Genomic DNA, 57,671 nt, shown 5'->3' with positions numbered 1-57,671 from the left:
GGTTTTTTACTATCCATAAAGCAAAAAAGACGTTATCCTTTCTGTAGAATCATAGGAAAGGATGGCGTTTTTTGTATGTCTATTTCTGTATCTGACGAACTACAACTATTTGCCCAGGAGATTCAGGATCTTTTATCCCCAAATACCTTACAGAATCTAGCTAGAGATGTTGGGTTTGTACAACGAGCAAGTAAGTATCGAGCACAAGATTTAATAGCTTTATGTGTATGGATAAGCCAAAGTGTAGCAAAAACGTCCTTAAACCAGCTATGTAGTTGTTTAGAAGCATCAACAGAAATACTCATCAGTCCCGAAGGACTGAATCAAAGATTTAACGCTGCAGCCGTCCAGTTTCTACAGAAAGTATTAGCCAAACTTCTCAACCAAAAGTTATTTTCCGCTAAGCTGCTCTCTTATCCATACACTTCTATTTTCAAGCGTATCCGTATCCTAGATTCAACTGCATTTCAACTTCCAGATCCTTTTTCATTTGTTTATCCAGGTGCAGGAGGATGCAGTCATACAGCTGGAATAAAGATTCAGCTTGAATATGATTTATTAAGTGGACAATTCCTTCATATTCATACAGGTCCAGGTAAACAACATGATCGAACCTTTGGTTCCCTGTGTGTCCCAACTGTAACAGCGAATGATTTATGTATACGAGATTTAGGTTATTTTCATTTGAAAGATCTTCAACATATACAAGATAAAAAGGCTTATTATATCTCACGTATCAAATCAAATACACGTATTTATCAAAAAAATCCTAACCCTGATTATCTTCAAGATGGCCGAATCAAGAAAGGTACAGAGTATATCCAGATAGATATGGAGATTGTAATGAACTCTCTTCAACCAGGACAAACATGTGAAATATCCAACGCTTATGTAGGAATGACTGATAAAGTACCAACTCGTGTGATTGTTCATCGACTTACAGAAGAACAACAAAAAAAACGTCTACAAGATCAAGCTGTTCGAGAGAAAAAGAAAGGAATGAAGTATCGCTCTCGTAGTAAACGACTTAGTGGTATCAATGTATATATGACAAACACCTTTATCTTAATGATATACAGCTTTTTTTACCCACTCATCTGTTCCAAAAAAATTAATAGGGTTAAGCTTTGAACCACATATTTACTAATAAAAGTAGATTACAACACAATAGCCTCTTATTATTAATAAAAATATATCACTATCAAGTGGGAATGTATTTTAGAAAACATCATCCATTTGCCAATAAAAAGTAAAAATTTGAAGGAATTAATAATAAATGAAAAGAAAATATATGTGTTAGATTCAATTATAATGAGTAAAAACATATTTCACCATTTGATAAAGAATTTTATAATTCTAAGCTAATCAAGGCTAACTTATTTTCTCCTAATTTTAGCTAGCCTCTTAATTAAAACCGCTTATATAGATAAACATTCTTATTTTGGTAGTTATTTTTTTAGTTTCAATGCACTTGTACCATACTCACATAAAGAAAAGCTTATTTGAATTGAAGTTCATGTAGGATTTCCCCTATTTTCTAAAATATAAGTGTAATTTCTTTAATAATCTGCACAAAAATTAAATTCTATACGTATATTTAAATTAGAACGACCGTACTAATTAAAGGGAGGAGAATGTATTTGAATAAAAGGCATTATGATAGTGAGATTACAAAAAAAGAAATCATGGAGCATGCATCTCTTTTGTTTTCTCAAAAAGGATATAACCAAACATCTGTCGGAGATATCTCCAAATCCTCTGGTTACAGTAAAGGACATATATATTATCATTTTACAAACAAAGAACAGCTATTTGTTCTCTTAGCGCAAGAAACTATGCAAAATTGGTATGAAAAATGGATAGCAAAAGAATCTACTTATTCAACCGCAACTGAAAAACTATACGGCATGGCAATTCATGTCCTTTATAATTACCAAACGCCGTTATTAAAATCAGGTCAAGAGCTCGCTTCAAACCCAAAGTCTAATCCTGAATCGGTTCAGAAATTATTCGATTTATCAATTGTACCAATGAATACTTATCAAACAATTTTAAAAGAGGGGATAGAAAAAAAGGAGTTCAAAGATGGTAATCTAGACGAATGGACTATATTGCTAGGAACTTGGCTTGGGGGATTATGTCAGCTCACGAATACACATGAGTTGAAAACACTAGAACCGCTGTTTAATCAAGCGATTACAATCTTTTTAGAATCCATAAAAGACGGGGGAAATGAAAATGAAGATTGGATTAATCGGTGATAGTTTAACTGAAGGGCGTCCAGGAGTGTCCTTTGTGAACATATTAAAACGAAAATATCCAAGTATCACATTTTTAAACCTTGGTAAACCAGGGGAAACGGTTAAAAGTTTGCATACACGATTAACGAAAATCAAGTTGGAATCAAATTTTGATTTAATCTTCCTTTGGATTGGTACTAATGATGTTTATTCAAAACTGTTAAAAGTGCAAGCTCAACCAATTGTAGAAGACCATCGAGAATTTAATAATTATTTCAACAAAATACTAAATATAGTCATTCCTTTTTCAAAGTACGTTGTTGTGGTTTCACCAGCAATAGTGGGAGAAAACTTAAAAAATCAATCAAATTATGAGTTAAAGGGTTTGTCTTCTATTATTGAAAATATCTCGAGTCAATTTTTAAATGTTAGTTTTCTGGATATGCAATCAGTTTTTGAGAAACGGTTGGCTAACGTGAACAGTTCATACTATATCAGCACAAGTGTTATGACAGTAATGAAGGATGTGTTTCTTTATAAGAATCCAATTCGAATTGATCGATTATCCAGTAAGCGAGGTCTCCATTTGACTTTAGATGGTATTCATTTAAATAGCAATGGTGCTTTGTGTGTGGCAGAAGAATATGCATCTATGATAAATCAACTTTTATTCGATAGCAGTGGTACCATTCAGTCACAAAAATAGATTAATTTATGGGGGGAACTGTAATGGGAGAAAATAAAAAGATTGCTATTGTAACAGGCGGTGCCTCAGGGATCGGCAGAGCCATTTGCAATGAATTATCGTCTCGAAATGTATTTGTAGTTATCGCTGATATTAATGAGAGAGAAGGAAAAGTGTTTGAAGAAAAGCTTAACCAAGACGTTTTAAATTCTAGGTTTATGTATTTAGATGTTACTGATTACAATTGTGTAGAACATGTAATCAAAGAGATATATGAAGAATTTGGCAGGCTAGACTATCTATTTAATAATGCTGGAATCTCTATGTACGGTGAATTGTATGATATGTCGTTAGAAAACTGGAAAGAAATTGTTGATATCAATTTATGGGGAGTCATTCATGGTACTCAAATGGGATATAAGATAATGAAAGAACAAGGGTTTGGACATATTGTCAACACGGCATCTGCTGCAGGTCTTGGCCCATCTCCAATAGCTTCGGCCTACTCTACGACTAAACATGCTATTGTAGGTTTAACAACCTCCCTTCATTTTGAAGCGGAAGAGTTTGGTATTAAAGTAAGTACGCTTTGTCCGTCTTTCGTTAATACTCCAATATTTGATGCTGCAAAAGCAATAAATATCGATAAGTCTGCTATAACTAAACAAATGAAAAAACACAAGATGATGTCTCCTCAAAAACTTGCGAAAATTGCTATTAATGGAGTTCATAAAAATAAACCTATAATATGCCCAATGCCACTACGTAAAACAATGGATGTCATATTTACAATATTCCCCCCAATGCATAATGCATTAGCGAGGTTTGTTTGTAAAGTGGTTAGAGAGGCCAAAGGTTCAACTGGCTAATTTTTATGATCCCTCCGCAAAATAATCCAACAAAACTGGTTAAACCTTTGCTATTTAGTTAAGAAATCAACTCAATTTGTAATGTGAAAAAATCAACCAAATGTTATTTTAGTCCGTTGTTAAAATGAGACCATTAATAAGTTGGTTTCATTTTTTTATCCAAAAATAATTATAGAAATAGAAGTATTCACTTTCTTGTCTAATTAGGAGGATATAAAAGTCCAAACTTCTGTTGATTTTTTTCGTGCTTATGTTGATGGACATAGGAAAGGATTCCGCAAAGATAAAATAAGATTGACAACGAAAGATTACAAATGTAAATTCAGTTTCAGATTACGAATGTAATACAGAGTTTTATAATTTTATCTCACGAAAGAATTACCTGAATTTTCGGAAGCTTAATTAGAAGTAATCAAAGAGAAATGAAAATAACACTAAACTTTTTGATGAAATTCACAAAAGGTTTAGTGTTATTTTTAATACAGTTACACTTTCAAGGTCATCTAACTTTAACCATTGAGATTTTCAAGAGCGTTCATTAAATTAGTTCCATCCGGACTACCTAATCCTGTACAAGCATCCCACCCGGAAGATGCTTTATAAGCACCGTTTCCATTATTTACATTATTATTTCCGATTGTAATATCATGAAATATACCAGTTTGAGTCGATAACTTATACAAAACTGGATTGATAAATCCGATTGAGTGACCCAATTGTTGATTGATATTTGCAATTAAACCAGCCCAAAGAGGAGCTACAGCGCTAGTTCCACCAGTAACAGTTTGTTGCCCATTTACTTCAATTTGATACCCTGTTTCTGGATCAGCATTACCTGCCACGTCTGGAACACCACGCCCACTTTTTCCCCCTGGATTAGCTGAAGACGGAACATGTGCATTTATCTGCCAGCTTGGAAGAGGGAATACATCACTCACTCCGCCACCAGTAGCAATTTGCCTTGCAGGACTATTGTTCCAAACAACCTCATTAGTTATTGTGTGATCGTTCCCTTCTAAACGTGTACCACCACATGCTAAAGCAAAAGGACTAGATGCAGGGAAATCAGTGTGAAGTAATCGGTCTGGTACAGAACCATCTTGGCTATAATCTGATGAACCATTATCCCCCGCAGCACAACATACTGTTATGCCAAGTGTTGCAGCATCTTGGAAAGCTCGATCTAAAGCTATTCTAGCTTGATTTGTCCAGCTATCTTCAGATGCACCCCAACTTATAGAAATTACAGAAGGTTTGTTAATTTGATCATGGATGGCTTTGTTGATACCTTGAAGAAATCCATCGTCCGTATTTGGTGCAAAATACATAGCAATTTTCACCCCAGGAGCAACTGCAGCCGCTACCTCAATATCTAACTGCACTTCACCATCTGCAGCATCCCCTGTTTGATTATGTGCTCCATCTACAAGTACATCAACTAGTTTTGGTTGAGAAACTCCTAAGCGATTAAAGTATTGTACCATATCATTAGGATTGTATCCCCCGCCAAATTCTACAATAGCGATGCATTGGTCCTTACAATTTAAAGATGGAAAATTATAAAGCTTTGCTACTTCGGGTGGTGTAAATGTTTTTCTTGCAGCTGCACTTACAACCTTATCTTCTTCCAACATACAAATATGTGGAGAAACTTGTGGTCTGTTATCTAATCCTAAAACGGCTTCAACAATATCAGAAATTTCTTCTGGAACATGTACATGCCCTGTACGTCCGCGATATGTAAAGTCAGGATGCTCATATTGAGCAAGCTCCACACCAAATGCTGTACTGAATCTATCTACAGTTCCCGCTAACCTAACTGTTCCAGCAGCAACATTTATGTCTTTTACCTCTAGCCCTTGTTCATTTGCAAATGCTTCTATCTTTTTCAAATCATTAGGATTAGCGCCATGCTTGGACTCAAACTCTTCATGGCTAAGGTGACCACGTTCTGAAAGCGGACTAGTAGTTGCTTTTTCGATCATGGATTTTAACTTTTCAGTATTAGAAGGACGTTTAACAACAATGGTTACTAACATCTTTTCGTTTGGGTCAGCTGAAGCCACCTTCTTTGCGTTAGATGGGACGTTACGTTCACTACCTGAAACCCTAACCAGATTCTTGTTCATTTTTTACACCTTACTTTCATTATTTTTAATATTGTTAATTTGCTATATTATATTGCTACTAAAAAATTAAAAGCAAACATAGCAACCTTATTATGTACTTATTAAATATTTTTATACTCTATTAAAGAAACATGCATTTAACATATATATTGATTTAAGAAGATAGATAGAGAAAATATATTATATCTATCTGTATATAAAGTGTTTTTGGATTTATAAAACTCATATTAATATATGAAATTATAATATTTGCTAGTTGTTATAATGTAAATAATCCAGTTCTATTCCTACAAATTCCAGCTGTTTAAGCAGAGTTTGCTAGTGAGAATACAGAATTTATAAAAAGAGTTATGGTTATAGTAGAAGGTAAATAGTCTGTTTAGTTTCAAAGGAAACATTATAGGTACGTTTTATTTTTTTAGAGCAAGGAAAATATTGCTTGCTTGATCGTTACGCTTAAAGCAGGAGCTCCTTAAAGATATTACTATTTTAATCCTGGTGTTTTTCTTAAGCAGCATTAATGTTTATTCATTATTTCATATTATTTTTGTCTTTAATTTTCATTTGGATTAGCTAGGGATGGTATATTTGGATTTTTGATAATAATTATGTAATTAGTTCGCTCACTTTATAGACTGGACAATTCAAGCATCCGGGTGGATGATTCTTTCTTTAGGAATAAAAAACTCTTGAAGTGATTTAGCTTTTATGAAAAGCTAAATCACTTCAAGAGGAGGAGTAATACCGTTAAGGAGATCCCAAGTACTTAATCCAAAAGAATACTCGAAATGCGGATAATCAACTAGGGTAGTAAAACGCCCACCCCAATTTAAACCAAGTTTTTCTCCTATATACCCCATTTGCTTGAATTTTTTGATGTTACCCCAAGGTATAGAGTTATTTTCGTAAGGTGCAGCATCAAATGCCAATCCCCAATTGTGATATGATTCCCCGCCCCGAGCGTTTGTAACCTTTTTACCTGGTTGCCATCTTCCTAAAGAAAATAAATGGTCTTGTTCACTCCAACTCCTAAATGCGGAATATATTCGAACATCTAAGCCATTAGCTTTTGTTAATTCAAGAAACTCTTTAGCCAACATCTCAACGTATGGGTGTAAGGAGTGTAAGTGATTAGAGCTAGTATAAAATTCAGATTGAGAATTGGGATTAAACAATTTATGGCGTGTTCTAGGTGTAATATCTCCAGAAGGGTATAAATTTTGATCTTTTTGGTATTCTTGTATGGCTTGGGTAGTCGATACACTGAATAGCCCATCAAGTTCTCCAAAATAAGTCCCCATAGATTGCAGCTTCTTTTGTATTAATATTACGTTCTCAAACAATGATCTCCATGTGTTAACTTCTACTATTCCATTTGGATTTAATTTATTTTTTTCTTGAAAAATTTTTGTGCATTTATTTGTTTTTTCGTCAAAAAAACCGGTAATAGCAAGCTTCTCGTAGTTTACTCCCAAACCGTTTAAATTTAATTGGAGGACTGTTACATAATATCCTGTAGAGCCTAATTTTAAAGTGGGTAAATTCTCCATATTTCACCCCTTGATTTTAGAATACTTTTATTTATTATAGCTGAATTGAACTTTAATATGACCGGTACTAATCGTAAAAGAAATAGCGGTTAATATATTCAGTTTTATTCACTCAACTTGCTAAAAGTAAAGTTACTTTATTTAAATATTTGTAAGTATTTTTTTCTATTCCTTAAATATAGTTTTTAAAGAAGTAATTCAAAAAAAGTGCTTTATAAATCAACTGAAATCTTTAATTCATAACTTTCTTTGTTATAAGCAAGTATAAATTTGAATTACTTAAAATTATCTTTGTAAATAAGGTTATTTGACTTTTATAGTATATAACAAAAGTGTAACTAGATTAACCTTTTGGATTGAAGGAGATTAGCAGGAAGTGGTCAAGTATTAATAGAGTAGTCCATACTTATTTTAAAAAAAATCTATAGAATCTTTAAAGAAAATAGGCAATTATATGATTTCAAAAAAATAGAGTTGAGCATAATATCATGGATAAAGGACCTTTTTATTTTGTTTATATACGAGAGTTTTAATATAAATAGGATTTGATGAGAGGAGAGATGAATTTGTATAATTATCCACCATATTCTTCAGGAAATTCTAAACCACCACATTCTATAGCAGGAGTGAGTGATGGAGGCCAGGAAGCTTTTTATCGGCAACCAAGTGGCAAGATATTTGCAAAAATATATGAAAAAGGTACAGAAAGACCGATTAAGGGTGTCAAAGTATCAATTTATAAAATGACAAATGAAGGGCGTATTTTAGCTTCACGACAAAGTGAGGTTATTACTTTATATACGAATGAATTCGGTGAAACAAATACAGTTGCCTTGCCTACGCCCCCCAAAGAGAATGCTACCGATCCTTTAGGATCTAAACCTTATTCAGAATATGCAATTTCCATTGAAGCTGCAGGTTATGCACCTGTAGTACTGCGCGGTACACAAATTTTTGAAGATGTTACTGCTATTCAAAAAATGGAACTTATACCCATTAGTGGCGCAGAAGGACGGGATCTTGTTGAAATAATTGATATTCCGGAACATACATTAATCGGACAATATCCCCAGCAGGAATCCCAACAGGAACTACAAAAAGAACTTGAGACGCAACAAGAGATAAGAGAAGATACCGATAGAGATATTGTAATACCTGAATTTATTACCGTTCACGATGGTCATCCAAATACACCTGCAAGAAATTACAGGATGAGATTTAAAGATTATATAAAAAATGTGGTCGCTTCTGAGGTTTATCCGAATTGGAAAAAAGAAGCATTATTAGCTAATGCCCTTTGCATAATGACTTTTACATTAAATCGTCTTTATGTAAACCCTTTTAAAGGAAAAGGATTCGACATCACAAGTACTACACAGTTTGATCAAAAGTATACTCATGGGAGAAATACCTTTGAATCTACTGATGATGCAGTGGAGGAGGTATTTAAGCAATATCTTGCAAAGCATGGAGAAAATACACCGTTTTTTACACAATATCGTGATGGGAAAAAGCAAACATGCCTATATGCTAAAAGACCAGGAATGCTATATCAATGGGGAACATTCTGTCTAGCAGAAAAAGGAATGAGCTATTTGGATATTTTGAAATATTACTATAAAGATATTGAAATCCGTTTGGCGGAATTTATACAAGTCGTCAAATCTTTCCCGGGGAAAATTTTAAAGGAAGGAGATCAAAATCTTGCTGTTGAAACCATTCAAAAGTATTTATTCCATATAAGAAAAAGATATACAGATATTCCTGAAGTAAGAGTAAACGGTACGTTCAATTCAAGTACTACAAATGCAGTTAGGGCTTTTCAAAGACAGTTTCAACTTTCTGAAAATGGGGCTGTAGATGAAATAACTTGGAATAAAATGAATGATATTTATGTGTATGTTACCAATCTCCCTGGCATGTATCCAATTTTGCAGAATGGTAGCCAAGGAGAGCTTGTAAGAAGATTACAAAATTTATTGAAGGATTATGGTTTTTACGAAGGACAATTAGATGGTTTTTTTGGACTTGGAACTGAAGTATCAGTGAAAGAGTTTCAGAAGATAAAAAGTTTTACTGTTACGGGAGTAGTGCGTAAGGAACTATGGATGGTCCTTGAAGAGATAGAATATACTATGGGAACTTCCCGAAGGTCTTTAACAAGTAATTCAATTCCACAGCAAACGAATACAGGTTTAAATCTTAAAACACAAGCGTCTTCTCAAAATCAAAACCTAGTATCTATTTATCCCCCTTCTATGACAAATGTGTCCAATTATCAGCAAGCACAATCATTCTACAATAATAATAGATATTATCCCTTTTCTTAATTAGTGATGTATGTAAAAGTGACAAGGAGTAATTAAATGAACAGACATAGAGGGAGGATGAATAGGTTTGAAGGAAAATTATTCTTATCCATTGGATTTAGGACAGCAATTTTATTATCAACCACATCTATTTTTTAATGAAAATCAAATTCATTATGATACACGGAATTCTTATCGGGCATCAACTGGTAAATTAATTGTTTCGGTTTATGAAATGAATACAGATAAACCTATTAAGGGTGCAAAGGTATTCATTCGTCAGCAAGATGATAGTAGTCAAGTTATTGCTACACTCCAAACAAATGACATTGGTTTAACAAGTCCCATTTCTCTATCAGCGCCTCCTAAAGAGTATTCTTATAATCCTTCAGGACCTAAACCTTATACAGAATATGTCCTTACAATCGAAGCACCTAACTATGGTGTTAAAATAATTAGAGGTGTACAAATCTTTCCAGAAACTACAGCGAAACAAAGAGTGGAAATGCTTCCTGTTAATCGAACTGGAGAACGCCAATTAATTGAAACAATTGATGTTCCTCAACATGCATTAACTGAATATTATTTAGAGAGACAACTTCAATCAAACTATCCCCGGTTTTCTCGCTTTCCAATACATGCAAATAACTTAAACATACCTCAATACATTATAGTTCATGATGGGAATCCCAATGAATTGGCTCCAAGATATAAAGTGGAATTTAAGGAATATATAAAAAACGTAGCTGCTTCAGAACTTTATCCAACATGGCCTAAAGAAGCAATTAAGGCTAATATAATTTGTATAACATCTTTTGTATTAAATCGTATATATAATGAGCATTATTTGGAAAGAGGGTTTACTATTAGTAGCACTCCTTTGTTTGATCAATCTTATAATTATGGTAGAAGTACTTTTTCTGAAATCGATGATATAGTTGATGAGTTGTTTAATCAATATATTGCAAAACCATATAGTATCGAACCAATACTAATTAATTATTGTAGTGGCATAAGAAATGAATCAAATGAATACTTCTGTAGATGGGGAAGTATATATCTTGCTGAGCAGGGGAGAGATTATTTTAGTATAATTCGTGCCTTTTATCCACTATCAGAGATTAACTTTTTATAATTAACAAGTTAATAATGAAAATCTAGAAAGGCAACTGAACAGTGTTATTATTAGAAACATTATAGGATATGAAATACTACCTGAAAGCGTTAAGATTTTTTATGTGGTACTCAAAAAATAAATATTAATTTAAAACCATAGAAGTAATTAGATTCTATGGTTTTTCTATATGTAGTTATTAAAAAGTATATATGAGATTTACTCTGTTAAAATAAAGAAAACTCCCTCCTTAAAAAAGTAAGGGAGTAAATATTAAGCTTTTTAACTAATATTTATTAGATTTATGAAAAAAATTCAAGAAGAACTCAATGAAAAATCAATGTTACGACCATATTCGGGAAAATATAATATTAATTGTACGTTCTTTTATTATGTTATTAATAATTTAATAAAAAGATTTAAACATTTGAACTATAGATAAAATGAATTCCTGCCAAATCATCTTGATGCAAGGTGATTGATATGTTTTCAATACTCATGAACCCGAATGTCATGTTTCATCTGACAGCAGATGCATAACGATAACCTAATTTATTTGGATTTTAGAAAAGAGACAGCGTAAGTTTACACCATCCCTTAATCTCAAAAATAGGAATATATTTATATAATATATTTTAACTATTTTTGAGATAAACATTTTTACTTATAAACTTAATTACTAACAATCACTTTTATAATTACAGTCTTCAACAGGTTTAATTGCATGTCCTGTGTCATCCGTACACCATGATTGTGACTGGAACGCTAAAAACACAGCTTCCCATTTATCAGTGTCTTTATAATGAAAAAGTACTCCACCATCTTGCCAAGTACCGTCATCCTTTCTGAAACTTCCCACATTTCCTTGGTTCATGTGAACATCATGAATTCCAGGAGGGATTTCTTCACCGTATGCATAAATATCAACTTTTGGGTTATTTTCAGACATTTTCATGTAATTCAAAAATTCATCTTGTAAATCGTTATCATCTCCAGGTGCACTTACTGGAAGTGGGACTAATTTACAGCGGTCAAGTAAATTACCTCGAACATAATCTAGTGCAATTTCTCTATTATTACTAGTAATGTTTGTGAAACCGTATTTTAATTTAGGAAGGTTTGTAATTTGCTCAGAATGAAAATTTTTACCTGCATAATACAATAACTCGGATGGACTTTTTCGGGATTTGACATTGATAATAATTTCGTATTCACGGTTATTATTATCTGAGATATTAACTGTAAAATGAGGTGTGCTATCCTTATCGTCAGGAGGGGTATACCCTACTACTTTACCTTTTAAAACCCCATAATTTTTTAACGGCATTACTATCAGCTCCTAAAAATTTATTTAAACAGAATATAGTATTATCTGTATTTTATTTTTTATTCTAAAGCTATATTAGTAAAAATGTGAGAAAAAACATTTTTTCTATTAAAAATTTATAATCAAAAGGTTTATGAATAATAGGCTGTAAACAATTCATATTATTTTATTTAAATATTAATAAAAGTAATATAACAACTATAAAAATTGTTTATAACAGTGAAAATAACTTTTATTTAACAGTATTAATTAAATTAAAGTTAGTATTAAAATGATTTTTAATAAGATAACATTATTTTTATTGATATAACTTGGTATCTATTTTGGAAATTTAATAAATTACGAAGACTTATGCGGCCTATCCTTTTACTATCCCTCTTTGAGAAAATAGATAAACCACTGTAAAATCACTGATTTTACAGTGGTTTATCGGTAAGTTCTATATTTAGTTGCAGATAGATTTTTTATCAAATAAAGTGACACAAGGTTAAACTAAGAGAATGTCTTTTAAATACTATCGCTTTGAATATTTTTAGAGCAGTCTATATATAAGTTGCATATTTAGTGAGATATATGTAGAGAATAGATTTTGATTGTTTAAAATCAATCAAAATTTATTATGGGAGGTGAAAAACATGAGTCAAAATAATTCAAATGATGTAAAGAGTAACGAAGTAGGGTTAATCCCTTTTGAAGTGTTGGAAGTTGTTAATGAGGTCAGTGAAATACCTGAAGGCGTCAAATTTATAAATGCTCCGGCAGTATGGGAAAAAGTGAAAAAGGAAAAGATATTGTAGTTGCAGTCCTAGATACTGGATGTCAAACAGATCATGTGGATTTAAAGGATCGTATTATTGTGGGAAAAACTTTACTACTGATAATAATAGTGATCCTAGTAATTATTCTGATTTAAATGGTCATGGAACTCATGTGGCGGGAACGATTGCTGCTACAGAAAATAATAAAGGTGTTTTAGGAGTAGCCCCACAAGCTTCTATGTCTTTAGGCGGACCTCAAGATGTACCAGAACTACATCAAGCTGTAAAAAATGCAGTGAATAACGATATATTAGTTGTTTGTGCAACTGGTAATGATGGGCATGCTACTGATACGTTTAGCTACCCTGGTGCGTATCAAGAGGTTGTAGAAGTTGGTGCTGTTGATTTTAATAAAAAAATAGCTCCTTTTAGTGATTCAAATAAAAATGTAGATTTAGTTGGGCCTGAAGTAGGGATTTTATCGACTTATAAAGGTGGAGGCTATGCAACATTAAGTGGGACATCAATGGCAACTCCACATGTTTCAGGTGGTTCAGCATTAATTATTAAACTATGTGAAAGTAAACAGGAATTCGATAGAACGTTATCTGAGGATGAAATTTATGCACAATTGATTAAAAGAACAACACCTCTTACTGATTCCAAGCGATTAGTAGGTAATGGTTTGTTAGATCTGGCAAAAGAATAAAATAGAAATGATATGGTTACTAATATTAACATTAGTATACAGTATTATTCCAGTAAAATTAGCTAAAAGGTTTGCATTTAGTATTTGGTGTCATGTCCATTTGAAGATATCTTGTTTTTCAAATACGATCAATATATGAAGAGTATATCTGAACTTACAATCGTTACATCATAATGTTAAATTCAAATAATGTAAAATGCAATGAATAGAGATGTTCCTATCAATCGAAAAATTTACTGAAAATCATTTGGATTTTTCAGCTGTTAGTTATAAATAAATTCTAGAATTCAAAAGGATTGGGATTAGGATATGAATTTGTTGGTTTAATAAGTTTAAATCAATTTATAAGCTGGGTAAGCGAAAAACCATCTGATTAAAAGAGAATGTTGTTTGGCTAAAATTCACAAAAAAAATTAGTGTTGTTTTAAATACCGTTACAATTTCGAATTCTTAACAGATGGAAGTAAAACTAAAAAATGGAGTGAACAAATATGAGTGAGCATTTACAACGACATCCGCATTTTGGTAATACGTTAGCAGATCATTTTATGGAGCATCATCGAAATCCACTTTCATTCCATGCCCCAATTGTGCATGTAAAAGCAACAATAAAATTAGTAGAAGACGATGATTCTAATTCAGAAGGCGGAACACATCAGCATTTTTTAATTAATAATATTCAAGTTATTGATATAAAAGGGGCACAAAAATCTTTAGTAGAAGATGAAGCCTTCTGTGCAATTCGTTTTGGGGATAAATTAGGATTGAAAAATCCAATTCCAGGCTTAAAAGAAGGGGAAGAAATTGAACTGCAAGGGGAATATGTTGATAAAACACATGTAAAAGTAGGAATTGGGAATCCAGGTGATCCAGTCATACATTTCACGCATCACCCAGTAGGTTTTGTAAATTATAATGGTGTACATTACGAATAAAAATTTGCAGAAAAATATAGGAAGTAATATTTATTATTAGAGTAGTCATTTTTGCTATTAACCAACCCATAGAGATGCTTTTTTATTCCCACTGGATGAGAATTAGGGAAGGAAATTAACAAATATTGAGTTCTTTTGGATATAAAATACCTATTATTATAGAAAAGAGATGATTATTATGAGAAAAATTGAAAATATTGTTCCAGAATACTTATTGGAAAAGTTTGCAGAAAAAGGGAGCGAAAAAGCCCAAAAAAGCTTAGAACATACTAGGAAAATTCATGAGGAAAGAAAGAGTATAATCAAAAGTCAACAAATAATGGAATCTACATTGGATAACAATAGAGAGCATAAACCTACTAGACATGTTTATGATTGTCAACACACGGAAGAACGTCAGCATAAATTAGTTCGAGACGAGGGAGATTCACCTACAGATGATGAGGATGTGAATCAAGCATATGATGCTGGACAAGTCATTTTAGAGTATTATAAAAATGTATTACATCGTAATTCTATTGATAATCTAGGGCTGGATCTTATTTTTAACGTTCATTATAGAGAGCATTTTATGAATGCATTTTGGGATGGAAAGCAGATGGTTTTTGGTGATGGTGATGGTGAAATTTTTATAGATTTTACAGCAGGAATTGATGTTATAGGCCATGAAATGAGTCATGGTGTAACACAGTATACATGTAAACTCGAATATTATGATCAACCGGGTTCCCTTAACGAAAGCTTTTCTGATTGTATGGGTAGTGCAATAAAACAATATCATTTGGGTCAAAATGCTCAAAATGCCGATTGGTTAATTGGTGACAAAATTATTGGTCCTAAATTTCCTGGAAAAGCCCTTCGCTCAATGAAAGAACCAGGAACCGCAAACGAACATGATTCTCAACCGAATCACATGGATAAATATGATGATGGTAGCAATCAAAATTTTGAGACTGAAGATCAAAGACAAAGTTATATCGTGCATACGAACAGCGGTATTCCAAATAAAGCATTTTATCTCGTGTCTATGGAAATAGGAACAGATAATGCTGCAATCTTATGGTACAATGCATGGCCTCATCTTCACCCAAATTCTGATTTCCATGATGCTTTTGAAGAAATTCTAAAAGCCGCGAAAGTACTTATAACCGAAGGGAAAATGCCCCAAAACACAGAACAAGTTGTGAAAAAAGCATTTAGTGATGTAGGTATCGTAAAATCTTAAATTATTTAAACAAAGATTAAGAAATGATTTTTGCAAAAAGACACCTGATTTAGGTGCCTTTTTGCTTTGCAATTTTTGAAATGAACAAGCATGCATTTTCGAATTAAAGTTTGATCTAGAAAAATTTCATATGAAGCAAGGTAATGAAGATAAACCATAATATTTCTCAAGAGAGAAGGGAATAAGTCATGGTATACAGATAATGTTGGTTATCTAATTGGAATTTATGGATTTATATACGTACATTCAAATTAAAGATAGTTTTTCAAATATTTTATTAATATTTTTCATTATTCATATCCAAAACAAAGGGACAGATAAACTATGTATTTTTTACATAATAAAGTTAAAAATAACAATGAAAAATAAAAGGTTCAGCTATAATTGCTGAACCTTTTATTTTTTTTCTTTCCCTATTCTACCTAAACTCTCTTTAATAGTTGTTTCCCCAAGTTGAGTGTATAACAAAGCTGTATCTTGACTCGTATGCCCAAGTTGCTGCATCACTTGTAATGAATCCTTTTCTTCCATATATAATTTGTTTGCCAATGTATGTCTTAATTTATGGGGAGACATTCTTTTACCGTAGGCTTTAGTATATTTTTCTACTATATCTTGGATAGCTCTAACCGAAAGTGGCTGTGCAGTATGTTTATACTTCGATAAAAATACATTTTTTAATTCTTTTCCTGGGGCATATTTGTTATCTCTAATTTCCATATATTTTTCAAGATCATTCAATGCAATGGGGGTAATCCATACTGAATCTTCTTTATTTCCTTTGCGGATTACATCAATTAGTCTTTCTTTTAGGTTTATATCCTCCATACGAAGATCCGCTAATTCACTTACACGAATACCACTACCAAGAAAGAGGGAGAGGATAGCTACATCACGATCTTTATCTCTTAGGAAATAGAACAACTGATGTTTTGTTAAAGATTTTTCATGTTCGTACTTAACGTAATTCAAAAATTCTTGATCGTCATCATTATGAAATATCTTAGATCTCATACGTTTTGCACGGGCATTTAATGTTTCTTTATCTTTATGTATTTCAATTTTGGCCATTACATTTCTATAAAAATAACATTCTCCTTCATCATTCTCTGATAGGGAAGTAAGGTACTTGAATAAAGACTTTAAGGCTGAAATTTTTCTATTAACAGAGGAATTCTGCATGTTTTGTTGTAGTTTTAGAAACCTCATGAAATTCTCAACATCTTTTTTCTTTAAATTCTCCAAATCAGTGAAGGATATGTCTTTGATAGGCTTTAATTCAATAATTTGCTCAGATAATAGCCAGTTAAAGAAGACTCTAAAATCATATACATAATTCAGTAGGGTGGAGGGAGAGGCATCATGCAATTCTTTGTACTCCACAAATTCTTCTATGTAAAAGGGCATTTCATTTAGATTTTCGTATAATTTTTTACGATGTACGGATTTTTGACGTTGCTTGCTGTAATCCATAAAAATCACCTCATATATACTATAACAGAAAAGGCACACGAACACAAGTTCGCATTAAATTCAATTTTTACACAAATTTATTTACATAATTAAATTATGGGATGCTAAAATATGCTCGAAATGAAATAAGGATAGTGTAGTCATTCTAATAAAAGTTATAGATAAGCAAGTGATAAATCTGTATTAGGCTATCAAATTAGTACAAAAATCACATTTAAAGGTGTGTAAAATAAAACAATTTTTATATATAAATTCATAAAAAATGAATATATGAAAATAGTTTAAAAGTTGGTATAAAATACGAATTGGTTAATTTAATCATGATTATGAGGAGTTAAATAGATCAACATAAGAAAAAATCTTATAAATTAAAATGTAATTTACTATAAAAATTATTAATGAGTAACTCTGTATTTAATGATTTCTATATAAAGTATGAATTATATAGGTACATACCAATATGTTATGATTTATGCAATTGAGCTTGAAATCCCTAAATACTGTATTAGATTTTTATTTAACTATTCTATTGTTCGTAAAATTGGTATTTCGTGCGAAGTTGTGAAATCTTTGTTTCCCCCCTTTTTATAATTCTTTAATGTACATCCAACAAAATGTATCATTCACCTTTCATCAATATGAATACCAATTAGTTTCAGATATATCGACCTAAACATTTTAATATTGATTACATGGTTGCTTATAGGGTATAGCCAGAATATAAATACACGTTAAGAAAACTTTAATACAAAACAGTTAACTTTAACTACATAAGACTAAATGGGTTTTGTTTTACTCAAAACTTAATTGCTTTTATAGTGAAAGAGAGTGTTTCCTTTAGTTCTTTTTACATCAAAAGTATTCTTTATCGTACTAACTTTAGCTAAACATCTAGTAAAATTTAATTTTAATACAAATTTTAAGATATAACTTCGAATTTTCTTCATTCATCTCAATAAGATAAGAGTTCTTTTCATTTTGAGACGAATTTCACTCCTTTTTGCAACTATCTATAAGATTTCTTATGTAAACTAAATATAAGTAAGCGAACAATGTTTCTTTTTGAATGTTCTTCCGTGTTTTCTATTGTGATAATCCACACAAATTATTTCTAGATTATCTATATCTAATACGAGTGTTAGATGATGTTCGAGTTCTTTTATATGATGGATAACGAGTTTTATTTTTTTACGCTTCTGTTGTTTGGGTTTGTATTCATTCATGAAACTTCCCCCTCCAACTAAGCAATATCAAATGTTAGAATGATAATCCAGAAAGGTGTTAAACAAGTAATAAATACTAATGATACAAAGAATGTTACTTTATTATAAAAGCAAAGGACCCCTATTTGAGATCCTTTGATTGATTTATAACGACTGAGTTTGCCCTAAAATAGTTTTGATACGTTCATATTGTTCATTCTTATCCAGATATTCAAAGAAACCAAGACGATTACCCCAAGGGTCTGTGAAAGTCCCCCATTTTACAGGCACTTCATCACGAGAAAATATCTCGAATTTTTCAACATTCAAATCTTTAACAACTCTTTTTTGTTCTGCTACAATATCTTTAACTGCTAAACGAAAAGGTCCACCGCCTTCTGAAGGTGTCCCTTCTGCTACTTGTAGCCAACAACCTGGTATAAGCTCCCACTCAATAAATCCTTCGTGTGGTATAAAGTCAGGTTCTCTATTTAGTAAAGTTTTATACCAGCTATGCCCTTCTTTAATAGTAGGAACACGAATTTGTACTGTCATCTCAAAAAACAAATAAATCCCCCCTTTGAAATATTTTTTAGGTATTCCATATAAGTGAAGATTTTCCCTTTAAAAGGATCATCTGAATTACCCATTTCTTATATTTTGTTTAACAAAGAAAAACGCTGCAGCTCTTGATATTCATAGCTTCATAAGGCTTCCCTTTATGAGTTACACAACGCATAAAAATGGGTAGCTATAGTTTAGCATCATTGTCCTTCAACTCTATCAAAAAGCTCTCCTAAATAACTAAAAAAGAGCACCTTAAGCCGGTGTCCTTTTTACAAGTATCAATATTTATGTAAGTTGAAACGCAGATAACATTAACCCTCCAAATGTAGCTGCTCCTAATAATCCTAATACAAATCCTGTTAAGCAAACGCAATCAGCAAGACAAATTGAAGACTGTGATAATGGAACAAATGCCCTACTTGTACTCGATCCATAATGTTTTATTTTCTCATAATTTATTTCTAGCATTAGGTACAGACATGCTATAGAATCTTCAATAGTTAGAAGGTATTTATCTTCTAATCGCTCCAATAACTTACTATTAAGGGCAAACGGAAGGGGGTATTTGTTATCTAATTTCATATTTTGATAACTTAATTGTAAACGAGATAACATATTCTTTTCCATTTCCTCAGATGTTACTTTCCTTTTCATGCTATTAAATTCATTTAATAACAGCGTTAATTCATCTCTGCTACCGTATAAATCTTTAGCTATTCTTCTCTTTAGTTTGTATGAATGAATAATGGATTTAACTTCAATCATTGAATTACACTTCCTAATTTAAGTATTATTTACCCCAGTACTTTATAAATAAACCTTACTTTTAAATCCTATTTAAAATACACTCAAGTATCTTGATTTACTATCGATTAACATTACATTAACCTTACAAAGTTGTAATGTTTTTTTAGATACCCACCAGACCGCCTTCTAACTTCGTCTTCATTGCTGCTCTATCGATTTTTGGTAAGAAAGTTAATTGTTTATTCATGTAAGACCACACCTTTTATTTTTAAACTATTTTTGTCTTAACGCTCCACGTCTATTTTCATAGCGCGGCCCTCGGATTCCCATTAACTTTTCAATGTCATGAGTGCTTTATTTCTCTTTTCGTTTTTTCTTCTTTTCTTGTTTTGATTGCTTTTTCCACTCACCTAATTAATCTCTTAGTCCCTCATCTCCCTTTTCAAAATAAAAAGGACACCTATTCCTAAAACAACTTTAATTGCTGATTTAATGAATTGGTGTCCTCTAGTTTTCTAGCCGGACTATATCTTATTTTTTTTTCAGATTTTATTTCTGAAAAAGTGCTTTGTTTTACTGAAAGGTGGTTGCGGAAACAACCGCCTTTTTATTCCTGACAAAATGAAATTTTTATTTTAATGGTCCCCAAGTTCAGTAACAGTTATATAGTTCCTAGCATTCTTCCGCTCCGCTACTGGTCTCTTATAAAATTTAATCGTTTCAGGCAGTGCACCCATTTGTTGAGCGCATTCCTTTATGGTCCCAAGACAAACGAATGATTTACCTTTATAAACGACGGACTCCCTTAAGTTCACTTTTCATTCTCCTTTTCTAATAAAATAGCGTTTTTATTCAAAATAATAGACCTAAACCACTTGAGTATATTTACCAGTTTATTCACCACAAAATCATGTTAAAATTCCTTGTGAATACGACATAACTCAACCTTATGAAGCCTCCTGTGGGGCTTCTCTTTTTAACAAGCAGTTAGTTAATTGCGCTGACTACCTTTTTGTACAAAATGACGTTTTTGTTTTACATCTCTTGTAACTAGGTATTTCTATACCTTCTTTATAAACCCTACCACTAACAGGAAAACCTGGTGGGTTAGACACATTATTTCATTAGACAGCTTCTTGGACATGGGTCCAGTATTGTACCGAACTCATGCCTTTTAGGGTAATATAGTCCTTAAAATCTTGTTAAAGTTGTGCAATTACGGTTGGAATTTCATTCTGTTTAACACATATCCCCAGGCTATATGGACATGATAAAAGATGAGGTGACTGACATGAAGGATAAAATATTACAATTAGTACCAGGATCGGTAAAAAAATTACTCCTGAAAAAAGTTAAAGATGGAAACAGATGCCTTATTGATTTGGTTGTGGATGATGCAACTGCTTATGGATTTGAACCGGAGCAAGTAGTCCCCTGTATCATGGCGGGTTATTATGTTTATGAATCCACCACCTATCCCAGTGAAATGGAGGAAGAATTGAAGCTGAACTTGGTTTTTCATGCGGCCAATCGCTCGGCAATGAAGCTTCTGTCTTATGGGAAGTATAAAGCTAAACAATCTGAAGGTGGATGGATGAGATATACAAATCCATAAGGTTTACTTAACATACACTAACTAGCTTGGTGAGCATGAGGCACCGTCACATGCCCATCAACTTAAAATCTTAAAATACCCCCAAATATTTTGGAGAAAAAAAGCAACATTTAAGTTCTTTATAACAATTTTCTAATATAAGTTGTAACATTGCCTAAACAACAACTACCTTGTGGATTGTTTACTTCACAACCACATCGGTTTTCTCTTATGTTTTCGCGAATATGCTCTACTGGATTAGGAGTAAGTCCATTTTCCACATATTGTTTAATTTTTTCTTTTGTCCAATTAAAACAATAACAAATTGGTGTAGTTGCTGAGTCATCTTTTTGATGTACAGCTACCTTTATGGGGGCATCATACACATCCATCAGCTTAAGAAATTACTTTCTCTGTACTTTATAATTATGAGTGTCATTATAATTTTTATACACCTTGGATAATTCCTGCATCGTATAGGGGGTATACATCATAATACCTGCTGCGAACGTATTTACGCCTAGAAGATGAGTGGGGAAAAAGATGATCGCCCAGAATTGGTATGATAGATGTTTTTATAGAGTTTGAGCGTGATATTATTCGTTGAAATTCTTTTCGTTGAAATAATGCCTAAATACAAACAAAACCAGCAATACACCTTTTCTGTGTCGCACTGGTTTTGTTGAAGTCTATCTTGAATTGTAGCTAGTTCACCGTGATTGCAAATTCTGAGTTCGGTGCCCCAGCAAATACAACTGTTCCGTTCTTTGGCAGTTTTATTTTGTTATTGCCGCTCACAACGGTAAAATTAACGCAAACTCCCTTCTCATCATACACCGCGAACGAACCCTTCGATGGCAACGTTACGGACATCGTTTTCCCGGCTGCCGATTGCGGGATTGTAAGCCATTTCGCATGCCCATTTGCTTGCAGCGTAACTTTGGATGATTGGCCTGCATCAATCGGTTTTACGTTAGTTTCCATCGTATCACGGCCATTCATCACGGGAATCTGGAGCTGATGCTTTGCGGTGTTCGGACCTGTAATTTTTCTGCCATCCCAATAGCCCACCAGTCCTTCCTTGCGAGTAATTTGTGTGGTAAGAAGTTTCGGTTGTACGAGATATTCAATAGAACTAAATTTCTCGTTCACAAGATAGAACTTGACGCCTTCCCGCTTTGCCCATGCAGCAGCGGTTTTCTTTGATAGCACGTTGTCTTCTAGTTTCTCGGCTAAATAGTGAGTCATCACACCTTGCCCTAAGCCTGGCTGCGATTCATATGTGCTCTCCCTCAAATAAGTTCTTCCATTCTTCTCGATTAGATGGTAAGAACAAATCTCCATTCTTCGTAATTTTAATTTTGAAATGAGTTTCGCTATTGCGGTAAAAGCCCGCTTTCTTTGCCACGTCTTGAGGCATCTTGGCCTTGACAGGCTTGCCAAAGGATTTGTTCGGCTTGATTTCCTTAATTGTGCCCTTCTCTTTGAGCGCGGCGAGCAACAAGTTAGTTGCCAGCAGTTGGTTTGTAGAGCTCCTCCCGCCGGATGACAACACAGCCGCAGCCATCTTCTGTTCCGGAAGCACGACCAGTATTGCATGTTGCAGTGCCGTGTCGCCGCCCTTAGCCAAGCCTTTGATCCCATATTCACTGAATGGGTATAGTTTCACACTATCCCAACCAAGACCGTAGTTAAAAATATTATCTCCATCCCCCGGCCACATTCCTTTTTATATTCCTCTTGCTCCATCTCCTTGACTACCTTATCAGAGAGGATCCCTTTTCCCTGTCCCATAAATAGTTGTGAGAATCGTACCATATCTTCTGCCGTGGAAGAGATCCCTCCCGTACCAATCACATTCACCGATTCAATTGGAAGCTGCCCTTGGTACGCTGGAAAATAAAGTCCAGCCCGCTTTTCGTCTCTCCATTTGTCCTGCGGCGTTTTTGTATGATTCATCTTTAAAGGTTCCGTAAACCGTTGATGTAGAAATTCTGTAAAGCTCATACTGCTGACTTTTTCCACTAAAATTTCGGCCAACGTAAAGCCATCGTTGCAGTATACCGAGAACGCGCCTGGGTCCGCTTTCAGGCTCTGGTTCGATAATTGCTGCAACAAGACATCATGGGCATAGGTATCATTATCGTTAAATAAAAATGCATTACTTAACGTGGAACCTTGCAAGCCGGAGGAGTGATTCAACAACATACGCGGCGTAATGCGTTTGTACCGCTCATCTTTCATCTTAAAATCAGGAACATAGTGGACGACAGGAGCATCCAAATCAACTTTTCCTTCGTCGACCAATTTCATTACAGCCGCTGTTGCATACATTTTACTGACTGAACCAATCCCGTATAGAGTATCTTTGGTTAGCGGCTGTTCCCCTTCCATATCGTTCTTGCCAGCCTGACCCGACAAAATAAGTTTTCCATTATCAATTAGCACATACTGCACGCTAGTCGCCCCATGGGACTTCGTGAGTAGCGCCGCCTTCTCTGCTGCAATCTTCTTCAGTTCTTGGCTAGCTACTTCTTCACTAGTTACAACTGTAGTCTTACTGTCAGAAAATGCTTTCACCCCTGTTGGTAGGGTCATAGTTAGTGCTAATGTAGCGGCTAACACACCAGTTAGCTTATTTTTCATGAAGGAATTACCTCCTTAGATAAGTGATCGATTTCATCATTTATTTGTTTAACTATGAAAATATAATAAAATTTATCCGTTCTTCCTTTTGGCCTACTTGCTAAATTCAGCAAGTAAAATATTTTTAAAAGGATCAGGACTATCAGCTTTAAGGCTGTTCAAATTGACGACCAGCGTATGCCTGCCTCCATGTCCCCATATCGATACACCATTTGAAAGCTTAATTTTGTAAATTCCAAGACCGTAATCGCCAAGTTCATCTGTTCCTGTAGGGACTGTAGTAAGCATTTGCTTTAGTTGCTGTTCTTTCAGTAATTTACCCCCAAGTAAGTAAGAGAAGAATTTGTTTAAATCATCAGCAGTTGGTTACTCTTAAGTTTTGAACCTATTAATTTCATTACCTTTACTGCAGTAATTAGGAAATCTACAACAGATAATTTAATTATGTATACTCCTGATACAAAAGAGCACTTAAAAGTAATGCAAATTATCTCTTAAAGTGACACGTTCAAATAGATTGGTAAATACTAGGGTTCCAAAAACTTTACTATTTGGGACACCCTATTTATAAAAAGTAAAGCTGAACATTAATACTTATAAAAAAACAAGTTGTATCAGTACGTACACATGATACAACTTGTTTTCATAAATTTAACATTTTATATATTTTGTAAATATTGTATTACAAACTTATACTTTATAGTTTTATTGTTGCATAGCTTCTCTAATTTTTCTAACCCTATCAAAAGTAATTCCTTTTCTTTTTTCGATTGCTAGCGGATGTTCAGTTGGCTCTAATTCAATAAAAGGTTTAATTCCAATTTCCATTATGTGTATATTCGTCTTTAAATTTAATGTTTCTGGATACCCTGGAATTGATGTAGATAGCCATCCGAAATAAGGCTCTTCATTTTCTATGTCTCTCTCGTTCCATCCCTTTATTACTTTTTGATAATTTTCTTCACTAATTGACACCCACACATCCCATATAAATGTTTCAGGGTAGTTAAGTATAGGAATTTCCAAACATCCTCTAATAAAGTAGTATTCATTGTCCATAATACAAGTATCTGAAGTTAGATTAAATCGAGATTTTCTTTCATGTGGTTCTACTTCATAATAATAGTAAGGTGCATCACTTCCATAACACGTAGGGATAGAAACGTGATTTGATTGAAATTTTCTTCCTGATTGTCTTCTTCTTTTCACTTTCATTTCTCCTCCTATCTTTTATAACTAATTTAGAGTCAATATTGATTTTCAAAATCATACTCTACCCAATTTTTCCAATGAGTATTAGTATGATTTTGCTTGATAAGACTTCTATCATTTTTCTCTATAGCAACAGCCAATGACTGAAAAAATTCATTTTCACTCACCTTTTCGTCTGTAACATGTTGCCAATCTTCTGTTTCATACCACAGTTCCCAATCTCCAGCTAAATCTACTTCTTCTAAAACGTCTTTTTCATACCACCATAGTGAATTTCTTGCATCATAATTATTAGCTAGCATACGCATCAAGTATGTTGGATAAGATTCCACAGATTTAAAAATTATCCCATTATCAATATACTCTTGTTTTGTAAACTGATATTTAAAACTATGATTACGAAGTATTAAACTACCCTGATAAAGATCTGGTATGAAATCACCATTATCATTAAATAATTCATAATTTCCATCACTTAACTGTATAATTGTATCATCAGTAATCATATTATTAATCTTATTACCATACATATAAATCCAATTAGATGCACCTAAAGAGTCTACCCCTATTATTTGGAAAACCATTATCCAATCTGTATTGTTCGATAAAAAACAGATAATTTCAATTGAGATATATCCATGTTCGCATTATCTAATACAGGAAATTCATAGTTTCTTTGTTTTGAATCTAATAGTTTAAGAATTTGCTGTTTCATGATTCTTATCTTCTCTATAATATACTTTTCGCTTTTTTGATATTGTACTAAGCCTTCCACCCTGTTTTCTAGAACAGCTATTACACTGTGGGTATAGTCTTTGTTTTCTTTTTCCTGCAAGGGAATTTGGAGGCATGTGATCTAGTATGAAATTACCCTTTTTAGTTCCAGCCTTTTTAATCCCGCAGCTATGACAACCGTACTGATTCCCTAAACGATTTATGGCTTTTCTAATTTCCACTTCCATCTGTTTCATATAATGGATTGATGCTGTCGCCATAGTAGAAGCTTCTACTATTCGTTGCTCCTACAACCTAAATACTCTAATTTAATTGTTTCTGCAAGAATATATGTATAAAGAAAGAAGAGCTGTTATCAACTCTTCTTTCTACAGATCATTTCTCTATTTATTCTTCTACTTCTTCCATATTGTATAGCAAATTTTCATTTGCTATATAAAGATTTCGGGTCTATGAAACCCATAATCGATTATATACATCTCTCCAAAATTTATATTATTCTAATTCCAGGTAATCTGAGTATAAAATAGCTGTCGGGAACTGTTTTTTGAATTTTTTTATAATTGATTCATTATTACTTGCAAAAATTAAGCAAGATGTATCAAAAAAACCAAACTCCATAACAGATTCTGGAATTGTTAAATTGTAACTATCTATCCAATATTGTTCGTTATCTTGAATGATTGGGTAATCCGGAATATTTTTAAGGATATTTTTATCTGTTTGTTTAACAGCAATCATCACACCAAAAATAAGTAAAACTTGGTGTTGATGCAAAAAATCACAAAGTTCCTTTCCCGACATATAAAATCGTTCTTGTTCAAATAAAGTATCCTGTATTTCTAAATCACCTTTAAATACATGAGCCTCTATATCTGTAAATATCCAATTATACTTATGAATGTCTTCAGATATAAATGAAATTATATCATTTATATAACCAATTTCTCGTTCTAAACATAGTCTCATAATATCACCATTTCTTTCTAAGCGAATACCAAGTAGATCGGGGAACTTTCTTTTTCCAATTCCAATAATGTTTATGCGGCACCACAGGATGTGCTTTAGGATTCCCATGATTTGTATAATCTATATCTTTTCTCGCTCTTCCTTGTCCATCATAAAACCTTTTTTGAATTAATTTTTTATCTTTAAAATAATATGTTACACCATTCTTACGCCCACCTTTAGCTACAGGTTTTTTATATGTTACGTGTATTTTAGGCGTTCCTATTCTACCTTTAAATTGCTTTTTCACCGTACTTCTAACCAATTTCTTAGCCACAAAACGCCCTACATGAGGAGCAGCTATTCTAGCCCCTTGTATAGCAAGTGGAACAAACCATGCTAAATGACCATCCGGATCAATGTTCATCACTGGATTGTTATCCGCATACGTGTACCCATTCATGGTAATCGGGTCATCCTCATCACCTGAATCAGGATCTACCGATAAAAACACACCATGCTCCGGATGATAGTATCTCGCAATCAGATAATACATACCAATTTCTTTATCATACATGTACCCTGCGTATCCAAATGGATTGTCTGCCGCGATGTCTTTGACGTCACTCTTTAATACGTTACCCCATGCATCATATTCGTAATTTGCGACTACTTGTCCATCTTTGTCTGTCATCGCTACGACGTCGCCACGTGGACTGTAGTGATAGAATAACGTTTGTCCTTGGGATTTCATCGCTAGACGTACACCGTCTATTGAGTATACATATTGACGAAGGACATTTCCACTTCCATCTGTTTCATATAACAGATTGATACTGTCGCCATCGTAGAAGTAACGTGTGACTACACCGTTGACATTCTTTTCAATACGGCGGTTATCATCGTCGTACTTGTATGTTGTGAACGGCTGACTTTCACCTTTTTTTGTTAAAGCAATAAGTTGGTCTGCTTCATTCCATGTGTATGTGAATTTTTCTTCAGATATATGGTTTCCATTTTCTTAATAACATTAAGGATTTGTTTTCGATGTAATAGTCCAATATTCTCATTACATACTGCACTTAAAGATACAGGAAAGGAACCCTATAAAGGATTCCTTTCCTGCAAAATAATTAATATTATCATTTTAATTCATCTGAATTATGCTATGGTTTACCGATAAATAATTCCAATCCCATATACTCTTCCACCTGTTTTTCAAATAACGCGATTTTAATAATTTTAAACCTGCTCTAACTTCCATAAACCACACGGATTATAAAATAAATCATCTTGTTCATAACGATAATCTTCACAGTAAGATACTTTATACATCGGAGAATTTTCCGTGAAACTAATAGTATCTCCATCTTTCAACTTAGGTTTCTCAACTAAATTATATAAATTGAAATCATTTAATAAATTTGCTACTTCTTCTGGATTCATACTCGTATGTACGATAACATCCGGTAGTGCAAATGCTTGCATACCACATGAATAATAACCATCTTCCTCTCCAACTAAAGTTACAACATGCGAATATATAGGGAATTCTTCTTTATTATCTGCAAGCTCTTTCCATTCCTCTTTAGAGTAAACTACACCTACTGTTTCAATTTTCAATGCAATTCCACCAGCATTTAATAATGCCATTCCTACATCAATCACTTCTTTTATGCTCTGTATATCTCCTACATTAGCAATAACATACACTGTATGAGTATGTTCCTCTAACTTATGAATCCATTCTTGATCAAAACGACCACCACTCGCATATAAAAAAGCTTCTCCTAAAGAAGGGTCATAATCATACACATCAATTTCAAAACTAATGTCTTTGTCCATATGATTTATAATGTTTCCTGCTAAAATATAGCCCCCGCTGTTGCTAACAACTTCTTGTACTAATTCTGTTCTACTTTTCCATAAACCTGGTATCCCTATTATGATTTGCGGTTCTGTCATGAAAAGCGCACCCCTTCTTCTTTATACTAACTTTTTATCCATACAATAAATCTATTTATATATTTTCTCAAATTAACAATGCGATATTTCTACCATGTAAACGAGAGATTTCTAATAAAAATTTTTCGATAACCTTTTATATGCAATCTAAATTGTAAAGAGAGTATCTTATTCTCACTTTTATATTTAATTTAACCCTATAAAAACATTACCTAATCTATATGGTATATTAACATGAAAATATTTAGCATTACTATATCTCCCTGCTATCATAGACACACACTGCATATCCTTTATTTTGAATCTATAAGCTCTGCTAACCTCTACATAATACAAAGTTAAATAACACCTTTAATTTTTCTTATCAAATTAAAGGTGTTATTTAGTGCAAATATTGTTCTTACAGGTTCAGAACTACCTTCCATTCTTTAACATTTTCTCCCTCCAAATTAATTCCACTATTTTGAGAATCAACAAAAGGAAGAAGACTCCATGATTCCCCGCCTACAAAACCTATTTTGGACCATTTATTCATAAAATCTATAAAGTTATTCCCTAAAATAAACCCATGCATCTCTCCGTCATCATGGCTCAAATACACAATAGGTGGATCTACCTCATCCTTATTTAAATCAAAAGCAAATAAATCTCCATTTCCTACATTAAAAAAAGCTAATTTATTATGCCAGATTTGATCATAGGAATCTGCAGGATCATTAAAAACATCTTGTACTAATTCCTGCCTCATATTCTCACATTCTACCAATTCACTTAGAGCTAAAACCCCACGACTACCAAATATATCCTGGAATTTATCATCTAATGGAAAGTCATCTGGAAAATACCACCCCCACTCTAAATGGGAGAAACATTTCAACATTACTTTTTTATAACTCAAAGGAATAGATATACCTAGCTGGTTTTCAACTTTGTTTATTTCAGTTACAGATATAGGGTCTTTTATTATCAAACTATCTATTTCTCCACCTAGCCTCTGAATTTGATTTAAAACGGCTTTTAGTAACGAAATCCATTGTTCATGATTCATAACTTAAAATCCCTCTCCTTTCAAAAATGTAATTTATTTACTTTTTCTATTTCCAGGAATTCTTGTTTTAGTAGAAGGTCTGACTCCCAATTTATAAAAATGTTTATCGGTCTTTCTTATTAATTTCCTAGCTCTTTTCTCTGATATACCCGCTCTTCTTAATGATTTATATGCAATTCTTCGCTCAGAGGCATATGTACCTCCTCCCTTCTGTCTTTGCGGTGCAAATGTTCTTTTATGAGCCGAATTAGATAAAGCTACCGCCGGTGCCTTTCCACGACTATATCCTTTCAAATTTCTTACAGCGGCATCTTGTATAATATGATGCGCCTGATAACCACTAGATTGTAGTCTTTTTACTTTATTGTAAGAACCAAATAAATAACCACCAATTTTTTTAGCTGCTTTAACTCTACTTCCACCAATAAATCCAACCGCTACTGCTCCGGCAACACCTGACCATTTGGCTCCTGATTTGTATGCTTTATATCCATCATAAGCTGCAAAACCTGCGTTAAATACTAACCAAGCTAAATGACCATCTGGATCAACATGCATCACTGGATTATTATCCGCATACGTATATCCATTTTGTGTTACTGGGTCATCATCATCACCTGGATCAGGATCTACCGATAAAAACACACCATGATCTGGATTATAGTAACGAGCAATTAAGTAATACATCCCAATCTCTTTATCATACATGTATCCTGCATATCCGAATGAGTTGTCTGCTGCAATACCTTTTGCGTCACTCTTTAGTACATTACCCCATGCATCATATTCATAGTTTGCGACTACTTGTCCATTTGCATCTGTCATCGCTACCACGTCACCACGTGGACTATAGTGATAGAATAACGTTTGTCCTTGCGCTTTCATCGCAAGACGTACACCATCTATTGAGTATACATATTGACGAAGGACATTTCCACTTCCATCCGTTTCATATAATGGATTGATGCTGTCACCGTCATAGAAGTAACGTGTAATTGCCCCCTTGACATTCTTTTCAATACGTCGATTATCATCATCATATTTGTATGTTGCGAACGGTTGACTTTCACCTTTTTTCGTTACGGCAACCAGTTGGTCTGCTTCATTCCATGTATATGTGTGTTTATCGTCAGATATACGGTTACCATTTGAATCATACGCAAGAGATTCGTTTCCGAATTTGACAAGCTGGTTTCCTTCATTAAATGTTGCTGTAATTGATTTTGTTTCTTTTCCATTCTCTGTTACTTTTACACTTGTACGATTTCCAAATCCATCATACGTGTAGTCTTTCACAGTTCCATTTGGTAACGATTCTTTCAGTAACTGATTAATTGGATCATATACATAATTTGTTTCGGTTACTTTTCCGCCTGTACCTTCATGTGTAATTTTCGTACGGTTACCCGTTTTATCATACTGATATCGTTCTGATAACAAGATTTGACTTGGTGTTCCAATGACTAAATCTGTTAGTTTACCTATTTGATCGTAGTTAAATGTTGAACCGGTTCCATTGACTGCGGCATATGTACGCACATGACCATTTTCATCATAATCAAATCGATATGTGGACCCACCATCTATTACTTTAACGTTTTGGTCCGCAGTGTTGTAATCATATGAAACTTTATTACTGTAACCACCATGCGAATCGTTTGTTCTTTTAATTTTTCTGATTTACTATTTGCTTTATCCTAATACTCCAGGTCCCTATTTTCCCTATAAAAAAGACTACCTGAAATTTAATTCAGAATAGTCTTTCATTATATATTACTCTACAACTTGTGTTTCCCATCCATCATAACTATTACATGTTCCACTATATAAAATCGCTAACTCCGCCATTTGTTTGGTTTCTTCCCAAACATGTTCTTTTGTTGGTATACAATTTTTTCCCACTATAAATACATTGTAACTTGACCCGTCTTCTGAAAGTTGTTCAGAGGGTTCATAAATATCATAACCTTTTACATGTAGTACAACTGCTATTTTATCTGCAATTTCTATAGTATCTACTAGGAAATAGTGTTCTAGGTAATGTGCTTTTGCTAAATTAGATCCTGCCTTCTTCAAAGCTGTTAGCGTTTCTATATCCTGTTTTTCTCGTTCCTGTTTTTCATGAATTGTTTCTAACATTATAAATCTCCTTCAGACCAATTTAGAGTGTATTTCTTCGACAAATCCATGTTTCTTTTCTAATTTGTCTTTTTCCTATTAAATATTTTACTTTATAAATTTTAATTTAGTTGCAAAATTCATTTGATTTTATTTCTAAATTCATCTTGTATATTTTTGAATTCTTGTTCATATTTTTTTATTTTCTCAATATCTGTCTTTGAATTAAGAAAAGGTCTTTTTCTACCAATCATCATTATATCCTTTCCTTCTGTGGACTCCATGCGTACATATGGTTTGAAAAATTCACATTCTGTATTTTGTAATACGACCGATAATTTGGCATATTCTTCCATAGGGAATTGGTTGGATAAGTTTAATTTCTTAAGCTTTTTCAAATTCATTAATGGCTCTAAAGAATGATCTTTAACTTTAATATTCATTAAAGTTAACTCATTTAGTTCTACTAAATCACCGATTGGATCTAATGTTTTTACATTAAGAGTTTTCATTATTGCTCCTCCCAAAAAAAGACCTTCTAACTTCTTTCCATCTTTTATTGGCGATAAATCTTCTAATTTAGAGAAACCTTGTATTAATAGATAAGAAAGGTTGTTATTATAACTCAAATCCCATAAATCTGTATTCTTAGGATTCCAACCTAAATATAATCTTCTTAAATTAGACATTTTTTGTAGTTTCGATAAATTCTCTACCCTCATTTCATCGATATAGAGTATCTCTGGATTAACATACTCCATAATTTTATCAAACTGCGTTTGATTTACTGTAAAAATCCATAAATCCCTAATTTTCAATTCTCCTAATAGTTCTATATTCTTTGTTTTACCGCTAATAGCTAACTCTTTTACATCATGATTTATTCCAACTAAGTCTTTAACAATATTCGGTTGTTCACCTATCGGAAACATTAATTCCACTCCTTCAAATATTACTTAAGTTCAACATTAATTCAATATAAATAAAATAAAACATTTTGAAAAATATCCCTCTAATTCTTTTAGAGGGATATTTTTAATGCCGCTCTGTTCAAAGCAAAAACAAAATTCTTACTTATTTCCACTTTTTATATTTCGCACGACTCTGCTGCATATAAAATTTATAATTTTTATTCTTTTTACTTACCGGTCTAATTGAATTTAGTAATTTTTTCTTCCCACCATATTTCAAATAGAAGCGTTGTTCCATACCTCTTGCTTCAAAATAATTTAAATTACGTCTTACACGTGTAAATTTTAAATCAGGATATTTTGCTTTATGCGCTAATTTTCTAGCAGCTGGATTAACGGTTCTTCCAACATATCTAACTTTACCTGCACTATTTTTCAAAACATACACGGTATGCCTTTTAGCCAAATGCTTAGCTGTTACACGCCCAGCATATCTCATAACATGTGGAGCAGCCATTCTAGCCCCATGTATAGCAAGTGGAGCAAACCATGCTAAATGACCATCAGGATCAATGTTCATCACGGGATTGTTATCAGCATATGTGTAGCCATTCATGGTAATTGGATCATCCTCATCACCTGGATCAGGATCTACTGATAAAAACACACCATGTTCTGGGTTATAGTAACGAGCAATTAAGTAATACATGCCAATTTCTTTATCATACATGTACCCTGCATATCCAAATGGATTGTCTGCTGCGATACCTTTTGCGTCACTCTTTAAGACGTTCCCCCATGCGTCATATTCATAGTTTGCGACTACTTGTCCGGTTTCGTCTGTCATCGCTAAGACGTCACCACGTGGACTATAGTGATAGAATAACGTTTGTCCTTGTGATTTCATCGCTAGACGAGTACCGTCTATTGAGTATACATATTGACGAAGAACATTTCCACTTCCATCTGTTTCGTATAACGGGTTGATGCTGTCACCGTCATAAAAATAACGTGTAATTGCACCGTTGACATTCTTTTCAATACGACGGTTATCATCATCATATTTATATGTTGCGAACGGTTGACTTTCCCCTTTTTTCGTTATGGCAATCAGTTGGTCCGCTTCATTCCATGTATATGTGTATTTACCGTCAGATGTACGGTTCCCATTTGGATCATACGTAAGAGATTCGTTTCCAAATTTGACAAGCTGATTTCCTTCGTTAAATGTTGCTGTAATTGATTTTGTTTCTTTTCCATTCTCTGTTACTTTTACACTTGTACGATTTCCAAATCCATCATACGTGTAGTCTTTCACAGTTCCATTAGGTAATGATTCTTTCAGTAACTGATTAATTGGATCATATACATAATTTGTTTCAGTTACTTTTCCGCCTGGACCTTCATGTGTAATTTTCGTACGGTTACCCGTTTTATCATACTGATATCGTTCTGATAACAGGATTTGACTTGGTGTTCCAATGACTAAATCTGTTAGTTTACCTATTTGATCGTAGTTAAATGTTGAACCTGTCCCATTAGCTGCGGCATATGTACGCACATGGCCATTTTCATCATAATCAAATCGATATGTGGACCCACCATCTGTCACTTTTATGTTTTGATCCACGGTGTTGTAATCATATGAAACTTTATTACTGAAACCCCCATGCGTGATCGTTTTTTCTTTTAATTTTTCTGATTTACTATTTGCTTTATCATGATAGGCCCAGTCTACTTTTCCGCCTCGGTTATCTGCCATACTTGTCATACGATCGGCATTATCGTATGTTTTACTTCTTTCCACGCTATTCACATGGTCTTTTATTTTTGTTTCTTGTCCATTTGCATCACGTTCGAATGTAAAGGCAATTTTCCCATTTCGCTTTTCACTTTCCATACGATCTGCGGTATCATAGCCCCATTCAATTGTTGATCCATTTGGCATTTTTGTTTTCGTCTTATTCGCATTTTCATCATAGGTATGCTCAATACGGCGATTTAGCGCATCAATAAATACTGTATTTTTATTATCAACGTCATATTCATATTTGTGTGTTTGTGTTTTCCCGCCAAACATCACAGATTTTTCTGTTGTGTTTCCGTTATGATCGTACCTATATCCAACTGAAGTTCCATTTTTCAGTGTAACTTTTGTTAGTTGATCGTCTTTATTGTAATCGAATGATTTTGTATTTCCTTTTTCATCAGTTTCACTTTTCTTATTTCCGGAGGCATCGTATGTGAATGAATTTTTATTACCTTCTTCATCATACGTTGCGGTTACATTGCTATCTTTATCGTATTCATTTTTAACAAGTACATTACCTTCTAGTAAACGTACATCATCAAACCATACTTTCCCCTTATTATTCTTTCTAAATAGAAGATAGATTGCTACTCGTTTAATTGGTTTTTTCGCTGGAATCAGTACGGCGCTACGATTCCAGTCATTCGTTCCACTCGGGAATTTTGCTTGATAATTTTCACCACTACCATCTTGATAGTATACATCTGCCCAAATAGAGTAGTCTTTTGACAGCTTATCAGATGCATCATTTTCTACATTTATAGATTTTGATATCCCTGTTAATGTTAAAGGCTCCGCTGTTTTCTGATTTAAATTTACCCATGCACCATATCCAACATCTGAGCCCCCATATTGACTACGTTCCAATACAATCGAAGAGTCACCTGTAAATCCTTCATGAGCCGTGTCTTTCTTATCACAACTCGTGCCATCTCCTCTTATCCATCCTGGAATACAACCATTTTCCATCATATTCTCTAGGCTACTGTTCGTAATAGGATTAAAACTAGAAGATGTTTCTCCTTTTTTAAGCTGCAATTTATCAAACCAAGCTGTACCACTTGTAGAAGATCCACCGTTTTCTACTTGTAAGTAAATTCTTGCTTTTCTTGTTTGATCTGTTGTTTTAAAAGTAACTTGGCGATTTGTCCAATCCTTTTCACCTTGTAATTTATTGTAGCGATTATCGTTCCAACCGCCCCCATCAACAGCTGAACCATCTTCTTTCAATAACTGAACGTTAAAGAAGGCCCCAATGCCTGGAGATAGTGCTGTTTTCAGCATACCACTTAATGTATACGTTGTATTTGGTTCCAACGTAACATCTTGGATTGCGGCGATATAGCCCCAATCGTTGGTACTTGCTTTTGTTGTAATCTTGAGCGAAGAAGCTCCGCCCAGACCGCCAGGTGCTGGAACAGTATCTTTTGATAAAGCACCTTGGTTATTATGAGCTACTTGTGACCACTTTTCAATTGTATCCAGTTCAAAACTTGGATTTTGTAGAAGATTCGTTCCCGTTCCAATGTCTTTACTTGTTTCCGTTGGATTCCCATACTGATCGTGCTGTGTGACAGACGCGGTGTGAGCCACTTGATCTGTTACAGAAACCTCTGTATTTGCAGCCTTATAGGCAACTGTTGTTTTATCTCCTTCATTATCTGTGTGGCTTACAACGCCATTATTTTTATTATACTCAAACTTCTCCGTTCCCATTGCGTCAGTCGCAGATGTTACGTTCCCATTGTTATCGTACGTAAAGGACTCAGTTTGATTTTTAGGTGTTGTTGTTTTTACTAAATTATTTGCACTATATTCATACGTTGTTGTTAAGTTCAGACGACCAGCATCTACAACTGTTTTCACTGGATTTCCAGCATCGTTATAACTGTATACAGCTTTACGGCCTTTTGGATCTGTCACAGATACTTCTTTTGTATCCGTATTGTATGCTAATGTTGTCGCTTTCCCTAATGGATCCGTCACTTTTACTAATTTATTATTCACGTATTCATACAAAGTTTTATACGGTTTTGCATCTGTATGTTTCGGATCATAAATAGATGTTAGTAAGCCGTTATCATATCCGTATTTATATACTTTTCCTTCTGGTGTTGTAGAAGAAACCAATAAATCTCCATCATATTTAAATGTAATCGTCTTATTATCCGGAGCGATGATTCTTGATACTTTCTTATAATGCTCGTCATACTTCAGTTCTAATTCTTTACCTGAAGCATTTTTTACTTTCGATAAACGGAATTCATTATCGTATTCATACGTTGTTGTATTCCCATATTTATCTTTTACATATTCCATTCGTCCAGAACGTTCTTCTTTTGAATAAAATGTCACCGTTTGATCTTTATCTTTTACTTCATATCCCTTTGGTGTTTCTTTCATTTCTAAATAAACACCAGTAGGGGCTTTATACGTACCCTCTCCTGTTCGAGTGAACGTAATATTCGCACCGTCTGCAGAGATTAAAAGTAAATTCCCTTCTGCATCTGGCCAAATTCTTTCTTCTAAACTACTATACCACCCTTTCCCAAACAGTCCGATTCTTCCTGATTGACTATTATACGCTCTTTCTACGGATACATCTGGACCACGCCCCGATAGCGTAATATCCTTTTCTTCCATCAAGAAGTTTCCATTGAAAGCATTCACTTTTCCATTTAATACATTAATAGATGCCCAATAATCAAACATTCCCATAAACGCAAAGTCTTCAGAGAATTTTGGTGTAAACTCATGAGAAATTTCACTTTCAGGATGGCCCGCTTTACTATATGCCGTTACACGGAACCAATAATTTTTCGAACCACCATAAATACCTCCAGAATTACGATAAACAGGAGATGGGTCTAGTGATAATTCTGTTCCTTTTTTATCATGGTGAAGTACATATTGACCTTTCGTAATTTCTTCTTTTGTTGGCCAAATTTTTTCATTTTGCGTTGTCCAGTTTGTCTTATTTCCTACATCAAAAGCCTCATAATCTTTTCCGTTATATACCCATACTTTATAACCCTCTGCTTCTGGAACTGTATCCCACTTTAATGTGACATATCCAGTTGTTTGATCTGTTACATTGATATAAGCCGATCCGTCTGGCTTTTTCACTTGTTCTAAAGGAATCATTGGCACGACTTCATCTGAAAGCGGACTATCCCCAAATGGATACTCTGCGACAACACGAATCCAATATCCGCGTCTCCCACTATAATCACCATACGGGCTACCTGCTAAATGCGCATTGTTATACATCGGACCCGGATTAACTGGTGCCTCTCCACCTTTTCCGTCTTCATGGAATTCAAAATGCCCTTGTGCAATTTCCTCTGGCGTCGGGAATATCTTTTTATCTTTCGTTGTCCAATTTGTCACATTTCCAACCGGTATATATTCATAATCATATCCGTTAAAAATAGCAACTTTGTACCCAGTTGCTCCTGGAACTGCATCCCATTGTACATTGAAGTGACCTGAACCACTCCCACTTCCATTTGAGTACGTTTGTACTCTTGGTTTATTCGGTTTTGCATACGAATATTTCACTTCTAAGTATGGAGCATTTGTTCCATTTTCAGCTGCAATAAACTTCTTCCAATGATTTTGACCATTGCCATTTGTATGTAGCTTAAAACCATTGTTTGGTCTTGTACCCTCTACCCATGCTTTTACTGTATTTGTGACATTAAACTGTGCCCATTTTCCACGTCCTACGTCAGTGTGTGCAATATTGTTAGAACCGGGTTTGTTGTTCCAGTTAACACCTCCAACATTCCATCCACCTGTCACTTCATCTAGCCAAACACCATTTGGTTGATTTCCATAATAATGCCAGACTGCATACGCATGGAATGTCGCACTTTCAATCTGTGCACCTTTTAAATCTGAAATTTGTGGTTTAATAAATGCAAAATTTGTTCCAGTTGACCCGTCATAATACCCTACTTTTAGTGTATAAGCATTTTGACCAGAGTCCCAAAGCTTTCCTCCTGAATAATTGACGCTTGGATAAGCACTTGAAACATAAGCGTTTTCAAAGTTGTCAATTTCAATAGAAGGATCTACATATACCGGATATTTGCGTTCTGGTGCTTGTAACCATTTTGGATTTGCCGTAACAGTTAACGTATATGTTTTTTCATCTGTTTTCTCAATATTGTAACGAACATCTTCTGATGTTACAGCCTCTCCTGACTGCTGATCTACATTTGAGTCATTCATATACGGTTTTGGTAATGTGAAGATATTTTCTTTTGTTTCATCTTGGAAATGAATGGAGCCATCTTTTTGTAAACTTGGTGTTAAATCTGTTTGTAATGCAAATGTAAAGATATGATGCCCTGTATATTCACGTAGCACAAAGTCTTCTTTCACATTTTCATTAAATGTCGTACTCTTTAAATCAATATTTGGGAAAATCCCCTTATACCATACTGTATTATTTTCATGTGTTGCAGTGACTGGTGACGGTTTCACTTCCCCTTTTTCACCATTTGCGCTCATTAATTCATATTGAATCGTATGATCTTTTACTTTAAATTGAACATATTTTCCATCTTGCGTTGTTTTTTCAAATTCTGGTCTTAATTTTGTATTTTCTGTAACAATCTTCTCGCCTGGTGCAGTTACTAATTTAGGAGATATCTCTTCTAATTTCCCATCTTTTTCTGTATGAATGGGTTCTGTATATACCTTTTTCGTAAATGTACCATCATTATTATCGAAAACTTTTTCCGTTTCTGTCCTCTCTTCCACGACCTCAGTCGGCTTTGTCCTATCTTTCTTTAGTTGATCTGGATGTGGAGCAGGTAATTTTTTTTCTTCTTTCTTTTCTACTTCTGGACTTTTTTCTGAATTTGGAGATGGTGTAAATGGTGGCGCCGTTTCAGCCAACCCATTCAGTGGTATAGATGTGATTATTAATGCAACTACCATGAGCTGTATGAAATACCTATACCATCGCCTTTTTTTCACTTGTTGTTTCTTCATAAATTCACCTCTTATACATGTTCTTTTTGAGGGAATAACATACAAAAAAAGCAGGCGAAAAGAAGATAAACTGGGGGAAGATGTACCGATCTGGTGATACAAGTAAAGGGTATTTACATAGAACCCTCAAATCTTCTTTCCACTAAATAAAAAGAGCTTTGAATCATTAGGTAACAACATAATATGGAACAGCATCATATATTTTTTTCCTTGGGACACGGGGAACGTAGACAAGGAGGGATATAATGATATTCATCTATTATGATCCAGTTTATCTTCTATTCATTTCAGCCTGCCAACTTGGAGAATTTGTATGATCCCCTTACTCAAAATAAAGAACAGAAATTGAAAAAGCAAGATGAAATCTGCAATTGAAATCGTTTATTTTTTGAATTCCGAAAATTTTTCTACAATTATCGACAAAGTATTTACACACTACTTTTACATCATTTATACTTAAAATGGTTATATAGAATATTACATTACATGTACTAATTACTTGATAAATCATACACGTAGCGAAGGATGCGAGGGGACCCCATTCCTTTCTTCTATAAAGAGAAATAAAGATTTAGAAAATATAAATTCTGTCCCGATCAGAGACTTTATACCAACTATCATTTTCAATGATTATGCAAAGAATTATTATAAATAGGAAGAAACTCGTCTCATATATAGCAAATACGTTATAATGGCTACTGAAATCATGCCAAATATATCGGTATCACAGATGAACAAAACGAAACGCCATCCTTTCTTTATATTTCTACAAAAAGAATAGCGTTTTTTTCGCTTTATGAATTCAATTTCTTTTTCATTTGATGATGACAGGGTGTGAATAAATCCTCAAGATAAAAGATCATCCGCTAAATTTAGCGGATGATCTTTTATCTTCCTCGATGTTTTGCTTTCCGTTTTTGAATTTTCATTTGTCGCTTTTTTTCTTGTAATTCTTCTTTCTTTTTGTGCGTAATACATTGTTTTATTTTCTTTTTTTGTTCTAATTCTATTCTCAACACTTCATAAGATTTGTTAGAAACTCCTTGATTTTTCATTTCTTTGGCCGCTAACCTTATCAATCTTTTTGGATTGATTGTCTTATTTTTTCTTTTATCAATAGAGTTTTTAACACCTGATGTACCATGTAATAGCGGAACCATATCATGAAAAATAAAATCTAGTATTTCACTATCTTTTGGTTCTGAACCAAAAGTATGTTTACATACCTTCAATTTTTTATTTTCATACATTTCTACAATTCCAATCCAAAACTGTCCATCAAAATAAATTGTAAGTTTCATTGAGAATCCCCCTTGTTTATTACATGAATGATGGACATCCCAGGGGGGAAGGTTACTGGCAATAATTATTTAATTATTGCGTCCGGACTACCAACCGAACTGTGTTTTTTCACTCTAAAGTTATTATATTCCAATTTTTTGATTTGTAAACATTTTGATAATATCAATTAAGTTAAATTATTTTCTATTAATATTTACCAAAACATATTAGACTACTTATCCTCTAATGAAGTTTTATAATTTCCTGAGAATGAAAAATTTGTGACTTTTATAAAAATAAAATTCATTTTTATCGTTTTGGGGCAACCTGTTCTGTTAGGTTGATGGACATGGGGTCTTGATGGCAATGATAGCGTATCCCTACAGATTATTGACTCGTGAAACTTCATTATATTTTTCATATAACTTGTTTGTTTGAGGATTTATTTCATGATTTCACATTTGTAACCATCCACGTTTTTTGAGCTCTCTATACAAATTACTCACGTGGCATCCCACCTCTTTTGCAATATCGGGATAATTTAATCCTTGATTATATAAAATTATAGCTTGTTTGCATTTTTCATCCCATTCTTCTTCTATAGTTTTTACTTTTGCCAATCTCTTTCTAAATTCTTTTTTACCCAGCTTAATAAGTTTTTTTCCTATTTCGCATTCTTCAATACAATACTGTTCTATATCCGTTTGATATTTACAATTTTTACAGTATTCATCCTGCAAACATATTATTCTTACTTTTTTCGCGACCGCTCTCATATCGTATTCACTCCGATTTGATTTATATACGTATCATAATTTTACGAACATCTCCTTGCTACTTGGCTGTTATTTTGAAATATTCTACATCGTTCGCTATTTACGCTAATCTCAAAATCAATGCCAGTACGAGGTATACGGATAGTCTCATTCCCTGTCCTTTCTTAGCAAAATTTCCTGTTGGTAAATATCATTCCACTTTAATTTCCCAAAGGATAATTTTATTTAAAATTGTTAACTTGAAACTGATAAATATCCAAAAATGAATACATTAATAAATCTGTATTCCTAGACGAATGATAGTAACAAACACTATCTCCAAAATAGAAGAAATTACTAGTACAATAACTAACCAAAAGGAAAAAAATCCAAATATTAGGTTTTATTTGCTATTGTAGACTGTCTACAATAGGGGTTGTTCCGTCTGCTACAGGTTGCCCACCAACCTGTAGCAAAGCTTTACTTAAATGTTTATTCTTGAATACTGCATTTTAAATTTACTCTATACGTAAATTGATCCATTTTTTGCATTAGTATTCTTTATTTCGTGCATCTTTTGGTCTGTCTTTAATGTTTTATATTTCTATATTTTCAATGGTTACTTTTTCTTTTAATTTTAAAATTTCTATCTGATACATATTACTATTAACTTCCTAATATTTTTATGCTTATCTATATAATAAAGTGAATTTTAAGAATTGAGACCAACCAATTATGTATATTTTTTCTCAGCCATTGTAAATTCTACATCCCTCGCCACAGATTTCTATAGTGTTATATTTTTTAAATTTTGTTTATTTTATAAGAATTTTCTAGAGGATAATATTTTTAGTAACTTTACATACCAGGGATTTTAATGAAAAAGGAGAAACGATGTGTCTCTCCTTTTTATCCATGCATATTTAAGGTTAACGATGAATTCCACCGCCAAGTTGTTGTTCAGCCATCGCTACTAGACGTTTTGTGATTTCACCACCAACAGAACCATTTGAACGAGCTGTTGCGTCTGCACCAAGTTGTACGCCAAATTCTTGTGCGATTTCATATTTCATTTGATCGATTGCCCTCTCAGCGCCGTGAACTAATAATTCGTTACGACTTCCGCTATTATTGTTTGCCATATTGTATCACCTCCTATGTTTTTAATATGCTAAAAAGCAATAGAAAATATAAATTCCTTTTTTCGGTATTGATTTTCAAACTTTTTAAAGCATAAATAATACATATATTTCACAAAATAGTACTATGTAGGAGAGCGAAATAAAAAGTGCCTGCCATAGGAGTATCACATATCAAATAAACCTCCAGAACACGATGAAAATGGGTTGTGCTTTATGAAGGCACAGCCTATTTTTATTGAGGGGTTTATCCTACATAAAAGTTAAAAGAATGGAGGAATACAAATGAAACATATTGTTGCTTTGTTAATTAAATATACAGCTATTAGTGCTGTACTATTGATGATATTAGGCATTTTCCAAGGTATTTCGATTCCAAGAACCTTATTTATTTCATTAATAATTACTGGAGGGGCTTATTTAATAGGAGATTTATTTATTCTACCTAAGTATGGGAACATGGTGGCTACCATTGCTGATTTGGGTTTGAGTTTTGTAGGAGTTTGGGCATTAACGAATCTTGTAGCAGATATAAATTTAACCCGTAATATTGGGGCATCTGCTTTTTTTGCAGCTTTGCTTATTGGCGTGGCAGAAATATTCTTTCATATCTATATGAAGAAAGTTGTTTTACATGGAGATAGAGATTCAAAAGAATCCACCCATATGGGGCATGATAAATATGCTATGGAGATTTCTGAAGAGTATGTAGATTATTCTAGAATAAAAAGAGAAAGTCCATCTAGAAAAGTAGAAGATGGAACTGATAGATTGAAATAAAAAAGTGGCCCTTGGCCACTTTTTTTTATCGTTAAGCTTGTTCAGAATTTCGAACATGTAATGGTGGAGGAACTATCCACCCCTTCTTTTTGCTTAAACGTAGTAATGTTACTCCTGCTTGTGCTTTCTTCATGTGAATTTGTCCAAAAAGCATGCCTACATCTTCTCGAAGACATTTCCCCATAACTTGGCTACAAGTTACTAGTCCTGCTGCAAGAGCTGCTGCAACGGCTGCTGCGATCTCAGCGTCGTTGATGCGTGCACCAGGAGGAATGTCCTCAATTGAAGCAACCGGTCTTTCTGGAGGCGCCGGTGGTAAAGCCACTCCATTTACCTTTAAAAGGGCTTTTAGCTCTTCTATTTCAGGAGTCATATCATTCTCAATTAAGTTTTGTAAAAACTTCTTTAAATCTTCATCACCTGTGTGATTCATAAATACTTGATGTCCGGCAACAGCACCTTGTGTGGCAAGAAGATAACTCCAAATATCAAATACCTCCCCATAATGTAAAGGTTCATTTTGAGGATTTCCACTTAATACACCCATTTTAAAAAGCCTCCCTTTCGAAAATATCATCATAAGTATACTTTTCAATATTGAAAATAAATTTTTAAGTATGTTTTTTCCTACAAAATATTTTTTATCATGCATGGGAAACACCTTCCCAACGATGTATGTTTGTAGTCTAGTAAAGAAATTTACAAATAAAATACTCAAAGATTATTAAGTAAGATTATCAATAATCTTTGAGTGAGAAACGTTTACTATAAGGGTTTATCTTTTAATGAACGAACAAAGAAATTGATTTTAACGAATTTACCGAAAGAATTCTCCTTCCTCGAGCGTGCGAAGGGTGCTAGCCCAACGGTAGGTGGGAGATGAATTTCGGTTTGGCATAGCCAAAAACTTTTGATAAACTAGCTATATGAAGTTTTTTGATAACTTGATATAGGAGGTTGCAGGAAGAAAACAGAGTGCGAAAACCAAGCCATTCGGTTCCCGCGTAAAATATCAACCGTACTCAGAGAACATCCAATCGTTGGACATCTAGGGGTGGAACACCCCGAAGTAACGCTCAGGGAGACGAAAGGTTGCTTTCGTCTTGGAACTGAGAAGCTCCCACTTCAAGCTTTGCTAAGTGGCGAGTAGTTCACAAGCTACTATATTTTACACTAATTTATTTATTGAACTTAGCGATTAACTCCACCGCCAAGTTGTTGTTCAGCCATTGCAACTAAACGTTTTGTGATTTCGCCACCAACAGATCCGTTTGCACGAGCTGTTGTGTCTGCACCAAGTTGAACACCAAACTCTTGTGCAATCTCATATTTCATTTGATCAATTGCATTCTCAGCGCCGTGAACTAATAATTCATTACGACTTCCGCTATTTGTGTTTGCCATATTGTATCACCTCCTATATTTTTAATATGCTACGAATCATGGAAAAATAGTTATTCCTTTTTATGGAAAAATACACTTTAATTATGTATAAATTATTGAATCTCTTCTTAAAAGACAAATAAAAATAAAGCTGAGCAGAGTAAGAATAATTACTCTGTTCAGCTTTATCCAGTACCATCTAATTAATATATATTTTTAAAACTTGCGGCTTACTATTTCTTATATTATTGTAATGGCTGATTTACAGGCTGATAAATACTTGCTATAGCTTGTATTTCAGAGTCTGGTGCTGGAGATAGCGGATAGTAACCCTTTTTCACCATGTATTGCCAAATATCATATGCATGTCTACTACTATTTAAAAAAGCTTTTTCTAAAAAAGACCTCAAATTTGGATTTGCACACTCTAATACAGCCCCAGCATAGTTTAGTGCAGCTGATTTTTGATTTAAGAGATAGCCCGTAGCAATTGCTCGATCATTGGGAGGTTCTCCATTGATACTAGGTGTAACAGATGGATGTTGTTCAATCGGTGCTTTTAAATAAGAAATCAATACTGGATTTAAATTAGAGGGTTGGAAACGCTCAATATCGGGTGTACTTTGACCTTGGACAAATTCTACTTTTAAATTATAGTCTTCAATATGGAGCGGAAAATGATGCTGTAATAATTGTTTTAGTTCTGGATCTTGCGCTTGCTGAATGTATGTACTCATCGTATTAATTGTATTGTAACAGCCAGCAATTAATTCACTTAAATCACGTAACTCATGTGTAGCTAATTGCATTTTAAATCCTCCTTTTCAAAGTTTTTTTAGTTTCTCCCAAAATATAAAAAATATAAGAAGTGCATATGAATTTTCTTATTATCTCATACTAAAACTATTCATTTTTTTATGAAAGGAGAAGATTCAAATGCATACTGTATGGAAAGGCTCTCTTTCACTTGGATTATTAAACATCGGCATTAGGCTATATAGTGCTGTAGAAGAAAAAGATATTAAATTTTTAAGTCTTCATAAGGAATGTCTGACTCCCATCAAATATAAAAAGATTGCTCCTGATTGTACGGATACTGAAATAAGTGATGAAGAAGTTGTGAAAGCTTATGAATATGCGCCAAATAAATATATAATTATTGAAGATAAAGAATTAGAAGCACTACAAAAAAAACATGAGCCGCGAATCATTCGCATCTCATCTTTTATCCAAAATGATGAGATTGACTCAATTTCTTTCGATCGTTCCTATTTTGTGGGTCCTACCCCTGGGTATGAAAAGCCCTATCTGTTATTAAAAGAATCTTTGGATCGAACAAATAAACTTGGTCTTATTCATATTACTATCCGTAAGAAACAGCATCTAGCTATTATTCGTAGCTTTCAAGAAGGCCTTATTTTACAGACTATCCATTATCCTGATGAGATTCGTAATATAAAAAACATACCCGATCTTCCAAAAAATGAAGAGCACCCGATTCACAAACAAGAATTAACTACAGCAATGAATCTAATTCACCATTTAACCACTCCATTCATGCCAGAAGAATATATAGATGAATACACGGAAGCGCTTACTGATTTTATAGAAGAAAAAATTGAACAACAAGAAAAGAATGAAACTATAAATCCTAATACTAATATCATCAATATTATAGAAACATTAAATGCTAGCATTGAACAAGTAAAACAACAGAAAGGCAAGAAAATAGAAGGGATAAACGAAAAAAAAGCCACATAATTGTGGCTCTTTTCTCTACCCTTAAAGAGGATTACACTTTGGCATCTCCAAACCAGATGATTGTGCTAATTTTAATAAATAATAGCATTCCTCTCTTGCCATGTGGTCTGCCATTCTCGCAGATAATGTGCTTAATATTTGCTCAGATAATTCTAATTCTTCTATTTCATGAAGAAAATGCGAAAATAAATTCAGTTCCAATGAAACATCTTTCGTAAATTTCTTCAAAGCTGGAAAATGCTTAAGTTCTGTACGTAAATACCCCGTCATTTCAACAGCTTTTAAATAAAACTGCTCAAAGTGTTTGACATACATCTCACTCTTCTCTTTCAAGCGTTTCTCTACAAGATCTAACCCACCTGAAATCGAACCAGCATGACCAGCCGCATCTGTTAACCAAACGAGATGATAATGTAATTCATGAAAAATAGGTGGTACCTCTTCTTTTATTAGATATTTTAATACTGTTATATACTCTTCTACTTCATTTACCATATGATTAATGAAGGTTGGAGTAAAGTGGATAACAATTTTCCCTTCCAATTGCTTTTGTATAATATTTAACGTGAACTACCCGCCACTTAACGTCCTAACGGACTGTTTGAAGTGGGGGCTTCTCGGTTAGTCGTTACTTTTGATAGCTAACGAATTCGTCCTAAGACAGCCGAGCTAACTCCCTTGTTCCAAAGGTTATTGTATTGCTATTTATGCTAACGCTAATAGGCGTATTGCTTCATTTTTAATATTGATAGCTGCGTTATAATCTCTATCGAGATTTACACCACATATACAAGAATATACTCGCTCAGACAATGACATATTTTTCACATTTCCACAACTGCTACATGTTTTTGTGGAAGGAAACCATTTGTCTATTTTCACAAGCTGTTTTCCTTGTTCATTTAGTTTATAAGCTAAGAAAGAAGTGAACATACCCCACCCATTATCAGCGACACTTTTTCCAAAATGAAGTGCTTGCGACATTCCTTTCATATTTAAATCTTCAATAGCTACAACATCAAAATGAGTAGCTAACTCTTTAGACTTATGATGAAGGAAGTTCTTACGTTGGTTCGCTACTTTTTCATGTAACTTAGCTACACGGATACGTTGTTTATTCCAGCGAATAGAACCTTTTGTTCTTCTTGCTAATACTCGTTGTGCCTTTGCTAATCGATCTAACATTTCACGATAGAACTGAGGATAATTGGCTCTCTTATCCTCAGAACTGACGTATAATTGATCCATCGCAAAGTCTAATCCAACAACTGTTCCTACTTTTTTTTGTACAATCTCTTTTTCATATTCAGTCAAGATGGACACATAATATTTACCAGTAGGTGTCATAGAAATCGTACATGACTTGATTATATGGTCTTGTGGTATTTCTCTATGTTGTTTGATACGTACCATTTTCAGTTTTGGTAATTTGATATGACCATTAAGCAACATAATATTTCCGTTTACTACATTCGTTGTATAAGACTTTCTGTCTTTTTTACTTTTGAATGTTGGGAAGTCATTTTGACCACGAAAGAAATTCTTATAGGCAGTTTGCAAGTGTAGTTGAGCATTTGCCAAAGCTAATGAATCAACTTCTTTTAACCACTCAAATTCTGCCTTATATTTCGCGGGAGTTGGAAGCTTTTGTTTCTTTAGTTGTTCCTTATCATCTTTGTATTTTTCATACGCTTCTTTTCGTTCAGCTAACATTCTGTTATACACGAAACGTACACAACCGAAGGTTTTACGCATAAGATATGCTTGTTCTTCTGTTGGATACAAACGGAATTTATATGCTTTATTATGCTTTGTCATATCATTTCACCTCACTTTTCACCTTGATTTTCAATATATTTTTTTACTGCGTCTTTTGATGAACCACCAGTAGTTAGTAAGCAAAAACTTCTTGACCAAAACATCTCTTTCCAAAGTTTCTTTTTCACTTGTGGAAAGTCTCTCTTGATTAGTCGAGAACTTGCACTTTTATAAGCATTAATAAATTTTGTCATTTCTGTATTCGGATGTGCCTTGAACAAAATATGAACGTGGTCTACATCATGATTCCATTCTACTAGTGTTATGTTATAATTCTCGGATAACCTGACAAACATGTCTTTTGCATAGTCTGATATTTCATCATCGAACACATTTCTTCTATATTTTACGACCAACACAAGATGATAATACAACAGGAACACTGAATGATTATTGCTATCTAATTTCATTTATATACCAACCTTTATTCTTTATAAGACTGATTATATCAGAGGCAAAATAAAAAGCAAAGCCTTTTGGCTATGCCAAACCGAAATTCATCTCCCACCTACCGTTGGGCTAGCACCCTTCGCACGCTCGAGGAAGGAGAATTCTTTCGGTAAATTCGTTAAATCATACACTCCTTTCTCTTTTTTTATAGGAATTTTGGATTTTATGCTATAAACTGTATTTGGTTCTAAATCATAAATCTCCGGCAAAAACAAAAAGATCATATTTCTAATTGGTTACGTAGGGAATAGATACAATTTGTAAGAACTCATCATCGAAAACCTAGAAAATACGAGCATGATGAGATTCTTCATGAAGTGATGAATCAAATACAGGAACGTGAAATTTGGATTCCGTATGGTGAAGTGAAAAAATACTATGTAAGCAAAATAGGAAAATGGTTTAAAAAAATAGAAGGCGAATGGGAAATACAAATAGACAACAATGTGCGGCAGCAAGTATTAAAAGAAAAGTAGATAAAAATAGAGGGCGCATTTCATGTATAACTTACAAGAAGATTTCATGTATAACTTACAAGAAGATATGTATGAACAATTAAAAGAGAAAAAAGGGGATATCACTACATTTTTAAAGAGTGGGGTTCCCATACGTGGGCAGATCCTTGCAACAGATAAATTTCCAATATCCGAACCCTATTATAATTACTAACCCCCCCGTCAAGTAGACAACTGTAAAAAATACTATGCAGCCATCTGAATTTGATATTCAAATGGAGCTTAATGGCTGAGTCTTTTTAAAACCGTAATTAGTTATACGCTACATAAGTAGAAGATTTTAGGAGCCATCAAGCTAAGGTTTTCATATACCCCCTAAACGAAAATTTTCTTTCTCTACAGATAGTTCCTCTGAGAGTCAGCTCGTTTTTTCGTTTTGGGGGCATTTATTTTTCTTAAGTTGACGGGCATGTAAGGTGAGGCCTATTATGTGAAATATTCCAATTTTGCATTTGGGAAAAACTTTTTCATATAGGAATAAAGGTGGTTTTTTATATCCGCCTCTTCTTCTTTTTGATAAATATATTTTCCAATTCCATATTTCCCCCATTTATATCTTCTTCTCTCTTCATCTAATTCTAATTTGGTCATAGGGTAGTTTTTTTCAATTACCCTCTTAGCAGGCTTTGTAAAACGATGTTGAATAAATTCAAATGTAATATCATCCCTTACATCGAGGGGTAATTCAGCATCAAGGCGTTCAAACATATGATAGTACCCGTCCTGCCAACCTTCATGTAGATAAATAGGAGCTACGATGAACCCTAGTGGATATCCTGCTCTAGCTATTTTTCCTGCTGCTTCAATTCGTTTAGCCAACGGAGAGGTCCCAGGCTCAAAGTTTTTAATAACATAATCGGCGTTTACACTAAACCGAAATCTTGTTTTCCCATTATGTTTTGCATCAAGCAAGTGATCCACATGGTGAAATTTCGTCACGAATCGTAATTTCCCATATTTCGAGGCTCCAAAATGTTCAATCGCTCGCTTAAGAGTATGAGTTAAATGATCAATTCCTACAATATCTGATGTACAGGAAGCTTCAAACCTAGTGAATTCAGGCTTGCGATCCTCCATATATTTGTCAGCAGCTTCTAGAATTTCATCGACATTTACATAGGTACGGATATATGGCTTACTTCCCATGGTTGTTTGTAAATAGCAATAGTGACAATGGCCCATACAGCCTGTTGCAAAGGGAATAGCATACTCTGCTGAAGGCTTTGAAGTATCAAATTTCAGTGTTTTTCTAATCCCAACGACAAGAGTAGATTTTGCTACTCGATACTTCTGGAAATCGTTATCACCTGGCAAATCTCTCACTTGATTATGGGAAGTAGTATGCCGAATTTCAACATCCATCTTTGAAAATTTCTCGAAAAGCTCTCTCCCTAATGGATAATCTAATGCTTTGGGTTCAAAATATACAAGTTTAGGCATGAATGGGTTATTCATTCTAACATCCCCTCTGAAATATCCCCGTAATAGTAAGTATAGGCTTGGTTTGCCTCTTCTTCAGTAGAATAAACAGCCATCTCATTTGTTAGTGGATAATAAGTTTCGTAAAGAAATAATGCTAATTCATTTGGTTGCTCAGGATTATTTACAACTGCTGCTGCTTGTATATTGGCTACATCTTGTGTGTGGGGGTTTCGGTAGAAAACATATACAATATCTCCAGCATAATAAGTTTTACTTTCATTAGACAATTTCATTCCATCACCTTTTCTTTTTATAGAATCCACTGAGCAATGTTATTCATTACTAAAATTTTGCCTTTAGTGCCTATAATTATGTTTTCTTTATTATGGAAAAAATAGATGGAATTAACTAAATTTGTATAAAGGTGTTTTTGCCGATCCCCTTTTTCGAGGTATTGGCAAAAACACCCATCTCACATATTTTATAGAAAAGATGACACACTATATATTAGCTATTACTTAAATAGCTAAATTAATTGTTCATTCAATTGGCAGGTAATACATATTTTTGTCTGCCATACTCTTTTCATATGCTTTTAATTTTTTAAACTTTAATGTTTGGAGGTTATAAAAATGAATTTTCCACATTCGAAAAAAGAAGAGAGTAGTAATTCTAAATACTTAAAATCAAATACTACACAAATTGGACTTCAACCAGTAGAACAAGCCATGAATGGATTGTATGGAATGCCAGAAACTGATATTGAAGACAAAGAACATCAAAAAAAGGAAATTTGAAAAATACTTAGTATTTCAATATTACTTTTATTATTCATACATAAAACAAGGGAAATCAAAGTTCCCTTGTTTTTTATTACTCTTTATCCCATGTATTTTGTTTGTGCTTATACGCACCCCTCGAATTCTCTGTTAAATCTACTATATCTGCTTCCTTACCAAATTCAGTACTATAATTAGGTTTTCCATATTCTTTACGATTCATCTCTTGATTCGCATCCTTCATTGGTTGAAACAACTGTGTTAAGCACATTAACCCACTTATTCCAACAAGAGCAAAGATTACTCTTGCTAAAAAGGCATTTTGTCCACCAAATATTGTTCCTACTAAATCAAACTTAAAGAAACCAATTAGCCCCCAATTAATAGCACCAATAATAACTAAAGCTAAGGCAATTCGTTGTATAGTTCTCATTGATATAACACCTCCTTCAGTCTCAACTTTTAAAACTATGTACAGGAATACCCTGTATTCTTCCTGCTTGAATCGTTAGCTTTGATTTCCAATCAAAGTGATAGTTCATAATTCAACATAAATACATTCCAGTTCCATAATATAAACTTTGACTAACATTTTAATGTTTTTATTATTTAATACTGCGATAAGACGGCATAGTATTGCGGTTATCGGTACTGCAATAATTAACCCTATTTGTACTTTCTGCATCATATTAGCTATCCTGTTAGTTGCTAGGATTCAATCTTATTATTAGAAATTAACAATGGTTTCATACACAAAATATCTAATACATACTCAATTTATTATTTTGTTTCTACAAAGGCTTTTTGATGTTACATAAACTAACCTTTTCTCAAACAACTTGGTTCTTTTATTTCGCATAATATACGACAGTATGTTCATACTACACCTGAGCCTTTAAAAAGCTCATATAAATGCCTAACGTTTCATAACAAGTGGGCAAAGCAGGCGGTTTATTGAACCGCCTGCTTTGTTTTATTTCTTTACTTAACTTTTTTCTAGGCTGAAATCCTACTTGTCTTAAAGACTCATTCCAATTTTCAAAATGTCTTACATAAGTAGATAAAGCAGGCATATTGGGATCTTTTAATAGGAATGAGCCCATTCTTTTAACGAATTCCCCGAAAGAATTCTCCTTCCTCAAGCGTGTGAAGGGCGTAGCCCAACGATAGGTGGGAGATGAATTTCGGTTTGGCGTAGCCAAAAACTTTTGATAACTTGATATAGGAGGTTGCAGGAAGAAAACAGAGTGCGAAAACCAAGCCATTCGGTTCCTGCGTAAAATATCAACCGTACTCAGAGAGCATCCAATCGTTGGACATCTAGGGGTGGAACACCCCGAAGTAACGCTCAGGGAGACGAAAGGTTGCTTTCGTCTTGGAACTGAGGAGCTCCCACTTCAAGCTTTGCTAAGTGGCGAGTAGTTCACCATCTATTCTAATACATAATCCTTTTCAAAAAGTAACGATTTACCATCAACAAGTAGATACCGCGATTAGAGTTGGAGTAAATGTAGAAGATAAGTGAAAATTTGTAAAATTATATCTACTAAAAAGAGAAAATATCAAAAAGAAACCATGTCGAATTATATTTCCGATATGACTTCTTCTTTTGATGCATTTCTGGTGCAAACACTCTAAATGTAAAATTACAATAAACCTATTTAATTTTAAAAGCTCAAACAAGCATAACCCCGTTCTAAATGTAGGACGGGGTTAAAAATATAGTTGTTTAATTTTTGATGTAAGATACTTCACTACAACAAAAAATATAACAATAAAGTCGTTTAAAAATCTAAGTTTTATTCAAAAATAGCGCCCTTTAGCTGAATAAGTAAAATTTCTATGTTAGCGCCTATTTTAATAAAATTAAATTAGTGTTGCAATCCGTTAACCATTTTAGTCAGTTCCGCCTCAAGTCGATCAAAGTTCTGTTCGTTGGCTTCGTAACAGAAACTTCTCACTTTTTCGCATTCTTTAACTGATTTGTGGAGCATTTTCCATATAAGTTCGGTTTTGCCTTCTTTCTCAGCAAATGTAATGGTTAGTAAAAATTCATGTATTGACCCCAGATGGTGGATAACAATCTTTTCAGGTTCAATTATTTCGAAAAAGATGGATTTATTCTCATAATCTACACCATTGGGTCCATGCATAATGAAACGCCAAATACCGTTTGGTCGCATATCGAATTCATGAAACGTATTAGTAAAGCCCTCGGGTCCCCACCATTTTTCCAAATGATTCGGGTCACTGAATGCTTTGAACATGATTTCACGCGGCACATTGAAGATACGTGTGTTGACAATCTCACGATCAGAGATTGGCTCAGGAGAGTTAATAATCTTCGATACCTCAGAGGATACTCTTAACTCTTGATTATTTTTCAACTGTTCACCAAGCTGATCCAGCAAAATACTTGTCCCGTGCTCACGAACTGCAGCTGTATCATGGCCGTCTAGGAATGCGCCTTGCTCGGTAAAAATCAGGTGTGTTCCTTCTTCAATTTGTTTAAACTCGACCGTTGCTACAGAAACGGAAATTCGCGTTTCATCGAGATCCATGGTGTAAGAATAGACAATACGGTGGTCAGGAATGATTTCCTGATAGTGAGCCTTAAATGTGTAAACAGGACCTCCTGGAGGGCCGCCATGATTTATCTCTTGTCCACCCTCTCGAAAATCAAACTCTTCCGCCTCAGTGAACCATTTTGCTTTAAGCTCTGGGTCCGCCCATGCAGCGAATACCACTTCAGGTGTGAAATTATACACCTTTTCAATAACAAAGGTATCGTGTGTTGCAAAGTGTTTTTTCATTCTTACTTCCCCCTTTTTTGGTGAGACGGATGATTAGAAAGGAATTCGCCAAGTCGATCAAATTGGCGCTCCATATTCTTTTGGCGCCCGTAAAAATAATTTTCATGACTTTTTTTCATCATTCCAATTGAATTTGTAAAATCTCAGATACATTTTGTAAATCTTTTAACAGCTTCTGTTGAACTCTTATATTTTCTCTTAAACGTTCTATTTGAAGAGTCACCACTTCAATAGGGTTATACGTATCGTCGGCCAAGATTGATTTAATTTCCTCTAGCGTTAATCCTAAATCTTTTAGACTAAGAATTTGCTGTAACCGCGAAAGATCTGTGGCGTTATATAGGCGATATCCTGATTCTGAATAGTCTGATGGTGAGAACAATTCAATTTGGTCATAATACCGCAAGGTCCGAATCGTTAAACCTGTTATCTTTGCAAGTTCCCCTGTCTTCCATTTCTTCTTACCCGAAACTAAAATAACCCCCCCCTTATTTTGCGAGAATTTTTACCGGTATCTTCACTATAAACCGTTACGTCACGTAAGGGTCAAAGGAAAATATTTTTTTTGAATCATGAGAAAATCTTTATCCTACCTCGATAGCTTAAGTGTAACTTTTCACAAACAATCTTTAACCAGTATGTTTACTGTTCATTATTCTTCAACAATCTGGCCCGATTGTTGAATAGAATGACTCGCATTTTTTTAAACAACTTTATTATTTTTCAAACGACTTTATTGTAAATTAAACAACTTTTTTATCACTTTACAATAAAAAGTCTAAATGATTACCCCTGCAATTTTAGAACCTCTTTACACTTTTTACAAATATTGTTATAATTGAATAAACCAAAGCATTACCCCATTAACAAAGGGACTCCAATTATGGAGTCCCTTTGTTAATGGCAATTAAAAATGATCAGCATGTGAGTATTGTATAATTTCTTCCTTTTTTAGAGCATGTTGTGTATCACCTGTATTGTTACTAAATGATAATGCTATAACTAATCCTAATATCGCTAACACAAGATTCTTCATTATTTTAACGCCCCTTTGCTTAGTAGTTTTTGTTTCGCTTCGTAACATATATCGAAATAATCACTAACTTTTTCATGCTCGTTCAATTTGCGGAAACGAACCGCTAATACTTCTGCATATTCTTCTACGAAATCCCATAAACCCTGCTTTTTGAAGTAAGAAATACTTTTCTCCACTTCTTCTTCTAAGAGTTTAATTGCTTCATCTTCATTAAGAGAACGTAAAATATTGAAATGATATACATACTCTTCATTTCCTAATTCTATACAAACTGCTAATCCTTTTTCAATAAGTTCTTTTGCAATATTTGTTTCTCTTAGCTTATAGTGTTCACGTGCTTGTAAGAACAATGCTTTAAAATGCGCAGGATTCTTCTCTGTCACTTCTGATAAATGACGAATCGCTAATGTAGATAAGTTTTGAGTTGCATATAATAACCCCAGATTATGCCTTACTGCTAAAATCAATTTTTCTTCATTATGTTTTTGCAAAAGGTCAATGGAACGATTCAAATGTTCTTCCGCTTTTTCAAATTGCTTTAAGAATATACAAGCTGTCCCTAATGTGTTTTCACAAGAAGCAACTTTCACCTCATATCCATCATGTCTTTCAAAGATTTCTTTCGCTTTATTTGCGTATTCAATAGATATTAACATACTAGACAAATGATGATTTAACACCGCATATTTTTGATTAAACTCTGCATGCTCCAATTCGTCAGAAATGTGTTCTAATAAGCTTTCAGCTTCTTCGTATTGTCTTCTCGCTTCATTATAGTTACCAAACATTAAAGCATGTTCTGCTTTAAAAGAATGATAGTAATAAGCTATGAGTGTATCTGTCGTTTCATCAATCTTATCAATTGCTTCAAAGCTGTCTTTTCGAATACTTACTCGATCAGTTAGCATTCTGTATTTTAAATCTAGTAAAGAATAATATAATAATAAATTTTGATTTTGATCTTCTTTTTGTTCTGCATGTTTAATCTGTTCAATTTTTTCATCTATTTCTTTTTTTACTTCAGTTGCTTTTATAATTTGCTGCGACAACATCATTTGATAAAAATCATTAAGTTGTTGCATAATTGCTTCATGCGTGAAAAGATTTGTGCTCATATCACTACATCCTCCTCAACCACTTCTATTCACCTAAATATTACCATAATTCTAAAAATCATATAAGAGTTCGACCTGTAATTATAGGTTGCTAAATAAAATTCAGAATATTCGAACTATAATTCCACTTCAGTATAAGTGCTCAATTCCAAAACATCCACCAGGATTTCCTTTTTGCTGCCGCTATTTCTTCCTGGGCTGATACAATAGTACGTTTAGCATCTTGAATCTCTCTGACCATCTTCATAAGGTTATCATCTCTTAGCTCTAACCTTTTTTCTATCCTTTCTTCACGTTCCTTCCGATCTTTCATATCTTCTCTTATTAATTTATTTCTTTCTTTAATATCCTCTTCAATTAACTTATTCCTTTGATCTATACGATCACCTAGTCTCTTTTCCATTTCTAAAAGGTTAGCTTGCTGTACCTTATTAATTTCTTCTATCATAGTGCTGCTGTTGGAATTGATACTTCATTTGATAAGGAACTGGATCTGATACCTGGGATTCCTCTTTCTTATTACGGATTCCAAACTGCTTCGCAATCATTTTCGCAGCTTTTTCTAAAGTCATACCATCCTGCTTACTATACAGTTTTTTGGCTAATCCAGTAACAAACGCGAAACCTAAAACCACGCCATAATAGGAATGTATAAAAAATGCATAGGTCCATAGAACGAAAAAAGGAGGCTCCCTTTTGAGTGCAGTGACCCCTGTCAAGTAGACAGTATTTAAAAAGCGCAACTAAGCAACCTGAGTTCTATATTTATATGGACTCAGGTTATTTAATTTCTT

Annotated in this window: 43 protein-coding genes and 13 pseudogenes; 15 read left to right on the top strand and 41 right to left on the bottom strand. The window is 33.7% G+C overall.

Annotated elements, in window-relative coordinates; translation table 11 throughout:
- Nucleotides 1–75: 75 nt before the first annotated feature.
- The 4 genes and pseudogenes from ACQKNR_RS26140 to ACQKNR_RS26125 form a co-directional block, all read left to right on the top strand.
- Nucleotides 76–1,059, top strand: a pseudogene (locus ACQKNR_RS26140) (IS4 family transposase); the annotation flags it as partial.
- A 581-nt stretch (nt 1,060–1,640) separates the two neighbouring features.
- Nucleotides 1,641–2,261, top strand: coding sequence for a TetR family transcriptional regulator C-terminal domain-containing protein (locus tag ACQKNR_RS26135; protein ID WP_427321927.1), 621 nt, complete (start codon nt 1,641–1,643; stop codon nt 2,259–2,261).
- Nucleotides 2,239–2,946 (top strand): SGNH/GDSL hydrolase family protein, encoded by a 708-nt coding sequence (locus ACQKNR_RS26130; RefSeq protein ID WP_427321925.1) that lies wholly within the window; start codon nt 2,239–2,241, stop codon nt 2,944–2,946. Before ACQKNR_RS26135 ends, ACQKNR_RS26130 begins: the two co-directional genes overlap by 23 nt.
- Nucleotides 2,947–2,969: 23 nt before the next feature.
- Nucleotides 2,970–3,794 (top strand): SDR family NAD(P)-dependent oxidoreductase, encoded by an 825-nt coding sequence (locus tag ACQKNR_RS26125; protein ID WP_427321923.1) that lies wholly within the window; start codon nt 2,970–2,972, stop codon nt 3,792–3,794.
- A gap of 509 nt (nt 3,795–4,303) precedes the next feature.
- Here the strand turns inward: ACQKNR_RS26125 and ACQKNR_RS26120 are convergent.
- Nucleotides 4,304–5,923, bottom strand: coding sequence for a S53 family peptidase (locus tag ACQKNR_RS26120; RefSeq protein ID WP_427321921.1), 1,620 nt, complete (start codon nt 5,921–5,923; stop codon nt 4,304–4,306).
- A 716-nt stretch (nt 5,924–6,639) separates the two neighbouring features.
- Complete coding sequence (locus ACQKNR_RS26115; RefSeq protein ID WP_427321919.1) at nt 6,640–7,473, bottom strand: peptidoglycan-binding protein; 834 nt, start codon at nt 7,471–7,473, stop codon at nt 6,640–6,642.
- A gap of 566 nt (nt 7,474–8,039) precedes the next feature.
- Here ACQKNR_RS26115 and ACQKNR_RS26110 point away from each other — a divergent pair.
- Nucleotides 8,040–9,803 (top strand): peptidoglycan-binding protein, encoded by a 1,764-nt coding sequence (locus tag ACQKNR_RS26110; protein ID WP_427321917.1) that lies wholly within the window; start codon nt 8,040–8,042, stop codon nt 9,801–9,803.
- A 67-nt stretch (nt 9,804–9,870) separates the two neighbouring features.
- A complete protein-coding gene (locus tag ACQKNR_RS26105) occupies nt 9,871–10,917 on the top strand; it encodes a SpoIID/LytB domain-containing protein (RefSeq protein WP_427321915.1) in 1,047 nt (348 codons plus the stop codon).
- A 658-nt stretch (nt 10,918–11,575) separates the two neighbouring features.
- Here ACQKNR_RS26105 and ACQKNR_RS26100 read toward each other — a convergent pair.
- Nucleotides 11,576–12,223 carry a YukJ family protein gene (locus ACQKNR_RS26100; protein ID WP_427321913.1) on the bottom strand — a complete coding sequence of 216 codons (648 nt, stop codon included), beginning with the start codon at nt 12,221–12,223 and terminating at the stop codon, nt 11,576–11,578.
- Between the two features lie 635 nt (nt 12,224–12,858).
- Between ACQKNR_RS26100 and ACQKNR_RS26095 the strand changes: the two are divergent.
- From ACQKNR_RS26095 to ACQKNR_RS26085, 3 genes and pseudogenes are all read left to right on the top strand, one after another.
- A pseudogene (locus ACQKNR_RS26095) lies at nt 12,859–13,690 on the top strand (S8 family peptidase).
- Nucleotides 13,691–14,181: 491 nt separating this feature from the next.
- Nucleotides 14,182–14,625, top strand: coding sequence for a hypothetical protein (locus ACQKNR_RS26090; protein WP_114160626.1), 444 nt, complete (start codon nt 14,182–14,184; stop codon nt 14,623–14,625).
- 178 nt (nt 14,626–14,803) lie between these two features.
- Nucleotides 14,804–15,850: a M4 family metallopeptidase gene (locus ACQKNR_RS26085; protein ID WP_427321911.1), complete on the top strand. Its 1,047-nt coding sequence runs from the start codon at nt 14,804–14,806 to the stop codon at nt 15,848–15,850.
- 396 nt (nt 15,851–16,246) lie between these two features.
- Here ACQKNR_RS26085 and xerS read toward each other — a convergent pair whose 3' ends face one another.
- The 5 genes and pseudogenes from xerS to ACQKNR_RS26060 all read right to left on the bottom strand — a co-directional run bounded on the left by xerS (nt 16,247) and on the right by ACQKNR_RS26060 (nt 20,654).
- Nucleotides 16,247–17,323, bottom strand: coding sequence for a tyrosine recombinase XerS (gene xerS, locus ACQKNR_RS26080; protein WP_427321909.1), 1,077 nt, complete (start codon nt 17,321–17,323; stop codon nt 16,247–16,249).
- Nucleotides 17,324–18,354: 1,031 nt separating this feature from the next.
- Nucleotides 18,355–18,522, bottom strand: a pseudogene (locus tag ACQKNR_RS26075) (HNH endonuclease); the annotation flags it as partial.
- 168 nt (nt 18,523–18,690) lie between these two features.
- A complete protein-coding gene (locus ACQKNR_RS26070; RefSeq protein ID WP_427321907.1) occupies nt 18,691–19,092 on the bottom strand; it encodes a VOC family protein in 402 nt (133 codons plus the stop codon).
- A 285-nt stretch (nt 19,093–19,377) separates the two neighbouring features.
- A complete protein-coding gene (locus ACQKNR_RS26065) occupies nt 19,378–19,857 on the bottom strand; it encodes a homoserine dehydrogenase (protein WP_427321905.1) in 480 nt (159 codons plus the stop codon).
- A gap of 617 nt (nt 19,858–20,474) precedes the next feature.
- Nucleotides 20,475–20,654, bottom strand: coding sequence for a hypothetical protein (locus tag ACQKNR_RS26060; RefSeq protein ID WP_427321903.1), 180 nt, complete (start codon nt 20,652–20,654; stop codon nt 20,475–20,477).
- Nucleotides 20,655–21,130: 476 nt separating this feature from the next.
- Here ACQKNR_RS26060 and ACQKNR_RS26055 point away from each other — a divergent pair, with 476 nt between their 5' ends.
- Nucleotides 21,131–21,454, top strand: coding sequence for a hypothetical protein (locus ACQKNR_RS26055; protein ID WP_427321901.1), 324 nt, complete (start codon nt 21,131–21,133; stop codon nt 21,452–21,454).
- A 119-nt stretch (nt 21,455–21,573) separates the two neighbouring features.
- Here the strand turns inward: ACQKNR_RS26055 and ACQKNR_RS26050 are convergent.
- The 17 genes and pseudogenes from ACQKNR_RS26050 to ACQKNR_RS25970 all read right to left on the bottom strand — a co-directional run.
- Nucleotides 21,574–21,804 (bottom strand): annotated as a pseudogene (locus ACQKNR_RS26050) (putative iron-sulfur cluster-binding metallochaperone); the annotation flags it as partial.
- A 334-nt stretch (nt 21,805–22,138) separates the two neighbouring features.
- Nucleotides 22,139–24,079 (bottom strand): annotated as a pseudogene (locus ACQKNR_RS26045) (serine hydrolase domain-containing protein).
- Nucleotides 24,080–24,172: 93 nt separating this feature from the next.
- Nucleotides 24,173–24,442, bottom strand: a pseudogene (locus ACQKNR_RS26040) (serine hydrolase domain-containing protein); the annotation flags it as partial.
- A gap of 342 nt (nt 24,443–24,784) precedes the next feature.
- Nucleotides 24,785–25,288: a DUF2199 domain-containing protein gene (locus tag ACQKNR_RS26035; protein ID WP_427321937.1), complete on the bottom strand. Its 504-nt coding sequence runs from the start codon at nt 25,286–25,288 to the stop codon at nt 24,785–24,787.
- A gap of 38 nt (nt 25,289–25,326) precedes the next feature.
- Nucleotides 25,327–26,006, bottom strand: a pseudogene (locus ACQKNR_RS26030) (DUF7003 family protein).
- Nucleotides 25,987–26,286: a hypothetical protein gene (locus ACQKNR_RS26025; protein WP_427321899.1), complete on the bottom strand. Its 300-nt coding sequence runs from the start codon at nt 26,284–26,286 to the stop codon at nt 25,987–25,989. Before ACQKNR_RS26025 ends, ACQKNR_RS26030 begins: the two are co-directional and overlap by 20 nt.
- 235 nt (nt 26,287–26,521) lie before the next feature.
- Nucleotides 26,522–26,995 carry a hypothetical protein gene (locus tag ACQKNR_RS26020; protein ID WP_427321897.1) on the bottom strand — a complete coding sequence of 158 codons (474 nt, stop codon included), beginning with the start codon at nt 26,993–26,995 and terminating at the stop codon, nt 26,522–26,524.
- A 4-nt stretch (nt 26,996–26,999) separates the two neighbouring features.
- Nucleotides 27,000–27,971 (bottom strand): annotated as a pseudogene (locus tag ACQKNR_RS26015) (RHS repeat domain-containing protein); the annotation flags it as partial.
- Between the two features lie 245 nt (nt 27,972–28,216).
- A complete protein-coding gene (locus ACQKNR_RS26010; protein ID WP_427321895.1) occupies nt 28,217–28,939 on the bottom strand; it encodes a DUF4261 domain-containing protein in 723 nt (240 codons plus the stop codon).
- Between the two features lie 400 nt (nt 28,940–29,339).
- Entirely contained in the window at nt 29,340–29,987 is a 648-nt protein-coding gene (locus tag ACQKNR_RS26005) for an SMI1/KNR4 family protein (RefSeq protein ID WP_427321893.1), read from the bottom strand.
- A gap of 33 nt (nt 29,988–30,020) precedes the next feature.
- Nucleotides 30,021–31,684, bottom strand: a pseudogene (locus ACQKNR_RS26000) (RHS repeat-associated core domain-containing protein); the annotation flags it as partial.
- A 76-nt stretch (nt 31,685–31,760) separates the two neighbouring features.
- Nucleotides 31,761–32,126 carry a ribonuclease E inhibitor RraB gene (locus ACQKNR_RS25995; protein ID WP_427321891.1) on the bottom strand — a complete coding sequence of 122 codons (366 nt, stop codon included), beginning with the start codon at nt 32,124–32,126 and terminating at the stop codon, nt 31,761–31,763.
- Between the two features lie 119 nt (nt 32,127–32,245).
- Nucleotides 32,246–33,037, bottom strand: coding sequence for a leucine-rich repeat domain-containing protein (locus ACQKNR_RS25990; protein WP_201070530.1), 792 nt, complete (start codon nt 33,035–33,037; stop codon nt 32,246–32,248).
- 142 nt (nt 33,038–33,179) lie between these two features.
- Nucleotides 33,180–39,830: a DNRLRE domain-containing protein gene (locus ACQKNR_RS25985; RefSeq protein ID WP_427321889.1), complete on the bottom strand. Its 6,651-nt coding sequence runs from the start codon at nt 39,828–39,830 to the stop codon at nt 33,180–33,182.
- Between the two features lie 887 nt (nt 39,831–40,717).
- Nucleotides 40,718–41,131 (bottom strand): YjdF family protein, encoded by a 414-nt coding sequence (locus ACQKNR_RS25980; RefSeq protein WP_427321887.1) that lies wholly within the window; start codon nt 41,129–41,131, stop codon nt 40,718–40,720.
- A gap of 435 nt (nt 41,132–41,566) precedes the next feature.
- Nucleotides 41,567–41,887: a helix-turn-helix domain-containing protein gene (locus ACQKNR_RS25975; protein WP_427321885.1), complete on the bottom strand. Its 321-nt coding sequence runs from the start codon at nt 41,885–41,887 to the stop codon at nt 41,567–41,569.
- A gap of 908 nt (nt 41,888–42,795) precedes the next feature.
- On the bottom strand, nt 42,796–43,008 hold the full coding sequence (locus ACQKNR_RS25970; RefSeq protein ID WP_427321883.1) for a small, acid-soluble spore protein, alpha/beta type: 213 nt from the start codon (nt 43,006–43,008) through the stop codon (nt 42,796–42,798).
- A 282-nt stretch (nt 43,009–43,290) separates the two neighbouring features.
- On the opposite strand from ACQKNR_RS25970, the gene ACQKNR_RS25965 reads away from it, so the two are divergent.
- A complete protein-coding gene (locus ACQKNR_RS25965) occupies nt 43,291–43,785 on the top strand; it encodes a YndM family protein (RefSeq protein ID WP_427321881.1) in 495 nt (164 codons plus the stop codon).
- 31 nt (nt 43,786–43,816) lie between these two features.
- Here ACQKNR_RS25965 and ACQKNR_RS25960 read toward each other — a convergent pair whose 3' ends face one another.
- The 3 genes from ACQKNR_RS25960 to ACQKNR_RS25950 all read right to left on the bottom strand — a co-directional run bounded on the left by ACQKNR_RS25960 (nt 43,817) and on the right by ACQKNR_RS25950 (nt 45,977).
- Nucleotides 43,817–44,332, bottom strand: a complete 516-nt coding sequence (locus ACQKNR_RS25960) for a DUF3231 family protein (protein WP_243515395.1) — start codon at nt 44,330–44,332, stop codon at nt 43,817–43,819.
- A 644-nt stretch (nt 44,333–44,976) separates the two neighbouring features.
- Nucleotides 44,977–45,189, bottom strand: coding sequence for a small, acid-soluble spore protein, alpha/beta type (locus ACQKNR_RS25955; protein WP_427321879.1), 213 nt, complete (start codon nt 45,187–45,189; stop codon nt 44,977–44,979).
- 224 nt (nt 45,190–45,413) lie between these two features.
- Entirely contained in the window at nt 45,414–45,977 is a 564-nt protein-coding gene (locus ACQKNR_RS25950; protein ID WP_427321877.1) for a spore coat protein, read from the bottom strand.
- A gap of 127 nt (nt 45,978–46,104) precedes the next feature.
- Between ACQKNR_RS25950 and ACQKNR_RS25945 the strand changes: the two genes are divergently transcribed.
- Entirely contained in the window at nt 46,105–46,929 is an 825-nt protein-coding gene (locus tag ACQKNR_RS25945) for a Ku protein (RefSeq protein ID WP_427321875.1), read from the top strand.
- Between the two features lie 21 nt (nt 46,930–46,950).
- Here ACQKNR_RS25945 and ACQKNR_RS25940 read toward each other — a convergent pair.
- From ACQKNR_RS25940 to tnpA, 3 genes and pseudogenes are all read right to left on the bottom strand, one after another.
- A pseudogene (locus ACQKNR_RS25940) lies at nt 46,951–47,499 on the bottom strand (DUF2935 domain-containing protein); the annotation flags it as partial.
- A 135-nt stretch (nt 47,500–47,634) separates the two neighbouring features.
- Nucleotides 47,635–48,747, bottom strand: a complete 1,113-nt coding sequence (locus tag ACQKNR_RS25935) for an RNA-guided endonuclease TnpB family protein (RefSeq protein ID WP_427321873.1) — start codon at nt 48,745–48,747, stop codon at nt 47,635–47,637.
- Between the two features lie 11 nt (nt 48,748–48,758).
- Nucleotides 48,759–49,157, bottom strand: a complete 399-nt coding sequence (gene tnpA, locus ACQKNR_RS25930; protein WP_427321871.1) for an IS200/IS605 family transposase — start codon at nt 49,155–49,157, stop codon at nt 48,759–48,761.
- A 231-nt stretch (nt 49,158–49,388) separates the two neighbouring features.
- Between tnpA and ACQKNR_RS25925 the strand changes: the two are divergent.
- Together ACQKNR_RS25925 and ACQKNR_RS25920 are read left to right on the top strand one after the other, a co-directional pair.
- A pseudogene (locus tag ACQKNR_RS25925) lies at nt 49,389–49,673 on the top strand (transposase).
- A 46-nt stretch (nt 49,674–49,719) separates the two neighbouring features.
- A pseudogene (locus ACQKNR_RS25920) lies at nt 49,720–49,842 on the top strand (RNA chaperone Hfq); the annotation flags it as partial.
- Nucleotides 49,843–50,138: 296 nt separating this feature from the next.
- Here the strand turns inward: ACQKNR_RS25920 and splB are convergent.
- Together splB and ACQKNR_RS25910 are read right to left on the bottom strand one after the other, a co-directional pair.
- Complete coding sequence (splB, locus tag ACQKNR_RS25915) at nt 50,139–51,167, bottom strand: spore photoproduct lyase (protein ID WP_427321869.1); 1,029 nt, start codon at nt 51,165–51,167, stop codon at nt 50,139–50,141.
- Nucleotides 51,164–51,427 (bottom strand): transcriptional regulator SplA domain-containing protein, encoded by a 264-nt coding sequence (locus ACQKNR_RS25910; RefSeq protein WP_327916424.1) that lies wholly within the window; start codon nt 51,425–51,427, stop codon nt 51,164–51,166. Before ACQKNR_RS25910 ends, splB begins: the two co-directional genes overlap by 4 nt.
- Before the next feature lie 339 nt (nt 51,428–51,766).
- Between ACQKNR_RS25910 and ACQKNR_RS25905 the strand changes: the two genes are divergently transcribed.
- Nucleotides 51,767–51,931, top strand: coding sequence for a DUF4021 family protein (locus ACQKNR_RS25905; protein WP_427321867.1), 165 nt, complete (start codon nt 51,767–51,769; stop codon nt 51,929–51,931).
- A gap of 76 nt (nt 51,932–52,007) precedes the next feature.
- On the opposite strand, the gene ACQKNR_RS25900 is transcribed toward ACQKNR_RS25905, so the two are convergent.
- The 8 genes and pseudogenes from ACQKNR_RS25900 to ACQKNR_RS25865 form a co-directional block, all read right to left on the bottom strand.
- Nucleotides 52,008–52,346 carry a DUF378 domain-containing protein gene (locus tag ACQKNR_RS25900; RefSeq protein WP_427321865.1) on the bottom strand — a complete coding sequence of 113 codons (339 nt, stop codon included), beginning with the start codon at nt 52,344–52,346 and terminating at the stop codon, nt 52,008–52,010.
- 105 nt (nt 52,347–52,451) lie between these two features.
- On the bottom strand, nt 52,452–52,601 hold the full coding sequence (locus tag ACQKNR_RS25895) for a hypothetical protein (protein ID WP_427321863.1): 150 nt from the start codon (nt 52,599–52,601) through the stop codon (nt 52,452–52,454).
- Nucleotides 52,602–52,794: 193 nt separating this feature from the next.
- Nucleotides 52,795–53,178, bottom strand: a complete 384-nt coding sequence (locus tag ACQKNR_RS25890; protein WP_427321861.1) for a hypothetical protein — start codon at nt 53,176–53,178, stop codon at nt 52,795–52,797.
- 606 nt (nt 53,179–53,784) lie between these two features.
- A complete protein-coding gene (locus ACQKNR_RS25885; RefSeq protein WP_427321859.1) occupies nt 53,785–54,726 on the bottom strand; it encodes an SRPBCC family protein in 942 nt (313 codons plus the stop codon).
- 118 nt (nt 54,727–54,844) lie between these two features.
- Nucleotides 54,845–55,132 (bottom strand): MerR family transcriptional regulator, encoded by a 288-nt coding sequence (locus ACQKNR_RS25880; protein ID WP_427321857.1) that lies wholly within the window; start codon nt 55,130–55,132, stop codon nt 54,845–54,847.
- Between the two features lie 501 nt (nt 55,133–55,633).
- Nucleotides 55,634–55,762, bottom strand: a complete 129-nt coding sequence (locus ACQKNR_RS25875) for a hypothetical protein (protein ID WP_427321855.1) — start codon at nt 55,760–55,762, stop codon at nt 55,634–55,636.
- Nucleotides 55,762–56,877 (bottom strand): tetratricopeptide repeat protein, encoded by a 1,116-nt coding sequence (locus ACQKNR_RS25870; RefSeq protein ID WP_427321853.1) that lies wholly within the window; start codon nt 56,875–56,877, stop codon nt 55,762–55,764. Before ACQKNR_RS25870 ends, ACQKNR_RS25875 begins: the two co-directional genes overlap by 1 nt.
- A 142-nt stretch (nt 56,878–57,019) precedes the next feature.
- Nucleotides 57,020–57,464 (bottom strand): annotated as a pseudogene (locus tag ACQKNR_RS25865) (DUF3967 domain-containing protein); the annotation flags it as partial.
- Nucleotides 57,465–57,671 lie beyond the last annotated feature (207 nt).

It is taken from the genome of Bacillus sp. NPDC094077, from assembly GCF_050279465.1.
In the GTDB taxonomy this organism is placed as follows: domain Bacteria; phylum Bacillota; class Bacilli; order Bacillales; family Bacillaceae_G; genus Bacillus_A.
The sequence above is the reverse complement of the archived record's forward strand: the minus strand, read 5'-3'. Positions and strand labels throughout refer to the sequence as shown.

Excerpts from the sequence above, each read along its gene's own strand:
- ACQKNR_RS26130 (WP_427321925.1), top strand. The coding sequence starts at position 2,239 with ATGAAGATTGGATTAATCGGTGATAGTTTAACTGAAGGGCGTCCAGGA.
- ACQKNR_RS26125 (WP_427321923.1), top strand. The coding sequence starts at position 2,970 with ATGGGAGAAAATAAAAAGATTGCTATTGTAACAGGCGGTGCCTCAGGG.
- ACQKNR_RS26120 (WP_427321921.1), bottom strand. The coding sequence starts at position 5,923 with ATGAACAAGAATCTGGTTAGGGTTTCAGGTAGTGAACGTAACGTCCCA.
- ACQKNR_RS26115 (WP_427321919.1), bottom strand. The coding sequence starts at position 7,473 with ATGGAGAATTTACCCACTTTAAAATTAGGCTCTACAGGATATTATGTA.
- ACQKNR_RS26100 (WP_427321913.1), bottom strand. The coding sequence starts at position 12,223 with ATGCCGTTAAAAAATTATGGGGTTTTAAAAGGTAAAGTAGTAGGGTAT.
- ACQKNR_RS26090 (WP_114160626.1), top strand. The coding sequence starts at position 14,182 with ATGAGTGAGCATTTACAACGACATCCGCATTTTGGTAATACGTTAGCA.
- ACQKNR_RS26085 (WP_427321911.1), top strand. The coding sequence starts at position 14,804 with ATGAGAAAAATTGAAAATATTGTTCCAGAATACTTATTGGAAAAGTTT.
- xerS (WP_427321909.1), bottom strand. The coding sequence starts at position 17,323 with ATGGATTACAGCAAGCAACGTCAAAAATCCGTACATCGTAAAAAATTA.
- ACQKNR_RS26065 (WP_427321905.1), bottom strand. The coding sequence starts at position 19,857 with ATGATTGAAGTTAAATCCATTATTCATTCATACAAACTAAAGAGAAGA.
- ACQKNR_RS26055 (WP_427321901.1), top strand. The coding sequence starts at position 21,131 with ATGAAGGATAAAATATTACAATTAGTACCAGGATCGGTAAAAAAATTA.
- ACQKNR_RS26025 (WP_427321899.1), bottom strand. The coding sequence starts at position 26,286 with ATGGCGACAGCATCAATCCATTATATGAAACAGATGGAAGTGGAAATT.
- ACQKNR_RS26020 (WP_427321897.1), bottom strand. The coding sequence starts at position 26,995 with ATGAGACTATGTTTAGAACGAGAAATTGGTTATATAAATGATATAATT.
- ACQKNR_RS26010 (WP_427321895.1), bottom strand. The coding sequence starts at position 28,939 with ATGACAGAACCGCAAATCATAATAGGGATACCAGGTTTATGGAAAAGT.
- ACQKNR_RS26005 (WP_427321893.1), bottom strand. The coding sequence starts at position 29,987 with ATGAATCATGAACAATGGATTTCGTTACTAAAAGCCGTTTTAAATCAA.
- ACQKNR_RS25995 (WP_427321891.1), bottom strand. The coding sequence starts at position 32,126 with ATGTTAGAAACAATTCATGAAAAACAGGAACGAGAAAAACAGGATATA.
- ACQKNR_RS25990 (WP_201070530.1), bottom strand. The coding sequence starts at position 33,037 with ATGTTTCCGATAGGTGAACAACCGAATATTGTTAAAGACTTAGTTGGA.
- ACQKNR_RS25985 (WP_427321889.1), bottom strand. The coding sequence starts at position 39,830 with ATGAAGAAACAACAAGTGAAAAAAAGGCGATGGTATAGGTATTTCATA.
- ACQKNR_RS25980 (WP_427321887.1), bottom strand. The coding sequence starts at position 41,131 with ATGAAACTTACAATTTATTTTGATGGACAGTTTTGGATTGGAATTGTA.
- ACQKNR_RS25975 (WP_427321885.1), bottom strand. The coding sequence starts at position 41,887 with ATGAGAGCGGTCGCGAAAAAAGTAAGAATAATATGTTTGCAGGATGAA.
- ACQKNR_RS25970 (WP_427321883.1), bottom strand. The coding sequence starts at position 43,008 with ATGGCAAACAATAATAGCGGAAGTCGTAACGAATTATTAGTTCACGGC.
- ACQKNR_RS25965 (WP_427321881.1), top strand. The coding sequence starts at position 43,291 with ATGAAACATATTGTTGCTTTGTTAATTAAATATACAGCTATTAGTGCT.
- ACQKNR_RS25960 (WP_243515395.1), bottom strand. The coding sequence starts at position 44,332 with ATGGGTGTATTAAGTGGAAATCCTCAAAATGAACCTTTACATTATGGG.
- ACQKNR_RS25955 (WP_427321879.1), bottom strand. The coding sequence starts at position 45,189 with ATGGCAAACACAAATAGCGGAAGTCGTAATGAATTATTAGTTCACGGC.
- ACQKNR_RS25950 (WP_427321877.1), bottom strand. The coding sequence starts at position 45,977 with ATGCAATTAGCTACACATGAGTTACGTGATTTAAGTGAATTAATTGCT.
- ACQKNR_RS25945 (WP_427321875.1), top strand. The coding sequence starts at position 46,105 with ATGCATACTGTATGGAAAGGCTCTCTTTCACTTGGATTATTAAACATC.
- ACQKNR_RS25935 (WP_427321873.1), bottom strand. The coding sequence starts at position 48,747 with ATGACAAAGCATAATAAAGCATATAAATTCCGTTTGTATCCAACAGAA.
- tnpA (WP_427321871.1), bottom strand. The coding sequence starts at position 49,157 with ATGAAATTAGATAGCAATAATCATTCAGTGTTCCTGTTGTATTATCAT.
- splB (WP_427321869.1), bottom strand. The coding sequence starts at position 51,167 with ATGAATAACCCATTCATGCCTAAACTTGTATATTTTGAACCCAAAGCA.
- ACQKNR_RS25910 (WP_327916424.1), bottom strand. The coding sequence starts at position 51,427 with ATGAAATTGTCTAATGAAAGTAAAACTTATTATGCTGGAGATATTGTA.
- ACQKNR_RS25905 (WP_427321867.1), top strand. The coding sequence starts at position 51,767 with ATGAATTTTCCACATTCGAAAAAAGAAGAGAGTAGTAATTCTAAATAC.
- ACQKNR_RS25900 (WP_427321865.1), bottom strand. The coding sequence starts at position 52,346 with ATGAGAACTATACAACGAATTGCCTTAGCTTTAGTTATTATTGGTGCT.
- ACQKNR_RS25895 (WP_427321863.1), bottom strand. The coding sequence starts at position 52,601 with ATGATGCAGAAAGTACAAATAGGGTTAATTATTGCAGTACCGATAACC.
- ACQKNR_RS25890 (WP_427321861.1), bottom strand. The coding sequence starts at position 53,178 with ATGGCTTGGTTTTCGCACTCTGTTTTCTTCCTGCAACCTCCTATATCA.
- ACQKNR_RS25885 (WP_427321859.1), bottom strand. The coding sequence starts at position 54,726 with ATGAAAAAACACTTTGCAACACACGATACCTTTGTTATTGAAAAGGTG.
- ACQKNR_RS25875 (WP_427321855.1), bottom strand. The coding sequence starts at position 55,762 with ATGAAGAATCTTGTGTTAGCGATATTAGGATTAGTTATAGCATTATCA.
- ACQKNR_RS25870 (WP_427321853.1), bottom strand. The coding sequence starts at position 56,877 with ATGAGCACAAATCTTTTCACGCATGAAGCAATTATGCAACAACTTAAT.